This is a genomic window from Streptomyces ardesiacus, from assembly GCF_003112575.1.
GTDB classification, from domain to species: Bacteria; Actinomycetota; Actinomycetes; order Streptomycetales; family Streptomycetaceae; genus Streptomyces; species Streptomyces ardesiacus.
On sequence record NZ_BEWC01000007.1, the window covers coordinates 568,411 to 624,137 of the forward strand.

Annotated in this window: 50 protein-coding genes and 4 tRNA genes (2 of these 54 only partly in view); 33 read left to right on the forward strand and 21 right to left on the reverse strand. The window is 72.5% G+C overall.

Annotated features, from left to right (window positions below; translation table 11 throughout):
* Positions 1 to 1,252 carry the 5' portion of a beta-N-acetylhexosaminidase gene (locus Sdi02f_RS24565; RefSeq protein ID WP_108934023.1) on the reverse strand. Its footprint begins 365 nt before the window's first position, so 1,252 of the gene's 1,617 nt are visible here — the first part of the coding sequence; its start codon is at positions 1,250 to 1,252; the stop codon falls past the left edge of the window.
* 116 nt (positions 1,253 to 1,368) lie between these two features.
* On the opposite strand from Sdi02f_RS24565, the gene Sdi02f_RS24570 reads away from it, so the two are divergent.
* The 3 genes from Sdi02f_RS24570 (at position 1,369) to glmS (ending at position 4,471) form a co-directional block, all read left to right on the forward strand.
* Entirely contained in the window at positions 1,369 to 2,274 is a 906-nt protein-coding gene (locus tag Sdi02f_RS24570) for a DUF4429 domain-containing protein (RefSeq protein WP_031184518.1), read from the forward strand.
* 88 nt (positions 2,275 to 2,362) lie between these two features.
* A complete protein-coding gene (locus tag Sdi02f_RS24575) occupies positions 2,363 to 2,620 on the forward strand; it encodes a hypothetical protein (protein ID WP_003976012.1) in 258 nt (85 codons plus the stop codon).
* 33 nt (positions 2,621 to 2,653) lie between these two features.
* On the forward strand, positions 2,654 to 4,471 hold the full coding sequence (glmS, locus tag Sdi02f_RS24580; RefSeq protein WP_030400076.1) for a glutamine--fructose-6-phosphate transaminase (isomerizing): 1,818 nt from the start codon (positions 2,654 to 2,656) through the stop codon (positions 4,469 to 4,471).
* Between the two features lie 108 nt (positions 4,472 to 4,579).
* On the opposite strand, the gene Sdi02f_RS24585 is transcribed toward glmS, so the two are convergent.
* Positions 4,580 to 5,107 (reverse strand): universal stress protein, encoded by a 528-nt coding sequence (locus Sdi02f_RS24585; protein WP_030400077.1) that lies wholly within the window; start codon positions 5,105 to 5,107, stop codon positions 4,580 to 4,582.
* A gap of 296 nt (positions 5,108 to 5,403) precedes the next feature.
* Here Sdi02f_RS24585 and Sdi02f_RS24590 point away from each other — a divergent pair, with 296 nt between their 5' ends.
* From Sdi02f_RS24590 to Sdi02f_RS24605, 4 genes are all read left to right on the forward strand, one after another.
* Positions 5,404 to 5,682 carry a hypothetical protein gene (locus tag Sdi02f_RS24590; RefSeq protein WP_108934024.1) on the forward strand — a complete coding sequence of 93 codons (279 nt, stop codon included), beginning with the start codon at positions 5,404 to 5,406 and terminating at the stop codon, positions 5,680 to 5,682.
* 386 nt (positions 5,683 to 6,068) lie between these two features.
* Positions 6,069 to 7,259 (forward strand): helix-turn-helix domain-containing protein, encoded by a 1,191-nt coding sequence (locus Sdi02f_RS24595; protein WP_030400079.1) that lies wholly within the window; start codon positions 6,069 to 6,071, stop codon positions 7,257 to 7,259.
* Between the two features lie 204 nt (positions 7,260 to 7,463).
* Positions 7,464 to 8,066: an oligoribonuclease gene (gene orn / locus Sdi02f_RS24600; protein ID WP_031084170.1), complete on the forward strand. Its 603-nt coding sequence runs from the start codon at positions 7,464 to 7,466 to the stop codon at positions 8,064 to 8,066.
* 122 nt (positions 8,067 to 8,188) lie between these two features.
* Positions 8,189 to 8,261, forward strand: a tRNA-His gene (locus tag Sdi02f_RS24605).
* 138 nt (positions 8,262 to 8,399) lie between these two features.
* Here Sdi02f_RS24605 and Sdi02f_RS24610 read toward each other — a convergent pair.
* A complete protein-coding gene (locus Sdi02f_RS24610) occupies positions 8,400 to 9,455 on the reverse strand; it encodes a LacI family DNA-binding transcriptional regulator (protein ID WP_030400081.1) in 1,056 nt (351 codons plus the stop codon).
* Positions 9,456 to 9,819: 364 nt separating this feature from the next.
* On the opposite strand from Sdi02f_RS24610, the gene Sdi02f_RS24615 reads away from it, so the two are divergent.
* From Sdi02f_RS24615 to Sdi02f_RS24630, 4 genes are all read left to right on the forward strand, one after another.
* A complete protein-coding gene (locus tag Sdi02f_RS24615) occupies positions 9,820 to 11,145 on the forward strand; it encodes an ABC transporter substrate-binding protein (RefSeq protein WP_030400082.1) in 1,326 nt (441 codons plus the stop codon).
* A 5-nt stretch (positions 11,146 to 11,150) separates the two neighbouring features.
* Positions 11,151 to 12,164: a carbohydrate ABC transporter permease gene (locus Sdi02f_RS24620; protein ID WP_030400083.1), complete on the forward strand. Its 1,014-nt coding sequence runs from the start codon at positions 11,151 to 11,153 to the stop codon at positions 12,162 to 12,164.
* Between the two features lie 12 nt (positions 12,165 to 12,176).
* On the forward strand, positions 12,177 to 13,094 hold the full coding sequence (locus tag Sdi02f_RS24625) for a carbohydrate ABC transporter permease (protein ID WP_030400084.1): 918 nt from the start codon (positions 12,177 to 12,179) through the stop codon (positions 13,092 to 13,094).
* A 165-nt stretch (positions 13,095 to 13,259) separates the two neighbouring features.
* Positions 13,260 to 14,699, forward strand: coding sequence for a GH1 family beta-glucosidase (locus tag Sdi02f_RS24630; protein WP_030400085.1), 1,440 nt, complete (start codon positions 13,260 to 13,262; stop codon positions 14,697 to 14,699).
* Positions 14,700 to 14,814: 115 nt separating this feature from the next.
* On the opposite strand, the gene Sdi02f_RS24635 is transcribed toward Sdi02f_RS24630, so the two are convergent.
* Together Sdi02f_RS24635 and Sdi02f_RS24640 are read right to left on the reverse strand one after the other, a co-directional pair.
* Positions 14,815 to 16,245, reverse strand: coding sequence for a sensor histidine kinase (locus Sdi02f_RS24635; protein ID WP_108934025.1), 1,431 nt, complete (start codon positions 16,243 to 16,245; stop codon positions 14,815 to 14,817).
* Positions 16,242 to 16,931, reverse strand: a complete 690-nt coding sequence (locus tag Sdi02f_RS24640; protein WP_174843388.1) for a response regulator transcription factor — start codon at positions 16,929 to 16,931, stop codon at positions 16,242 to 16,244. The genes Sdi02f_RS24635 and Sdi02f_RS24640 overlap by 4 nt, the downstream gene beginning before the upstream one ends.
* A gap of 119 nt (positions 16,932 to 17,050) precedes the next feature.
* Here Sdi02f_RS24640 and Sdi02f_RS24645 point away from each other — a divergent pair, with 119 nt between their 5' ends.
* A complete protein-coding gene (locus tag Sdi02f_RS24645; RefSeq protein WP_167458241.1) occupies positions 17,051 to 17,638 on the forward strand; it encodes a hypothetical protein in 588 nt (195 codons plus the stop codon).
* 22 nt (positions 17,639 to 17,660) lie between these two features.
* Here Sdi02f_RS24645 and Sdi02f_RS24650 read toward each other — a convergent pair whose 3' ends face one another.
* Positions 17,661 to 18,530, reverse strand: coding sequence for a spermidine synthase (locus Sdi02f_RS24650; RefSeq protein WP_030400089.1), 870 nt, complete (start codon positions 18,528 to 18,530; stop codon positions 17,661 to 17,663).
* A gap of 91 nt (positions 18,531 to 18,621) precedes the next feature.
* Positions 18,622 to 19,002 carry a hypothetical protein gene (locus Sdi02f_RS24655; RefSeq protein ID WP_051783230.1) on the reverse strand — a complete coding sequence of 127 codons (381 nt, stop codon included), beginning with the start codon at positions 19,000 to 19,002 and terminating at the stop codon, positions 18,622 to 18,624.
* A gap of 282 nt (positions 19,003 to 19,284) precedes the next feature.
* Between Sdi02f_RS24655 and Sdi02f_RS24660 the strand changes: the two genes are divergently transcribed.
* On the forward strand, positions 19,285 to 20,706 hold the full coding sequence (locus Sdi02f_RS24660; protein ID WP_030400091.1) for an NsdA family TPR-like regulatory protein: 1,422 nt from the start codon (positions 19,285 to 19,287) through the stop codon (positions 20,704 to 20,706).
* 243 nt (positions 20,707 to 20,949) lie between these two features.
* On the opposite strand, the gene Sdi02f_RS24665 is transcribed toward Sdi02f_RS24660, so the two are convergent.
* Positions 20,950 to 21,546, reverse strand: coding sequence for a histidine phosphatase family protein (locus Sdi02f_RS24665; protein WP_030400092.1), 597 nt, complete (start codon positions 21,544 to 21,546; stop codon positions 20,950 to 20,952).
* A gap of 204 nt (positions 21,547 to 21,750) precedes the next feature.
* Between Sdi02f_RS24665 and Sdi02f_RS24670 the strand changes: the two genes are divergently transcribed.
* Genes Sdi02f_RS24670 through Sdi02f_RS24685 form a run of 4 tightly spaced genes read left to right on the forward strand, consistent with a single transcriptional unit; the run spans position 21,751 to position 26,828 of the window.
* On the forward strand, positions 21,751 to 22,740 hold the full coding sequence (locus tag Sdi02f_RS24670; RefSeq protein ID WP_108934028.1) for a phosphatase PAP2 family protein: 990 nt from the start codon (positions 21,751 to 21,753) through the stop codon (positions 22,738 to 22,740).
* Entirely contained in the window at positions 22,637 to 23,845 is a 1,209-nt protein-coding gene (locus Sdi02f_RS24675; RefSeq protein ID WP_438363748.1) for a hypothetical protein, read from the forward strand. Before Sdi02f_RS24670 ends, Sdi02f_RS24675 begins: the two co-directional genes overlap by 104 nt.
* Entirely contained in the window at positions 23,836 to 25,476 is a 1,641-nt protein-coding gene (locus Sdi02f_RS24680; RefSeq protein WP_167458242.1) for a hypothetical protein, read from the forward strand. Before Sdi02f_RS24675 ends, Sdi02f_RS24680 begins: the two co-directional genes overlap by 10 nt.
* Complete coding sequence (locus tag Sdi02f_RS24685; protein WP_031084181.1) at positions 25,473 to 26,828, forward strand: AAA domain-containing protein; 1,356 nt, start codon at positions 25,473 to 25,475, stop codon at positions 26,826 to 26,828. Before Sdi02f_RS24680 ends, Sdi02f_RS24685 begins: the two co-directional genes overlap by 4 nt.
* 175 nt (positions 26,829 to 27,003) lie before the next feature.
* On the opposite strand, the gene Sdi02f_RS24690 is transcribed toward Sdi02f_RS24685, so the two are convergent.
* Positions 27,004 to 27,801 carry an SCO4651 family lipoprotein gene (locus Sdi02f_RS24690; RefSeq protein ID WP_063829911.1) on the reverse strand — a complete coding sequence of 266 codons (798 nt, stop codon included), beginning with the start codon at positions 27,799 to 27,801 and terminating at the stop codon, positions 27,004 to 27,006.
* A 116-nt stretch (positions 27,802 to 27,917) separates the two neighbouring features.
* Here Sdi02f_RS24690 and Sdi02f_RS24695 point away from each other — a divergent pair, with 116 nt between their 5' ends.
* The 4 genes from Sdi02f_RS24695 (at position 27,918) to Sdi02f_RS24710 (ending at position 31,110) form a co-directional block, all read left to right on the forward strand.
* Positions 27,918 to 28,853: an aldo/keto reductase gene (locus Sdi02f_RS24695; protein ID WP_108934029.1), complete on the forward strand. Its 936-nt coding sequence runs from the start codon at positions 27,918 to 27,920 to the stop codon at positions 28,851 to 28,853.
* A 23-nt stretch (positions 28,854 to 28,876) separates the two neighbouring features.
* Positions 28,877 to 29,224 (forward strand): MerR family transcriptional regulator, encoded by a 348-nt coding sequence (locus Sdi02f_RS24700; protein WP_030400099.1) that lies wholly within the window; start codon positions 28,877 to 28,879, stop codon positions 29,222 to 29,224.
* A 94-nt stretch (positions 29,225 to 29,318) separates the two neighbouring features.
* Positions 29,319 to 29,885, forward strand: a complete 567-nt coding sequence (locus Sdi02f_RS24705; RefSeq protein ID WP_030400100.1) for a dihydrofolate reductase family protein — start codon at positions 29,319 to 29,321, stop codon at positions 29,883 to 29,885.
* 124 nt (positions 29,886 to 30,009) lie between these two features.
* The gene (locus Sdi02f_RS24710) at positions 30,010 to 31,110 is read left to right on the forward strand and encodes an LLM class flavin-dependent oxidoreductase (protein ID WP_030400101.1); all 1,101 of its coding nucleotides are present in this window, start codon (positions 30,010 to 30,012) and stop codon (positions 31,108 to 31,110) included.
* On the opposite strand, the gene Sdi02f_RS24715 is transcribed toward Sdi02f_RS24710, so the two are convergent.
* The gene (locus Sdi02f_RS24715; protein ID WP_108934030.1) at positions 31,086 to 32,966 is read right to left on the reverse strand and encodes a putative bifunctional diguanylate cyclase/phosphodiesterase; all 1,881 of its coding nucleotides are present in this window, start codon (positions 32,964 to 32,966) and stop codon (positions 31,086 to 31,088) included. The genes Sdi02f_RS24710 and Sdi02f_RS24715 overlap by 25 nt on opposite strands.
* A gap of 284 nt (positions 32,967 to 33,250) precedes the next feature.
* Here Sdi02f_RS24715 and Sdi02f_RS24720 point away from each other — a divergent pair, with 284 nt between their 5' ends.
* Positions 33,251 to 34,603, forward strand: coding sequence for a M6 family metalloprotease domain-containing protein (locus Sdi02f_RS24720; protein WP_108934031.1), 1,353 nt, complete (start codon positions 33,251 to 33,253; stop codon positions 34,601 to 34,603).
* Between the two features lie 224 nt (positions 34,604 to 34,827).
* Here Sdi02f_RS24720 and Sdi02f_RS24725 read toward each other — a convergent pair.
* The 6 genes from Sdi02f_RS24725 to Sdi02f_RS24750 form a co-directional block, all read right to left on the reverse strand.
* A tRNA-Lys gene (locus Sdi02f_RS24725) sits at positions 34,828 to 34,901 on the reverse strand.
* The gene (locus tag Sdi02f_RS24730; protein ID WP_108934032.1) at positions 34,892 to 35,497 is read right to left on the reverse strand and encodes a bifunctional DNA primase/polymerase; all 606 of its coding nucleotides are present in this window, start codon (positions 35,495 to 35,497) and stop codon (positions 34,892 to 34,894) included. Before Sdi02f_RS24730 ends, Sdi02f_RS24725 begins: the two co-directional genes overlap by 10 nt.
* A 151-nt stretch (positions 35,498 to 35,648) precedes the next feature.
* A complete protein-coding gene (locus Sdi02f_RS24735) occupies positions 35,649 to 35,996 on the reverse strand; it encodes a DUF8844 domain-containing protein (protein WP_030400105.1) in 348 nt (115 codons plus the stop codon).
* Positions 35,997 to 36,147: 151 nt separating this feature from the next.
* Positions 36,148 to 37,713, reverse strand: coding sequence for a pectate lyase family protein (locus Sdi02f_RS24740; RefSeq protein WP_108934033.1), 1,566 nt, complete (start codon positions 37,711 to 37,713; stop codon positions 36,148 to 36,150).
* A gap of 442 nt (positions 37,714 to 38,155) precedes the next feature.
* Complete coding sequence (locus Sdi02f_RS24745; RefSeq protein WP_108934034.1) at positions 38,156 to 38,887, reverse strand: maleate cis-trans isomerase family protein; 732 nt, start codon at positions 38,885 to 38,887, stop codon at positions 38,156 to 38,158.
* A complete protein-coding gene (locus tag Sdi02f_RS24750; protein ID WP_030400108.1) occupies positions 38,884 to 39,786 on the reverse strand; it encodes a maleate cis-trans isomerase family protein in 903 nt (300 codons plus the stop codon). The genes Sdi02f_RS24745 and Sdi02f_RS24750 overlap by 4 nt, the downstream gene beginning before the upstream one ends.
* Before the next feature lie 187 nt (positions 39,787 to 39,973).
* On the opposite strand from Sdi02f_RS24750, the gene Sdi02f_RS24755 reads away from it, so the two are divergent.
* Together Sdi02f_RS24755 and Sdi02f_RS24760 are read left to right on the forward strand one after the other, a co-directional pair.
* Positions 39,974 to 40,945 (forward strand): D-2-hydroxyacid dehydrogenase, encoded by a 972-nt coding sequence (locus Sdi02f_RS24755; RefSeq protein ID WP_030400109.1) that lies wholly within the window; start codon positions 39,974 to 39,976, stop codon positions 40,943 to 40,945.
* A gap of 36 nt (positions 40,946 to 40,981) precedes the next feature.
* On the forward strand, positions 40,982 to 42,376 hold the full coding sequence (locus tag Sdi02f_RS24760; protein WP_031084196.1) for an amidase: 1,395 nt from the start codon (positions 40,982 to 40,984) through the stop codon (positions 42,374 to 42,376).
* 60 nt (positions 42,377 to 42,436) lie between these two features.
* Here Sdi02f_RS24760 and Sdi02f_RS24765 read toward each other — a convergent pair whose 3' ends face one another.
* Entirely contained in the window at positions 42,437 to 42,934 is a 498-nt protein-coding gene (locus tag Sdi02f_RS24765; protein ID WP_031184510.1) for a DUF3830 family protein, read from the reverse strand.
* 107 nt (positions 42,935 to 43,041) lie between these two features.
* Between Sdi02f_RS24765 and ehuB the strand changes: the two genes are divergently transcribed.
* The 6 genes from ehuB to Sdi02f_RS24795 all read left to right on the forward strand — a co-directional run bounded on the left by ehuB (position 43,042) and on the right by Sdi02f_RS24795 (position 47,193).
* The gene (ehuB, locus tag Sdi02f_RS24770; RefSeq protein ID WP_107049499.1) at positions 43,042 to 43,971 is read left to right on the forward strand and encodes an ectoine/hydroxyectoine ABC transporter substrate-binding protein EhuB; all 930 of its coding nucleotides are present in this window, start codon (positions 43,042 to 43,044) and stop codon (positions 43,969 to 43,971) included.
* On the forward strand, positions 43,968 to 44,669 hold the full coding sequence (gene ehuC / locus Sdi02f_RS24775; RefSeq protein ID WP_030400113.1) for an ectoine/hydroxyectoine ABC transporter permease subunit EhuC: 702 nt from the start codon (positions 43,968 to 43,970) through the stop codon (positions 44,667 to 44,669). The genes ehuB and ehuC overlap by 4 nt, the downstream gene beginning before the upstream one ends.
* Positions 44,666 to 45,316 (forward strand): ectoine/hydroxyectoine ABC transporter permease subunit EhuD, encoded by a 651-nt coding sequence (gene ehuD / locus Sdi02f_RS24780; RefSeq protein ID WP_055467629.1) that lies wholly within the window; start codon positions 44,666 to 44,668, stop codon positions 45,314 to 45,316. The genes ehuC and ehuD overlap by 4 nt, the downstream gene beginning before the upstream one ends.
* The gene (ehuA, locus tag Sdi02f_RS24785; protein WP_030400115.1) at positions 45,306 to 46,091 is read left to right on the forward strand and encodes an ectoine/hydroxyectoine ABC transporter ATP-binding protein EhuA; all 786 of its coding nucleotides are present in this window, start codon (positions 45,306 to 45,308) and stop codon (positions 46,089 to 46,091) included. The genes ehuD and ehuA overlap by 11 nt, the downstream gene beginning before the upstream one ends.
* Positions 46,092 to 46,272: 181 nt before the next feature.
* Positions 46,273 to 47,031, forward strand: coding sequence for an IclR family transcriptional regulator (locus Sdi02f_RS24790; protein WP_030400116.1), 759 nt, complete (start codon positions 46,273 to 46,275; stop codon positions 47,029 to 47,031).
* 88 nt (positions 47,032 to 47,119) lie between these two features.
* Positions 47,120 to 47,193 (forward strand) — tRNA-Lys (locus tag Sdi02f_RS24795).
* Positions 47,194 to 47,247: 54 nt separating this feature from the next.
* Here the strand turns inward: Sdi02f_RS24795 and Sdi02f_RS24800 are convergent.
* The 3 genes from Sdi02f_RS24800 to Sdi02f_RS24810 all read right to left on the reverse strand — a co-directional run bounded on the left by Sdi02f_RS24800 (position 47,248) and on the right by Sdi02f_RS24810 (position 50,289).
* Positions 47,248 to 47,853: a lytic polysaccharide monooxygenase auxiliary activity family 9 protein gene (locus Sdi02f_RS24800; protein ID WP_030400117.1), complete on the reverse strand. Its 606-nt coding sequence runs from the start codon at positions 47,851 to 47,853 to the stop codon at positions 47,248 to 47,250.
* Positions 47,854 to 47,976: 123 nt separating this feature from the next.
* Positions 47,977 to 49,170, reverse strand: coding sequence for an SPFH domain-containing protein (locus Sdi02f_RS24805; RefSeq protein ID WP_030400118.1), 1,194 nt, complete (start codon positions 49,168 to 49,170; stop codon positions 47,977 to 47,979).
* A 60-nt stretch (positions 49,171 to 49,230) separates the two neighbouring features.
* Positions 49,231 to 50,289, reverse strand: a complete 1,059-nt coding sequence (locus Sdi02f_RS24810; RefSeq protein ID WP_108934035.1) for a peptidoglycan-binding protein — start codon at positions 50,287 to 50,289, stop codon at positions 49,231 to 49,233.
* 199 nt (positions 50,290 to 50,488) lie between these two features.
* Between Sdi02f_RS24810 and Sdi02f_RS24815 the strand changes: the two genes are divergently transcribed.
* From Sdi02f_RS24815 to glxA, 3 genes are all read left to right on the forward strand, one after another.
* Positions 50,489 to 50,562: transfer RNA gene (locus Sdi02f_RS24815), tRNA-Lys, on the forward strand.
* Positions 50,563 to 50,854: 292 nt separating this feature from the next.
* The gene (locus Sdi02f_RS24820; RefSeq protein WP_030400120.1) at positions 50,855 to 52,882 is read left to right on the forward strand and encodes a glycosyltransferase family 2 protein; all 2,028 of its coding nucleotides are present in this window, start codon (positions 50,855 to 50,857) and stop codon (positions 52,880 to 52,882) included.
* Complete coding sequence (gene glxA, locus Sdi02f_RS24825) at positions 52,879 to 54,816, forward strand: radical copper oxidase GlxA (protein ID WP_055467627.1); 1,938 nt, start codon at positions 52,879 to 52,881, stop codon at positions 54,814 to 54,816. The genes Sdi02f_RS24820 and glxA overlap by 4 nt, the downstream gene beginning before the upstream one ends.
* Positions 54,817 to 54,888: 72 nt before the next feature.
* Here the strand turns inward: glxA and Sdi02f_RS24830 are convergent, their stop codons facing one another.
* Positions 54,889 to 55,727: the 3' portion of a glycoside hydrolase family 6 protein gene (locus Sdi02f_RS24830; protein WP_030400122.1), read on the reverse strand. The gene runs 187 nt beyond the window's last position; the window shows 839 of its 1,026 coding nt (coding positions 188–1,026); its start codon lies beyond the right edge, outside the window; its stop codon occupies positions 54,889 to 54,891.

Here is a 55,727-nt window from a genome sequence, read left to right on the forward strand (position 1 = left end):
CCGGGGAGAGGATCAGCCCGGTGCCGTTCCTGGCGGCCTCGGCGACCTCGGCCTTCTCCGTGTCACTGGTGCGGTCCAGTCCCCAGTACTGGACCAGCGCGCCCTCGGCCGGCTCGGCGCCGGCCAGCTGGTGCCAGCCGACGACCGTCTTGCCGTACTTGGCGACGATCGGCTGCACCCGCTTCATGAACGCCACGAAGTCGGCGTGCGGGGTGGAGTGCGCCTCGTCGCCGCCGATGTGCAGGTAGCGGCCGGGGGTGAGCGCGGCGAGTTCGCCGAGGACGTCGTCCACGAAGTCGTAGGTGACGTCCTTGTCCACGCACAGCGTGCTGAAGCCGACCTTGGTGCCGGTGTAGAGCGGGGGCGCCACGCCGTCGCAGTTCAGCTCCGCGTAGGAGGCGAGGGCGGCGTTGGTGTGGCCCGGCATGTCGATCTCGGGGATCACCTCCAGGTGGCGGGAGGCGGCGTAGCGGACGATCTCCCGGTAGTCCGCCTTGGTGTAGGAGCCGCCGGGCCCGCCGCCGACCTCGGTGGAGCCGCCGTAGGTGGCCAGGCGCGGCCAGGAGTCGACGGCGATGCGCCAGCCCTGGTCGTCGCTGAGGTGGAGGTGGAGCTTGTTGTACTTGTAGCGCACGACCCGGTCGATGTAGCGCTTGACCTCCTCGACGGTGAAGAAGTGCCGGGAGACGTCGAGCATGGCGCTGCGCCAGGCGTAGCGCGGGCTGTCCTCGACGGTGCCGCCGGCGACCAGCCAGGGGCTGGGCTGTACGGAGTCCTTCTCGACGGCGGGGGGCAGCAGTTGGCGCAGGGTCTGGACGCCGTGGAAGAGGCCGGCGGCCTTGCGGGCGGTGATGGTGACGCCCGAGCCGCCGCTGTCCAGGCGGTAGCCCTCGTCGCCGTACGGTCCCTCGGCCAGGCGCAGTTGTATGCCGCCGTGGCCGTGGGTGGTGACGGGGAGCCGGTAGCCGGTGGCGGGCCGCAGGAGGTCCGCGAGGTAGTCGCCGACGCGGCGGGCCTCGCGCGACGCGTCGACGCGGATGTGGGTACCGCGGGTGATGCGGTACGGGGCGCCGCCGGGGTCGACCGAGACGGGGGCCGGGATCACCTGGTCGAGGGGCGTGGGTTCCGCGGCCGCGCCCCGGCCCGCCGAGGCTCCGGTGGTCATGGCGCCGACCGCCGCCACCAGCAGCAGCGAACCCAGCAGCCGGGTGATGCGGGGAGTCGTTCTGTGGTGCCGTCGATGAGGTCTCACGTGCGCGCTCCCTTCGCGATGAGTGCAATCAAGGTCTGCGCCCTGGGTGTTGGAGACAGGTGCGGACCACTCTCCCGCACCATCACCGCCCGCGGGAGCGATGAAACAATCCCCGCATGACGGAAATCATCCAGAAGGACGGAACGTGGGTCTTCGACGGCGACGCCCTGCGGCTGACGCCGGGGCGGGACAAGAACGTCGGTCTGCTCCGCCGGGAGCTGGGTGAACTGCTCGTGCCGCTGGGCGCGTTGGCGGGCATATCGTTCGAGCAGGGGAAGAAGGCGGGGCGGCTCAGGCTCCGGCTGCGGGACGGCGCCGACCCCCTGCTGCAGGCGACGGGCGGCCGGCTGACCGAGCCGCACGACCCGTACCAGCTCCTGGTGGAGCCCGACCGGTACGGCGTGGCCGAGTACGTCGTGGACGAGGTGCGCAACGCGCTGCTCCTCGAACAGGTCCCGTCCGGTCCCGTGGACGCGTACCTGCTGCCGGGACCCTCGGTGCCGCTGTCGGTGTCGGCCGGGGACGGCGTCGCGAGCTTCGACGGGGAGCGGGTGCGCCTGGAGTGGAAGTGGCAGGCGGAGGACTCCAAGTCGGCCGCCGGGCCGCGCACCCTGCCGCTCGCCGACATCGTCGCCGTGGAGTGGCAGCCGACGGTGGGCCTGGAGAACGGCCACCTGCGCTTCACCGTGCGGGCTGCGCCGAGCAAGGTGCCGCCGAAGTACGACCCCAACGCGGTGGAGCTGTGGGGCTTCAAGCGGGACCCGCTGATGGCCCTGGTGGCCGCGGCCGTGCAGGCCCGCCTCCCGCACCCGGCCGCCCGCGCCGCCCTGGCGGACGCCCGCCCGGACGGGGAGCCGGCCGAGCCCGCTCCGGTCCCGGCCCCGGCCCCGGTCCCGGCCGCCGAGGACGACCACGACGCGCTGCTGCGCCGGCTGCGGGAGCTGGGCGAACTGCACCGCTCCGGGGTGCTCACGGACGAGGAGTTCACCCTGGCGAAGCAGGCGGTTCTGAAGCGGATGTAGACACAGCGGCACCACAGACACACCCACCCCTGCCCGATTTCGGGCAGGATTCTTGCGCAAGCGTCTCCCTTACCCCAGGATCTACCGGGTGCACGACGAACTCGTTGATCATCTGACGCGGTCCACCCCCCTGAGCCGGGGCGAGGCACTGCGTGTGGTCCAGGACGTGCTCGCCTACTTCGACGAGACGACCGAGGAGTACGTCCGTCGCCGCCACCGCGAGCTCCAGGCCCAGGGCCTGGTGAACGCGACGATCTTCGAACGGATCGAGGCGGAACTGAAATACCGCGCGGTCGCGCCGCCGGAGCTGTCGCTCCGTCAGCTGCGCCGCATCGTCTACGGCTGAGCCGGCCGAGAAGGACACGAGGGACACGGACACATGTGCGGAATCGTCGGATACATCGGCAAGCGTGACGTCGCACCCCTGCTCCTGGAGGGTTTGCAGCGCCTGGAGTACCGCGGCTACGACTCGGCGGGCATCGTCGTCACCTCCCCGAAGGCGACCGGCCTGAGGATGGTCAAGGCCAAGGGCCGGGTGCGCGACCTGGAGGCCAAGGTCCCGGCGCGCTTCAAGGGCACCACCGGCATCGCCCACACCCGCTGGGCCACCCACGGCGCCCCCTCCGACGTGAACGCCCACCCGCACATGTCGGCCGACAACAAGGTCGCCGTCGTCCACAACGGGATCATCGACAACGCCGCCGACCTGCGCCGCAAGCTGGAGGCGGACGGCGTCGAGTTCCTCTCCGAGACCGACACCGAGGTCCTCGTCCACCTCATCGCCCGCTCCGAGGCCGTCAAGCTCGAGGACAAGGTCCGCGAGACCCTGCGGGTCATCGAGGGCACGTACGGCATCGCCGTGATGCACGCGGACTTCCCCGAGCGCATCGTCGTCGCCCGCAACGGCTCGCCGGTCGTCCTCGGCATCGGCGAGAAGGAGATGTTCGTCGCCTCGGACATCGCCGCGCTGGTCGCCCACACCCGGCAGATAGTCACGCTCGACGACGGCGAGATGGCCACCCTCAAGGCCGACGACTTCCGCACCTACACCACCGAGGGCACCCGCACCACGTCCGAGCCCACCACCGTGGAGTGGGAGGCCGCCTCCTACGACATGGGCGGCCACGACACCTACATGCACAAGGAGATCCACGAGCAGGCCGAGGCCGTGGACCGCGTGCTGCGCGGCCGGATCGACGACCGCTTCTCCACCGTGCACCTCGGCGGCCTCAACCTGGACGCCCGCGACGCCCGCGCCGTGCGCCGCGTGAAGATCCTCGGCTGCGGCACCTCTTACCACGCGGGCCAGATCGGCGCCCAGATGATCGAGGAGCTGGCCCGCATCCCCGCCGACGCCGAGCCGGCCTCCGAGTTCCGCTACCGCAACGCGGTCGTGGACCCTGACACCCTGTACATCGCCGTCTCCCAGTCCGGCGAGACCTACGACGTGCTCGCCGCCGTGCAGGAGCTGAAGCGCAAGGGCGCCCGGGTCCTCGGCATCGTCAACGTCGTGGGCTCGGCGATCGCCCGCGAGGCCGACGGCGGCATGTACGTGCACGCCGGGCCCGAGGTGTGCGTGGTGTCCACCAAGTGCTTCACCAACACCTGCGTGGCCTTCGCGCTGCTCGCCCTGCACCTGGGCCGCACCCGCGACCTGTCGGTGCGCGACGGCAAGCGGATCATCGAGGGCCTGCGCAAGCTGCCCGCGCAGATCGAGGAGATGCTGAAGCAGGAGGAGGACGTCAAGAAGCTGGCCGCGCAGTACGCCGACGCCCGCTCGATGCTCTTCATCGGCCGCGTCCGCGGCTACCCGGTCGCCCGTGAGGCCTCCCTGAAGCTGAAGGAGGTCTCCTACATCCACGCCGAGGCCTACCCGGCCTCCGAGCTGAAGCACGGCCCGCTCGCCCTGATCGAGCCGGCCCTGCCGACGGTCGCGATCGTGCCGGACGACGACCTGCTGGAGAAGAACCGCGCGGCCATGGAGGAGATCAAGGCCCGCAGCGGTCAGATCCTCGCCGTCGCCCACCAGGAGCAGGAGAAGGCCGACCACACGATCGTCGTCCCGAAGAACGAGGACGAGCTGGACCCGATCCTCATGGGCATCCCGCTCCAGCTCCTCGCCTACCACACGGCGCTGGCCCTGGGCCGGGACATCGACAAGCCCCGCAACCTCGCCAAGTCGGTGACGGTCGAGTAGGCACCCGGTTCCCCACCGCGACGGCCCCCGCGTGTGTCACCGCACGCGGGGGCCGTCCTGTCGTTCATGCCGTCCGGAATGACCGGAGAGCCGGTTCAGCCCGACAGGTCACGGAATGACCACCACGGGCCGTTTCGCCCGCTTGGCGAGCCGGCCCGCCACGGAGCCGAAGAGGCGCCCGACCAGACCGTGACTGGAGCCGACGACGATGGCGTCCGCCTCGTACTCCCGCCCCACCTCTTCGAGTTCGTGGCAGATGTCGCCGCCGCGCTCGACCAGGATCCAGGGCACCTCGGCGAGGTAGTCGGCGCACGCCAGCTCCAGACCGAGCACCTCGGTGCGGTGGTCCGGCACGTCGACGAAGACCGGGGGTTCGCACCCGGCCCACACCGTGGTGGGCAGGCGGTTGGCGACGTGCACGATGACCAGGCCGGAACCCAGTCGACAGGCCATGCCGATGGCGTAGGCGAGGGCGCGCTCGCTGGAGGTGGAGCCGTCGAAGCCGACGACGACGCCGTGCTTGAAGGCTGGGTCGCACGACTGGCGTGGCTCTTCGGCCGCCAGGGGCTCGGCCGCCGTAGGTTCGGCGACGGGCCGCTTGCGGTCCGCGGGTTCGAAGAATTCGTGACCGGCCATGGCTGTCTCGGCGTTTTTATCCTCTATGGGGGACAACAGGGTGCGGCGGAGCTGTGTGTCCGGGAATCGTCTTCCCAACCCCATACCCGCAAGGGTACGGCGGCACGCCTCCTTCGCCCAGATCCCGGCGGAGGGTCCGCCGCGGGATTCCCCGGAGCATGCCCGAGAGGGCGCCCGTAACGCAATGGTTGCTGCTCTGTACAGGCGGTTTGCACGGGATTCAACTGTCCGTCACCGGTCGTGACCCCTGCGCCGCGCGGACGTTGATCCCCTTGCCGCCACCCCAGGGAGCACCCGTGACCCGACCGCACCGCCCCGCCGAGCCGCCCTCCGGCCCACCCCGCCGCGACGGCGTCACCGACCTCGTCCGCTGGGCGGCGTTCAGTTGCGTCCTCGTACCGGTCGCACTCCTGTGGTACGGCGCCTCGTTCGCGGGCGCCGCCGGCACGGCCCTCGGCCTGGCCGCCGTCACCGGCGCGTGCCGTCTGCTGCTGCGGCGCTCCGAACGTCACGCCACCCGGTCGCGCAGGCGCCGGGGCGGACGGCACGCGGGGAAAAACACACCGGTCGACTGACCGGTTTCCGCGCACAGTTCCGCTTCTTTTCAGCCAACTTCCGGGGGTGGCGCATCACCACCCCTCACCACCCCCCAACCCCCGTTCCACCTGCACGGACAGGGTCCCGGGACCCCTGCGCACCCTACGTGGATTGGCCACCGGCACAAGGCGCACTTCACAGGGGCGCCCCGGAGTGCAACGCTTCGTGATCGACTGCTTCACGCCAAGTTGCCATGTCGACATTGTCCCAAGTGCCGAACCAGCCACCTCGGCGCGACGGGACGCAGTAGATTCGATCTTGACCGTCTACGGCGGGGGACTCGTGCAGGACCGAGGGGAAACGTGTTGGAGCGACAGACCCGAAGGGTGAAGGGCGCCGCGACCACCGAGGGGGGCTTAGCAGGATGAGCCACGACTCCGCCGCCGCGCCGGAAGCCGCGGCCCGGAAGCTCTCCGGGCGACGCCGCAAGGAGATCGTCGCGGTGCTGCTGTTCAGCGGCGGCCCCATCTTCGAGAGTTCCATACCGCTGTCGGTGTTCGGCATCGACCGCCAGGACGCCGGCGTGCCCCGCTACCGGCTGCTGGTGTGCGCCGGCGAGGAGGGCCCGCTGCGGACCACGGGCGGTCTCGAACTCACCGCGCCGCAGGGCCTGGAGGCGATCTCGCGCGCGGGCACCGTCGTCGTGCCGGCCTGGCGGTCGATCACCTCACCGCCGCCGGAGGAGGCGCTGGACGCCCTGCGCCGGGCGCACGAGGAGGGGGCGCGCATCGTCGGACTGTGCACGGGGGCCTTCGTCCTCGCGGCCGCGGGCCTGCTGGACGGCCGGCCCGCCACCACGCACTGGATGTACGCGCCGACGCTGGCCAAGCGCTACCCGTCGGTGCACGTGGACCCGCGCGAGCTGTTCGTGGACGACGGCGACGTGCTGACGTCCGCGGGCACCGCGGCCGGGATCGACCTGTGCCTGCACATCGTGCGCACGGACCACGGCAACGAGGCGGCCGGTGCGCTGGCCCGCCGCCTGGTGGTCCCCCCGCGCCGCAGCGGCGGCCAGGAGCGCTACCTGGACAGGTCTTTACCGGAGGAGATCGGCGCCGACCCGCTCGCCGAGGTCGTCGCCTGGGCGCTGGAGCACCTCCACGAGCAGTTCGACGTGGAGACGCTGGCCGCGCGCGCCTACATGAGCCGCCGCACCTTCGACCGCAGGTTCCGCTCGCTGACGGGCAGCGCCCCGCTCCAGTGGCTGATCACCCAGCGGGTCCTGCAGGCGCAGCGGCTCCTGGAGACGTCGGACTACTCGGTGGACGAGGTCGCGGGCCGCTGCGGCTTCCGCTCGCCGGTCGCCCTGCGCGGCCACTTCCGCCGCCAGTTGGGTTCGTCCCCGGCCGCCTACCGCGCCGCCTACCGGGCCCGCCGCCCCCAGGGCGACCGCCAGCCCGACCAGGACACCGCGAGCGCCGCACGTCCCCTGCCCCCGTCCGACCCGCCGGCCGCCCTCCCCCCGGAGACCGCGGTCCCGTTCCAGTCCCGCCGCACGGCGGCCCCCCTCCCGGCGGGCACGGCGAGCGTCCCGGGCCAGCGCAGCGCGCCGTGACGTGACGCCGCCCCCGAAACGCCGGGCGGGGCAGCTCGGCCCGTCCGGCGTTCACCTCCGAGGCCGGGCGGGGCGGCTCGGCCCGTCCGGCGTCTGAGGACGAGGCCCGTTCGGGGCCGGGCGGGGGCCCGGGGGCGGCAGCCCCCGCGGGGTCCGCACCGACGCCGGGGACCACGGACCAGGCGCCCCCCGTACAGTGGCCGCATGAACGATCGCATGGTGTGGATCGACTGCGAGATGACCGGCCTCTCGCTGTCCGACGACGCGCTCATCGAGGTTGCCGCCCTCGTCACCGACTCCGAGCTGAACATCCTCGGCGAGGGCGTCGACATCGTCATCCGCCCGCCGGACCGCGCCCTGGAGACGATGCCGGAGGTGGTGCGCGAGATGCACACCGCGTCCGGACTGCTCGCCGAACTGGACGGCGGCACGACCCTCGCGGACGCCGAGGCCCAGGTGCTGGCCTATGTGCGCGAGCACGTGAAGGAGCCCGGCAAGGCCCCGCTGTGCGGCAACTCCGTCGGCACCGACCGCGGATTCCTGCTGCGCGACATGGCCGCGCTGGAGAGCTACCTGCACTACCGCATCGTCGACGTCTCCTCGATCAAGGAGCTGGCCCGCCGCTGGTACCCGCGGGCGTACTTCAACAGCCCCGAGAAGAACGGCAACCACCGCGCGCTCGCCGACATCCGCGAGTCCATCGCCGAGCTGCGCTACTACCGCGAGGCGGTCTTCGTCCCGCAGCCCGGCCCCGACTCCGACACGGCCAAGGCGATCGCCGCCAAGCACGTCGTGTCCGCCGGCTAGGGGCAGCGGGACCGTCGGCGGCGGCGTGCGGAAAGCCGGGCGCGAGCACCCCTTCGGACCCTGTACACTTTTTCTCAGCCGGTCGGGAAACCCCGCCACGCGGGATTCGAGCACCGGCCTTGGTGGGTGTAGCTCAGCTGGTAGAGCACCTGGTTGTGGTCCAGGTGGCCGCGGGTTCAAGTCCCGTCACTCACCCTGAGTGATCAGCCGGTGATTCTCGTAAGAGAGTCACCGGCTGATCGCGTTGTGGGGCCCGTACGTCGCGGAGCCCGTACACGGCACGCGCTCCGACGGCACCGCACCGCCCAGGGCGCGGCCCCGCCGGCCCTCACCTCACGACGACCGCCGCTCCACCAGCTCCGTCGCCAGCACCACCTGGTGCCGCCCCAGCCCGCGCGAAGCGACCGGCCTGCGGTCGGCGATCTCGGCCAGCAGCAGGTCGATCATCGCGCGGCCCATCTCCTCGATGGGCTGGCGCACGCTGGTCAGCGGCGGCTCCATGTGCCGGGCGATCGCCGAGTCGTCGTAGCCGACCAGCGCCACGTCGTCCGGGATGCGCCGGCCCGCCTCGCGCAGGACCTGGCCCGCACCGGCCGCGGTGACGTCGGAGGCGGCGAAGACCGCGTCGACGTCGGGGTGGCGGCGCAGCAGCTCCGCCATCGCGCGGCGCCCGCCCTCCTCGGTGAAGTCGCCCGGTTCGATCAGCCCCTCGTCCACCTCGTGGCCCGCGTCGCGCAGGGCGTCGCGGTAGCCGTCGACGCGCCGCTGGGCACCGTAGACGGCGAGGTGGCCGGTGATGTGGGCGATCCGGCCGCGCCCCCGGGACAGCAGGTGCTCGACGGCCGAGCGGGCGCCGCCGTAGTTGTCGGAGTCCACCGACGCCAGCGGCTCGGCGGCCGAACGCGGGCCGCTGATCACCGCGGGGATCTCGAGCTGGGTCAGCAGGTCGGGCAGCGGGTCGTCGGCGTGCACCGAGACCAGCAGGACGCCGTCCACCCGGTGCGCCGCGAGGTACTGGGCGAGGCGCGCCCGCTCCCGGTCGCTGCCCGCGAATATCAGCAGGAGCTGCATCTCGGTCTCGGACAGCTCGGAGCCGACGCCCTTGAGCATGTCCGAGAAGTAGGGCTCCGCGAAGAACCGGGTCTCCGGCTCCGGCACCACCAGGGCGATCGCGTCCGTGCGGTTGGCCGCCAGCGCGCGGGCCGCCGTGTTCGGGACGTAGCCGAGTTCCTCGACCGCCGCCTCGACCGCCGCCCGGGTCGCGTCGCTCACCCGGGGGGAGCCGTTGATCACGCGGGAGACCGTGCCGCGGCCGACGCCCGCGCGTGCCGCCACCTCTTCGAGGGTGGGCCGGCCACCGCTCCGCCCACGCACTCCGTGGCTTGCCATCGGCTCCGCCTCCCGTCGTTCCCCGCACTCTGCGGCTGGCCTGGAATTTAACAGGCCGGTCGGGTGTAATGACCGACTCCGGCCGCTCCGCCCGCCGCACGGGAGTGTCTCCGTGCCGCACGCAACGTCCAGTTAACAGGCCGATAACTGAACGCAATTCGTCGCGTCCGCTCCCTTGACACCCCCGCCCGGACCCGCGAATCTTCAACACATCACTTGTGGGAGCGCTCCCACACTACCTGGCACATACACATCCCGCACGTTCCCCGCCCGAGCCGCAGCGACGAACGAAACACATGAAGCAGCGGGCCCAACCATGTAGTTGGCCGGGGGGTCGGCACGTCAGGGCAACAGGAGGACGCACATGCGAGCAGCACGCAGAGGATCGGCCCGCAAGGTGGTGGTCATGGCGGCCATCGCGTCGCTGGGCGCCGGGCTGCTGGCCGGCTGCGCCGACGACGGGAAGGACGAGGACAGCTCGTCGTCGGGCGACAGCAGCGGCAAGACCACGATCACCCTCGGTCTGTTCGGGACGATGGGCTTCAAGGAGGCCGGTCTCTACGAGGAGTACGAGAAGCTCAACCCGGACATCAAGATCGAGGAGAACGTCACCGAGCGGAACGAGAACTACTACCCCGCTCTGGTCAACCACCTCACCACCAACAGCGGCCTCCAGGACGTGCAGGCGATCGAGGTCGGCAACATCGCCGAGGTCGTCGCCACCCAGGCGGACAAGTTCGTGGACATGTCCAAGGCCGAGGGCGTCAAGAAGGACAACTGGCTGGACTGGAAGTGGCAGCAGGGCACCACCAAGGACGGCGCCACGATAGGTCTCGGCACGGACATCGGCCCGATGGCCATCTGCTACCGCAAGGACCTCTTCGAGAAGGCGGGCCTGCCGACGGACCGCGAGGAGGTCTCCAAGCTGTGGGCCGGCGACTGGAAGAAGTTCATCGCGGCCGGCGAGCAGTACAAGAAGGGTGCCGGCAAGGACACCTACTTCATGGACTCCCCCGGCGGTCTGATCAACGCCATCCTCAGCAGTGAGAAGGAGAAGTTCTACAACGCCGCCGGCGAGGTCGTCTACAAGACCAACCCGGCCGTCAAGAGCGCCTTCGACCTGACCGCGGACGCCGCCGAGAAGGGCCTGGTCCAGTCGCAGACCCAGTTCCAGCCGGCCTGGGACCAGACCGTCTCCAACAGCCTGTTCGCCACCGTGGCCTGCCCGCCGTGGATGCTCGGCACCATCAAGGGCAAGTCGAAGCCCGAGTCCGCGGGCAAGTGGGACGTGGCCCAGGCCCCCAAGTCCGGCAACTGGGGCGGCACCTTCCTGGGCGTGCCGAAGAGCGGCAAGCACGTGAAGGAGGCCCAGAAGCTGATCACCTGGCTGACGGCGCCCGAGCAGCAGGCCAAGCTGTTCGCCGTGCAGGCCAGCTTCCCGAGCGCCCCGGCCACGTACACGATGCCCGAGGTGACCGGCGGCAAGAACGAGATGACGGGTGACGCGCCGATCGGCCAGGTCTTCGCCAAGGCCGCCGAGGCCATCCCGAGCCAGGTCATCGGCCCGAAGGACCAGATCATCCAGCAGGGTCTGACCGACAACGGCGTCATCCTCGTCACCCAGGGCAAGTCGGCCAAGGCGGCCTGGGACAACGCCGTGAAGACCATCGACAACAACCTGGAGAAGTGACCGGAATGACCACCCGGCACGACACCGCCGCGTCCCCCGTCAAGGGGGGCGCGGCCCCGGGCCGCCCGCCCGGTGGCAGGACGGCCGCCGAGGCCGACCGCAAGAGGCGGGCGAAACTCTCCCGGCGCTGGCAGCGGGACATCCGCTGGAGCCCGTACGCGTTCGTCTCGCCGTTCTTCCTGCTCTTCCTCGCCTTCGGCCTGTTCCCGCTGGTCTACACCGGCTGGGCCTCGCTGCACACGGTGGAGCTGACCGCGCCCACCGACATGAAGTGGACGGGCCTGGACAACTACACCCGCATCTTCGACGACGAGTTCTTCTGGAACGCGGCGAAGAACACGCTGTGGATCGGCATCCTCTCCACGGTGCCGCAGTTGCTGATGGCGATGGGCCTCGCGCACATCCTCAACTACAAGCTGCGTGCCTCGACCTTCTACCGGGTCGTCATGCTGGCGCCGTACGCGACCTCGATCGCGGCGGCCTCGCTGGTCTTCGTGCTGCTCTTCGGCCGTGACTACGGCATGATCAACTGGTTCCTCGACCTGGTGGGACTGGACAAGATCGACTGGCAGAACGGCTCGTGGGCGTCGAAGTTCGCCGTGTCCTCGATCGTCATCTGGCGCTGGACCGGCTACAACGCGCTGATCTACCTGGCCGCGATGCAGGCGATCCCGCAGGACCTGTACGAGTCGGCGGCGCTGGACGGCGCCAGCCGCTGGCGGCAGTTCATCCACGTCACGCTGCCCTCGCTGCGCCCGACGATCCTGTTCACCGTCGTCGTGTCGACCATCGGCGCCTCGCAGGTCTTCGGCGAGCCGCTGCTGTTCGACGCGAACAAGGGGGCCTCGGGCGGCTCCCAGCACCAGTTCCAGACGCTCGGCCTGTACCTGTACGAGCAGGGCTGGGTCAACCAGCACCTGGGCCGCGCCTCCGCGATCGCCTGGGCGATGTTCCTGATCCTCATCGTGATCGGGATCCTGAACGCCGTCATCTCGCGCCGGCTGCGCGCCAGTAGTTAAGGAGAACCGGCCGTGACGACGACCATGACGAAACCCCCGGCCGACGCGGCACCCGAGCCGTCCCGCAAGGGCAGGGGCCGCCGGGGCTCCAAGGCCTCCCGGGCCGGCGGGCACCTGCACGCGGGGCCGATCGCTTACATCATCCTCGCCCTGTTCACCATCGGCTCGCTGTTCCCGCTGGTGTGGACGGCGATCGCCGCCTCGCGCGACAACCAGCGGCTCGCCCAGACGCCGCCGCCGTTCTGGTTCGGCGGCAACCTGTTCGACAAGCTGGAGATCGCCTGGAACGACGCCAACCTCGGCGAGGCGTTCCTCAACACCACCATCGTGGCCGGCACCTCGGCGCTCACCATCGTGTTCCTGTCGACGATCGCCGGGTTCGCCTTCGCCAAGCTCCGCTTCCGCGGGCGGGGCGCGCTGATGCTGATCGTCATCGGCACGATGATGGTGCCGCCGCAGCTCAGCATCATCCCGCTGTACATGATGGTCGCGAAGCTGGACTGGTCCGACCAGCTCCAGGCGGTGATCCTGCCGTCCCTGGTGAACGCGTTCGGCGTGTTCTTCATGCGGCAGTACCTGCTCCAGGCACTGCCGGACGAGATCATCGAGGCCGCGCGCGTCGACGGCGCCAGCAGCTGGCGCGTGGTGTGGCACGTGGTGTTCCCGGCGGCGCGGCCCGCGATGGCCGTGCTCGGCATGCTGATGTTCGTGCAGACCTGGAACGACTTCCTGTGGCCGTTCCTCGTGCTGACGCAGAACGGCAGTCCCACCGTGCAGGTCGCCCTCGCCGGACTCGGCCGCGGCTACACCCCGGACCAGTCCCTGATCATGGCGGGCGCGCTGCTGGGCACGCTGCCGCTGCTCCTGGTGTTCGCGATCTTCGGCAAGCAGATCGTGGGCGGCATCATGCAGGGCGCCGTCAAGGGCTGACACCTCACCTCCTCGCCCTCGGGGGCCGGGTCACCGCCGCCCCGGCCCCGGTTCGGGTGGTCACAGCCCGGTTTCCCCCCTCGTCCCTCCACCCCGTCGGTCCCACCGGTCGGACTTGCCCCGACCGGGACGACCCCGCCACGAACCCTCTATGGGAGCGCTTCCATGCTTGAGTCCGCAACGCCGGTGACCCCGGTGACCTTCCCCCCCGCCTTCCTCTGGGGCGCCGCCACCTCGGCGTACCAGATCGAGGGCGCGGTGCGGGAGGACGGCCGTACCCCCTCGATCTGGGACACCTTCAGTCACACCCCCGGGAAGACGGCCGGCGGGGACACCGGTGACATCGCTGTCGACCACTACCACCGCTACCGCGACGACGTGGCGCTGATGAAGGACCTGGGCCTCGGCGCCTACCGCTTCTCCATCTCCTGGCCCCGGGTGCAGCCGACCGGCCGCGGCCCCGCCGTACAGCGCGGCCTGGACTTCTACCGCCGCCTGGTGGACGAGCTGCTGGCCGCCGGGATCAAGCCCGCCGTCACCCTCTACCACTGGGACCTGCCGCAGGAGCTGGAGGACGCGGGCGGCTGGCCCGAGCGGGAGACGGCCTACCGCTTCGCCGAGTACGCGCAGATCGTCGGCGAGGCGCTCGGCGACCGGGTGGAGCAGTGGATCACGCTGAACGAGCCGTGGTGCGCCGCCTTCCTGGGCTACGCCTCCGGTGTGCACGCCCCCGGCCGCACCGACCCGGCGGCCGCGCTGCGCGCCGCGCACCACCTGAACCTGGCGCACGGCCTGGGCACGGTGGCGCTGCGCTCGGTGATGCCGGCCCGCAACTCGGTGGCGATCAGCCTCAACACCTCCGTCGTGCGGCCGCTGTCGCAGAGCCCCGAGGACCTGGCGGCTGCGCGGAAGATCGACGACCTGTCGGGCGGGATCTTCCACGGCCCGATCCTGCACGGCGCCTACCCGCAGACCCTCCTGGAGGCGACCGCCTCGGTATCGGACTGGTCGCACGTCCAGGACGGCGACCTGGGCCGGATCCGCCAGCCGATCGACGCGATCTGCCTCAACTACTACACGCCCACCGTGGTTTCGGCGGCCGACGCCGACTCCCGTGCCCCGCGCGCCGACGGCCACGGCGCCAGCGACCACTCGCCGTGGCCCGCCACGGACGACGTGGCCTTCCACCAGCCGCCGGGCGAGCGCACGGAGATGGGCTGGAGCGTCGACCCGTCCGGCCTGCACGAGCTGATCATGCGCTACCACCGCGAGGCCCCCGGCACGCCGCTGTACATCAGTGAGAACGGCGCGGCCTACGACGACAAGCCCGGCGCGGACGGCTCGGTCCACGACCCCGAGCGGGTCGCCTACCTGAACGGCCACCTCACGGCGGTCCGGCAGGCCATCGCCGACGGCGCCGACGTCCGCGGCTACTACCTGTGGTCGCTGCTGGACAACTTCGAGTGGGCGTACGGCTACGAGAAGCGCTTCGGCGCGGTGTACGTCGACTACGCGTCCCAGCAGCGCACCCCGAAGTCGAGCGCCCTGTGGTACGGGCGGGCGGCCCGCACGGGGACGCTGCCGCCGGTGGACGCGGCCGAGTAGCCCCGCGGCGGGCACAGGGGACGAAGGCTGCGGGACGCGGCGCCCGGGGGGACGCCGCGCCCCGCGCACGGGGCCGGTGGCCGGGGGGCCGCACCGCCGGGGGAAGCCCGGGGATTCAGTGGTCGCGGCCCGCCCGGGCCGCGGGTGCCCGAGCCGGTTCCGGTGCCGGCGCACGGCCCTGTCGGCGCCGGCGGACGGCTCCCCGGTGCCCGCGCCGCTCCGGTGCCGTCCGCCCGTCGAGCTGGATCCAGATCCGCACCTCGGTGCCGCCCAGCACGGAGGAGCCGATGCGCACGTCACCGCCGGTCGACTCCGCCATCCGGCGCACGATGTCCAGGCCGAGCCCGGTCGAGCCGTCGGTGCCCGAGCCCCGGCCGCGGGCCATCGCCGCCTCGGGGTCGGCTATGCCGGGGCCCGCGTCCGAGACGAGCACGATCACCGCGTCCTCGCCGTTGTGCAGGTCGACGGCGAAGGCGGTGCCCTCGGCGGTGTGCCGGAAGACGTTGCCGAGCAGGGCGTCGAGGGAGGCGGCCAGGTCGGAGCGGGCCACGGGGATGCGCACCGGCCGCTCGGCGCCGGCCACCCGCCACTTGCGGCCCTCGTCCTCGGCCAGCGCCGACCAGAACCCCATCCGCTCCCGGACCACCTCGGCCGCGTCGCACCCGGCACCGGGACCGGCGGCGGCCGTCTGGGGCTTGGCGTCCCGGGCGGTGCGGATGATGGTGTCGACCTCGCGCTCCAGCTGCTCGACGGCGGCCCGGGTCTGCTCGGCGGCCGGACCGTCGCCCAGCGAGGCCGCGTTGAGCCGCAGCACGGTCAGCGGGGTGCGCAGCCGGTGGGAGAGGTCGGCGGCCAGTTCCCGCTCGTTGGCGAGGAGCTGGACGACCTGGTCGGCCATGGAGTTGAACGCGACGGCGGCGCGCCGCAGTTCGTCCGGTCCCTCCTCGGGCACCCGCGCGCCGAGCCTGCCCTCCCCCAGTTCGTGCGCCCCGTCGACCAGGCGCCGCGCGGGCTGCACCATCCGGACGCCCAGCCGGTCGGCGACCGCGACCGAACCGACGATCAGGGCGGCGCCGACCGCGGCGAGCACCGCCCAGGCCGTGCCGACGCCGTTGGTCACCGCGGACTCGGGGACGAACACCTCGACGACGGCGATCTCGCCGGAGCTGAGCGCGACCGGCTGCAGCAGGCTGAAGCCGCCGTCCACCTCGGTGGTCGAGGCCCGGCCCATCTCCCGTACGGCGGCGATGTCGTGGTCGGTGGCGCGCTGCCGGCCGAGGTCGGTGGCGTCCCCGCTGCGGCCCCCGGGCGCCGGTATGTGCACGGCCATCCCGGTGTCCGATCCGGCCGAGGCGACGACGCGTTCCAACTGCTCGCGGTCGGTGGTGATGGACAGGGCCGGTGCGACGGCGGCGGCCTCCCGCTCGGCGCCGGCGAAGGCGCGGTCGCGGGCCATCTCGCGGATGACGAGTCCGAGGGGCACGGCGAAGGCGACCACGACCATCGCGGTGACCGCGAGCGAGACCTTGACCAGCGCCCATCTCATCGTGGTGGCTCCAGCTTCACGCCGACGCCGCGCAGGGTGTGCAGGTAGCGCGGCCGGGCCGCGGTCTCGCCCAGCTTGCGCCGCAGCCAGGACAGGTGGACGTCGATGGTCTGGTCGTCGCCGTAGGACTGCTGCCAGACCTCGGCGAGCAGCTCCTTGCGGGGGACGACGACGCCGGGCCGCCCGGCCAGGAAGGCGAGCAGGTCGAACTCGCGGCGGGTCAGGTCCAGGGCGCTGCCGTCCAGTTCGGCCCGGCGGCGCAGCGGGTCGACGGTGAGGCCGCCGACCGTGAGGACGGCCGGCGGTGCCGCCTCCGCCGGTCCGCCGCGGGTCCGGCGCAGTACGGCCGCCATCCGGGCCGACAGGTGCTCGGCGGAGAACGGTTTGGTGAGGTAGTCGTCCGCTCCCGCGTTCAACAGCCGTACGACCTCCGCCTCGTCGTCCCGGGCGGTGGCGACGATCACCGGTACGTCGGTGATGCCGCGCAGCATCTTCAGCGCCTCGGAGCCGTCCAGGTCGGGCAGTCCGAGGTCCAGGATCACCACGTCGAACCGGACATGGGCGACCTCGCGCAGCGCCTCCAGCGCGGTGCCGACGCTGCGCACGGTGTGCGAGGCGTCGGTGAGCTGCCGGATGAGCGCCGAGCGTACGAACTGGTCGTCCTCGACCACGAGCACACTTGCCATGGGCGGCACCGTACGCCATGCGGACCGAGCCGGCCGGAGCCTGTGGACAACTCCACCGGGGCCCGGATCACACGGCGTTCGGGCGACACGCGTGGGGCGGGTGGGGCAGGATGGCCGCGATGCGCAGAGGACTCGTCCACGTGATCGCCTGGCTGCTCGCCACCGGCGCCGCGGTCACCCTGTCGTGGTGGGGCGTCCACACGGTGATGGCGGGCACGGCCTACGACCCGCCCCGCGCGCTGCCCATCACGGCCGCCGACGCGCACGCGCGGGACGACGAGGGCGGGGACGGGGAGGAGGATGGGTACGGGGAGTCCCTGGCCTCGTCCACCAGCCGGCCGTCGCCCCCGCCTTCGCCCCCGCCGTCGGACGGGGCGTCGCCGGCGCCGAGCGGAACGCCGCGTGCGCCCGGGCCCGCCCCGTCGCGCACCGCCCCCTCCACCAGACCGCCCGCGGAGCCGGCGGACCCCGCCCCCGCGACCTCCGGCCGGGTCAGGAGCTACGACACCGACGGGGGCCGCGCGGTCTTCGACCTCGGTGCGTCGTCCGCGACGCTGGTGTCGGCGACGCCGGGCGCGGGCTGGTCGATGCAGGTGTGGAAGACGGACTCGTGGATCCGGGTGGAGTTCACCTCGGGCGCCGACCGGGTGTCGGTGTTCTGCACCTGGCACGACAGTCCGCCACGGGTGGAGATCGGCAGCTACTGAGCCGGCCCGCCCGGCCGGGGGCTCAGGTGAAGACCGACTCCGGCGGCGCAGGCGAGTCCACCGCCGCCGCGTCCGTCACGGGCCGGGCGCCGCCGGTGAAGTCGGTGAGGGCACGGCCGTGTTCCACGCGCGCGGGGTGCGGGTCGGAGGCGGCACGGCGGGTGAGTTCGGCCACCGGCAGCGGGTGGTCGGCGGCGACCAGGATCGCGTTGCCGAAGCGCCGGCCGCGCAGGACGGCCGGGTCGGCGACGAGGGCGAGTTCGGCGAACCGGGCGGCGGCGGTGGCGATCTGGCCGCGCAGGTGGGCCAGCGGCGGGCCGTCGGCGAGGTTGGCGGCGTAGACCCCGCCGGGCGCGAGCGCGCGCCGTACCTCGTCGAGGAACTCGGCGGAGGTCAGGTGGGCCGGCGTACGGGCACCGTCGAAGACGTCCGCGACGACGAGGTCCGCCCAGCCGTCGGGCACCTTGGCGAGCCCCGCGCGGGCGTCGGCGGAGCGCACCCGTATCCGCGCGCCGGGGTCCAGCGGAAGTTCCCGGCGCACCAGGTGGACGAGGGCGGCGTCGCGCTCGACGACCTGCTGGGTGGAGCGGGGGCGGGTCGCGGCGACGTAACGGGCGAGGGTGAGGGCGCCCCCGCCGAGGTGCACGGCCCGCACCGGCCTGCCCGGCGGGGCGGCCAGGTCGATGACGTGGCCGATGCGGCGCTGGTACTCGAAGGACAGGTACGCCGGGTCGTCGAGGTCGACGTGCGACTGCGGGGCGCCGTCGATCAGCAGCGTCCGGGCCCGGGGCCGGTCCCGGTCGGGCACCAGCTCGGCGCGCCCTCCGTCGACGTCCTCGACGACGGTCTCGGCGGCAGCGCGCCCGCGGCGGGCGTTCCTGGTCTTTCCCATCGGTCCATTGTCGGACATCGGACAGGCGGGCGGATGTCCAACCGTCCGGCTGGCGGGCGGATGCCCAGCCGTCCGGCAGGCGGGCGGCTGTTCAGCGGCAGCTGTCCGCGGCCCGGATCAGCCGGGCCGCCTCGCCGAGCGCGGCCCGCAGGACGGCGGGGTCGGTCGCCAGGTCCGCCTCGCCGGGCGGCAGCAGCCAGCCGGAGCCCTCCAGGGGCGGTTCGGGCTCCGGGACGATGCTCAGTCCCCGGCCGTCCGTCTCCGTGCAGGTGCTGCCCGGCACGTCCCAGGCGGCGGCGGTGCCCGGCGGCACCAGGAAGCCGAGGGTGTCGCAGCCGTCGTCGTGGAGCACCGAGCCCACCCCCTCACCGGCTCCCCGCCTGATGATGTCGACCGCCTCCAGACCCTGTCGGGTCGGCACGGTGACGACGTCACAGGCGTCGCAGGGGGGAACGCTGATGCTGGTGTCCATCCCGGCCTCCACCACGGAACTCCTCCTCGGACGAGCGGATCGGGAGTCGGGGGCCTCCCGGTCCACCCGGTTCAACGCGGCGGAGCGTCAACGGCTACGGCACACGGCCGTCACAAAGGATGGCACTTCATGGCAGATCGTGGATGAGATATCCGGTTTGTAGCCAAACAGCGCGTGGCGGATCCGTCACAGCCGGTACGTTCTTGCTCGCCGGACACAGGACCGCGCGGTTCGCGCCCTCCTCCCGGCATGGTTCGACGGTTCGCACGAGAGGACCCGGCCATGGCGTCGTCAACGGTGACCTCCGCCCAGCCAGAACGGCCCCCGCGGCCGAACCTCGCCTTCAGGCGGTTGCGCGGCAAGCGCTCCCCGGCGGAGTTCGCGGCGGCGGTCCGCCGGGCCGCGCGCGAGATCGGCGAGCGGGTGAGCTGTGACGCGCGCTACGTCGGCCGGGTCGAGGCGGGCGAGATCCGCTGCCCCAACTACGCCTACGAGCGGGTGTTCCTGCACATGTTCCCCGGCCGCACCCTCACCGACCTGGGGTTCGCGCCCCGCTCGTCGGTGCGCGGCCGGCAGGCGCGCACCACCGGTGAGTGGCGGGGGGCCGGGGAGCCGTATGAGAGGCACGACACGCGAGACGTCCGAGACACGCACGACCCGTACGAAAAGCACGACAACACCGAGGAGAGCGACGTGCTGCGTCGCGCATTCATGACGAGCGGCGCCACGATGGCCGCCGCCTCGCTGGCCCCCCTGGGGCTCGCCCTCGACGCCGCGGCGGCCGGCCGTCCCACGCGCCGGGCGGGCGCGGGTCAGGCCGGTGCCCTCGAAGAGGCCGTCCGCCGGATCCGGCTGCTGGACGACCGGCACGGCGCGGACGGTCTCTACCGGCGCGCGGCGGCCCCGTTGCGCACCGCGTACGCGCTCCTGGACGCCGGAGCGTCCCGGCAGGCGACCGCGGACCGGCTCTATACGGGCGCCGGTGAACTGGCGATCTCGGTGGGCTGGCTGGCGCACGACTCGGGGCGCTTCGACGACGCGCGCTCCCACTACGCCGAGGCCCTCGCCACCTCCCGGATGAACGGCGACGCGGGCCTGGAGGCGCACGCCTTCTGCAACATGGCGTTCCTGGCCCGGGACGCCGGCCGCCCGCGCGAGGCGGTACGGGCGGCCCAGGCCGCGCAGCGCGCCGCCCGTCCGCTCGGCTCCGACCGGCTGATGTCCCTGCTCGCGCTGCGCGAGGCGGGCGGCTGGGCGGGGCTCGCGGACCGGGTCGGCTGCGAGCAGGCGCTCATCCGTGCGCAGACGTTCTTCGCGCGGGGCTCCTCGGACGCCGACCCCGAGTGGATGAGTTTCTACGGCGAGGCCGAACTGGAGGGGCTCGAGGCCCAGTGCTGGTCGACCCTGGGCGACTGGCCCCGGGCCGCCCGGCACGCGCGGCGGGCGGCGGACCTCCAGGACCCGCACTTCACCCGGAACCTCGCGCTGTACTCGGCGGAGCTGGCCGACGACCTGGCCCGCGGCGGCCGACCCGACGAGGCGGCGGACGCGGGCATGCGGGTCCTGGACCTGCTGGGCGAGGTCCAGTCCTCCCGCATCCACACGATGCTGGCGGGCACGGCCCGCGTCCTCCTGCCCCACCGCCGCACGCCGACGGTCTCCGCCTTCCTGGACCGCCACGGGGCACTGCCGCGACCGGCGTAGGCGCAGCCGCGGGCCGTCGTGCCTCCCCCGCTCCCCCGCTCCCCCGCTCCCCCGGTGCCCGAACGGCCCGGTGAGGTACCCCGGGGCGGCACGGGCGGGCGGTGGGGGCACCTCCCGCGCGTGCGAAGCCGACGGTGGCGGAGGGACCCGGCGAGCGCCGGCCCGCGCACCCGCCCCCGCGCCGGGCGCCACAGCCACCGCCGACGCCGACACCGGCACCGGCACCGGCACCGGCACCGGCCGTCAGCCGACCAGATGTCCCACGTCGTTCCAGCTCTCCACCGCCGGTTCGCCGTACGCCCACCCCAGGACCGACAACGACGTCGGATTCAGCCGTATCCGCGCCCCGAACGACACCGGCAGCCCCAGCCACCGCGCGCCGATCGCCCGCAGGATGTGCCCGTGGGCGAAGACGAGCACGTCCCGCTCGGCCTCCCGCGCCCACGCCACCACCTCGTCCGCGCGCGCGGTGACGTCCGCCACGCTCTCCCCCTCGGGCACGCCGTCCCGCCAGATCAGCCAGCCGGGCCGCACGGCCTGGATTTCGTCCGGCGTCATCCCCTCGTACGCGCCGTAGTCCCACTCCATCAGCGTGTCCCACGCGCGTGCGCGCTCGCCGAAGCCCGCCAGCTCGCAGGTCTCGCTCGCGCGCACCAGCGGACTGGTCCGCACCTCCACGCCGTCCAGTCCGTCCAGCGGCGCCCGGTGCAGCCGCTCGCCGAGCAGCTTCGCGCCCCGCCGGCCCTCCTCCAGGAGCGGCACGTCGGTCCTGCCGGTGTGTCTGCCGGACAGGGACCACTCCGTCTGTCCGTGCCGGGCCAGCAGAATGCGCGGTGCCATGAAGGGGCCTTTCCGGGAGAAATGTCTGAGAGGACGTTCCCATCATCCCGTACCGTCCGTGCGGGCAACCCGAGGGGCGGTGCCCGCGTCTTTCCGGTCCGAGGGCACTTCGGCGCGCGGACTCGGCGAGGCCGTAGAGTGGCTCGCCCGTGTCCGTCCGGGCGCACGAGTGAACGAGAAGTGAGAAGGGGGAGGGCGATCGGATTGGCGCGCACCGAGAAACCGGGCAGCGAGGCGGCCCCGAAGACTCGGCTGCGCTGGTGGACCGAGCTGCCGCTCATCGTCCTCGTGTACGCCTGTTACAGCGCCGGGCGCCTGCTCGTGCGGGGCGACGTCTCCGACGCCGTCGACCACGGGCTGGCCATCCTGGACGTCGAGAAGGCGCTCTTCCTCAACGCGGAGCACCCCCTCAACCGGCTCTTCACCAGGGAACCGTGGATCGGCGTCCCGGCGGACTTCTGGTACGCCTCGCTGCACTACCTGGTCACCCCGGCGGTCCTGGTGTGGCTGTTCCGCTCCCGCGCGGTGCGCTACCGGGCGGCCCGCACCTGGCTGATGACGTCCACGTTCATCGGCCTCATCGGCTTCACCCTCCTGCCGACCTGCCCGCCCCGGCTGCTGGACGCCTCGTACGGCTTCGTCGACACGATGGCCCAGTACAGCTCGTACGGCTGGTGGGGCGGCGCGGCGAGCGCACCGCGCGGCATGGGCGGCATGACCAACCAGTACGCGGCCATGCCGAGCCTGCACGTGGGCTGGGCGCTGTGGTGCGGGGTGATGCTGTGGCGCCACGGCGGCACGCGCCTGTCGAAGGTGGCCGCCGTCGTCTACCCCCTGGGCACCACGATCGTGGTGATGGGCACCGCGAACCACTACTTCCTGGACGCGGTGGCCGGGGCCGCCGTGATGGGCGTGGGGCTGCTGCTGACGCCGTTCGTGCTGCGGACCGCGGAGCGGGTGCGCACCCGGCTCCCGGCCCGGTTCGCACCGGCCGCCGCCACCGCCCCGACCGCCTCCGCGACCGCGTCCGCACCGGCCGTGGACGGCGCGGGTTCCGCGAATGTCAGTGGCGGATGCCAGACTTCCGCGGGTGAGCGATTTCCACGGCAGCGCGAGCAGCGGTTCGGAGCGGGAGCCGAGCCGGACCCCGCCCCCACGGACGCGGGGGACGAGACTCCGGCACCGGCTCGCTGAGCTGCGCGGTTCCGACGTCCCGGCCAAGGCGCTGGACGCGCGCGCCCTGGCCGCCCTCGCCGCCAACCCGGGCTGCCGCCGGCGGGCGATCCTCGACGGCGCCGGGGTGGACAAGGGCGCGCTCGCGAGTGCGCTGGGCTCCCCGTCGGTCTTCGGTCAGTCGCAGTTCGCCTTCGTCCGGGGCAACGCCTTCGAGGCCAGGGTCAAGGCGGACGGCGGCGCCGAGCTGCTGCGGCTCGTGCACGAGAGGCTGGACCGGGGCGCCCGGCCGCCCGCCGAGGCCCGGGTGGAGGTGCCCGACCTGTCCGCGACCGGTCCCGAGGGGCGCGCGGCGCGCACGTCGCTGGCGCTGCGCGAGGCCACCGGCACCCCCGGCGCCTGGACGCTGCTCGACCACCCGATGCTCGCCCTCGAGGTCGCCGGTTCCCCCGCCTTCCTGGAGCCGGACGCCGTGGTGGTGCATCCGGACGGCACCTGGACGGTCGTCGAGATCAAGTCCTTCCCCATGCTGGACGGCTCCGCCGACCCGGCGAAGGTCGGCGCCGCCGCGCGGCAGGCCGCGGTGTACGTGCTGGCCCTGGAGCAGGTCGCCGCCCGGCTCGACCCCGCCCCGCGCGTGCGCCACCGCGTGCTGCTGGTCTGCCCCAAGGACTTCTCCAACCTGCCCACCGCCTCCGCCGTCGACGTGCGCAAGCAGCGCGCCGTCACCGACCGCCAGCTGGCCCGGCTGACCCGTATCGACGAGATCGCCGACGCGCTCCCGGAGGGCGTCTGCTTCTCCCCCGAGCAGCCGGCCGAGGAGCTGGCGGCGTCGGTCGAGGCGGTCCCGGCGACGTACGCGCCGGAGTGCCTGTCCGCGTGCGAGCTGGCCTTCCACTGCCGCGCCCGGTCCCGCGAGGCCGGTGCGGTGACCTGTCTGGGCCGTCCGGTCCGGGCCGAGCTGGGCGGGCTGTCGACGGTCGGGGACGTGCTGGCCGCGGCCCGCGGGGAGGCCGGCGACCCGGACGACCCTGCGGTGGCCGCACTGCGCAGGGCGGCCCGGCTGCGCGCGGAGGCGCTGGCCACGGCCGGCGCGGGGACCGGCGAGGTGTCCGCGTGTCGCTGATCACCACGCTCGCCCGGCTGGAGGCCGTGCACACCGGCCGGGCCCAGCCCGCCGCCACCGTGCGGCACCGGCACCTGTCCGACCGCCCGATGGTCTTCGTACCGCTGATCACCGCCGGTGAGGCCGGGGCCCCGCTCGGCGCGCTGGTCGGCACCGACCGGGACGCGCCGCACCTGCTGGTCGTGCCGCAGCCCCGCGACCGCGACCTGCGCTTCGCGTTCCTGGCCGAGCTGGCGGACATCGTACTGCCGCACGTCGAGGCGTACGCGGAGCAGGTGGAGGCCGCCGAGCGCACCGAGACGGACCCGGAGACGGACAAGCGGGTCAAGGTGGAGGTCGACCTGTGCGCGGACGCCGCGCAGCTGGTCGTGCCGAGCCGCGCGGGCATCGACTTCGTCCGGCTGCTCGGCCGGTCCATGCGCTTTCGGCGTACGGCGGAGCAGGACCCCGAGACCCCGCACCCGGCGCCGCCCCGGGTCCCGCTGCTCGGCCGGTGGCTGACCCACTACGGCGAACGGGCCCGCGTGCCCGGCTCCTCCCTGCTCCTCGCCATGACCGACCTGCTGGGCCGTCACTGGGCGACCGGGCAGTCCACCCTGGAGGACCAGCACCTGGGCGCCCTGCTCGCGTGGATCGCGCGGGACCCGGAGCATCCCGGCCGGACCGGCGCGGAGGCCGCCCGCCGTGCCGAGCTGGCCCGCGACGCCGACGGCCAGTTGCTGTGCCCGCCCGCGGGACCGGCGACCGACCCGGCCTTCGACAACAAGCTGCTCGCCCCCGCCATCGAGCGCTACGACCGCGCCCGTACCGCGCTGGCCGCCGCCGAGGACGGGCTGGAGGCCGACGACCGGCTCGGCGCGCTCACGGCCGCCGAGCGGGAGATCCGCGATCTGGTCGAGAGCCGTACCCGCCCCACCTGGGACGCGGTGTGGCGGGGTCTGGACCTGCTGCGGGAGCTGCCCGTGGGGGCGCACGTCGAGGAGCGCTGGACCCGCGACCGCTGGTCGTTCACCTCGCACCGCGACCGCATCCTGTCGGGCGAGCCCCCTCAGCCGCGCCGCGACGACGCCGTGACGGCGGCCAACAAGCTGGCGACGCGCGAGCGCGAGCAGGCCCGTCTGGAGGCCCAGGAGGCTCTGGACGACCCGCTGGTGATGGCGGGGCGGCGGCTGGCCGGGGAGGCGTTCGCGGGCGAGGTCGTCGACGTGGTGATGGCGTACAGCGAGAGCAAGCGGCCCAGTCCGCGCCCGCTGGTCACGGTCCGCACGGACGACCGCCCGTACCTGGGCGAGCGGGTGAAGGTCTACCGCTCGCTGGGCGGCAAGCCCCAGACGGCCGAGTACGTCGGCCCGGCGGCCCCGGACGACGGCTCCGACGCCGGGGCCGGGACCGGCGACGGGGCGCTGGTCCTGCGGATCACGGACAGGATGGGCCGCGGCAAGGAGCCCGAGGCGGGGTCGGTGCCGGAGAAGGGCGACCTGGTCTGCTTCACCCTCTTCGAGCACGAGCAGCGGGGCGGCGCGAAGCTCCCCGACCCGGAGCAGACCCCGTGGACGCACGGCGGACCGCCCGGCGAGGCGGCCGCGGTGCCGGAGGCCGCCGACGCGCAGACCGAGGAGGACGTCCTGTGACCGCCGAGACCCTCGCCGCCCCCGCCGCCTTCGACCCGGGCGCGGAGGCGGCCCGCGCCACCGCGGCGATCCTCCACGACACCCTGCACGGCACGGAGCGCGGCGTCGTCGTCGACTCCCCGCCCGGCGCCGGGAAGTCCACGCTCGTGGTGCGGGCCGCACTCGAACTGGCCGGGGCGGGCCGCCCCCTGATGGTGGTGGCGCAGACCAACGCCCAGGTCGACGACCTGGTGCTGCGCCTGGCCGAGAAGAACCCGGACCTCCCGGTGGGCCGCCTGCACAGCAGCGACGCCGACCCGTACGACAAGGCGCTCGACGCACTGGAGAACGTGCGCAAGTCGGCGAAGGCCGGCGACCTCGCCGGGCTCGCGGTCGTCCTGTCGACGGCGGCGAAGTGGGCGCACGTCACGGTGGACGAGCCGTGGCGGCACGCGATCGTCGACGAGGCGTACCAGATGCGCTCGGACTCCCTGCTCGCGGTCGCCGGGCTCTTCGAGCGGGCGCTGTTCGTGGGCGACCCGGGCCAGTTGGACCCGTTCGCGACGGTGGGCAGCGAGCAGTGGGCGGGCCTGGCCCACGACCCGTCGTCCTCGGCGGTGACGACCCTCCTCGCCCACAACCCGGGCCTCCCCCAGCACCGCCTGCCGGTCTCCTGGCGCCTGCCGGCGTCGGCGGCACGCCTGGTCTCCGACGCCTTCTACCCGTACACGCCGTTCCGCAGCGGCACGGACCACGGCGACCGGAGCCTGGCCTTCGCGGTGCCGTCGGACGGTTCGGGCCCCGACCGGGTGATCGACGAGGCGGCCGTCTCCGGCTGGGGCCTGCTGGAGCTGCCGGCCCGGCACACCCCGCGCACCGACCCGGAGGCGGTGCGGGCGGTGGCGACGGTGGTCCGGCGGCTCCTCGACCGGGAGGGCCGCTCGACGTCGGAGCGCTCCCCCGACCCCGCGCCCCTGACCGCCGCCCGCATCGCCGTGGGCACCGCGCACCGCGACCAGGCGGCCGCGGTCCGCGCGGCGCTGGCCGGCCTCGGGGTGCACGACGTGACGGTGGACACGGCCAACCGTCTCCAGGGCCGCGAGTACGACGTCACGGTCGTCCTGCACCCCCTCTCCGGCCGCCCCGACGCTACCGCCTTCCACCTGGAGACCGGCCGCCTGTGCGTCCTGACCTCCCGGCACCGGCACGCGTGCATCGTGGTCTGCCGCGAGGGCGTGGACGACCTGCTGGACGACTATCCGTCCACGGAACCGGTCCAGCTGGGGACCCTGGTGAAGTTCCCGGACGGCTGGGAGGCCAACCACGCGGTACTGGCACACCTCGCGGAACACCGGGTGGCCTGGCGGCCCTGACCGCCGCTCCGTCACAAGGGACCAGCGATGCCACCGCCCGACCCCCCGGACGGAGTCCGGCACGCCGCCGGAGGCGGCCGAGGGATACGGCCCGGACGGCTGGGAGGCCAACCACGCGGTACTGGCACACCTCGCGGAACACCGGGTGGCGTGGCGGACGTGACGGGGCGCCGCCTCAGCCCGTCAGGATGCCGGTGACGTCCGTCGCCAGGACGGTCTCCTCGGCCGCCGGGACGCTCACGCGGACCGGCTTGCCCTGGTCCGACAGGGCCGTGGTCACCGTCACCCCGGCACCGGCCAGGCGCAACTCCGTGCGGGTCCGCACGAGCCGGCCGCGTGCGTCGACCCACGCGTCGGCGAACACGGGGATGTCGGCGCCGAGCAGGTCGCGGGCGTCGTCCGTCTTCTTCCGCACGTCTCTCGCCATCCGCAGGGTGAGCGTCTCGTGGTCGAGCGTGCCGCGGTAGTGCACGGCCCGCACGCCGTCGACGGTCTCCTCGCCCTCGCGGCGCGCGTCGCGCATCGCGGCGATCTGCCGGAGCACGTGCTCGGGGTCGTTGACCGGGGCCCGGAGCACGTAGTGGACCTCCGCGGCGTCCCGGGACACGAGCCCCCAGGTGCCCTCGTCCAGCCCGTTGACGCCACTGACGTAGACATGGCCGTCGGAGAAGATCTCGTCCGTGTGGCTGATGCCGCCGCCCGGGAGGTCGACCGCGACGTTCCCGCGGTCGCGCGCGAAGTCGAAGTCGCCGGACACCGTCATCGGGTACTCCTCGCCGTCGCCCTCCAGCCGGATCTCCTGGTGGAAGCGGGCCGTCCCCTGGCCGAGCGCGGTGACGGCCGCCCGCACCGCGGAGCCGTGGTCGGCGGCGGGCGACGCCGCGACGGGCTTGCCGCCGTCCTGCGCACCGCGTTCCGAGCAGCCGACGCACAGCAGCGCGGCGGCAGCGGCCAGACACAACAGACGACGCACGACGTCCCTCCCCGATGGCTGATCGAGCACGGACCCGTGACCCCGCCCCGCCTCCGGTGATCTTACGACTCCGGCCGCTTGACCTGGAGCGCGCTCCAGATTCGAGGATGAGCGGCATGGACGTCACACAGCCCCAAGCAGTCCTCGGAACCATGGACTTCGGCACCCGCGTCGCCCCCGACCGTGCCTTCGCGATCCTCGACGCCTTCGTCGCCGGCGGCGGCGTCTGGCTCGACACCGCCAACTGCTACGCCTTCTGGACCGACCCCGACGGCGTGGGCGGCGCCAGCGAGCGCGTCATCGGCGCCTGGCTCCGGTCCCGCCCCGGCATGCGCGACGCGGTGCGGATCGCGACGAAGGTCCGCCACAACCCGCTCGTGCCGCACTCCCCGGAGACCGCCGAGGGCCTCTCGGCGCACGCCGTGCACGCCGGTGCGGAGGGGAGCCTTCGGCGTCTCGGGGTCGATCACGTCGACCTGCTCTGGGCGCACGCGGAGGACCGCACCGTGCCGCTGGAGGAAACGGTGGACGCCTTCGGCGAGTTGGTCGCGAAGGGGGCCGTGCTGCGGGTCGGGGCGGCGAACCACGCCGCCTGGCGCGTGGAGCGGGCCCGGTCGCTCGCGCGGGAACGGGGCGTGGAACCGTGGACGTCGCTGCAACTGCGCCACTCGCTCGCCCAGCCGCGCCCCCTCACCCCCCTCGCCGAGGGCGGCCACCGCATGCTCACCCCCGACGACCTGGACCTCGCGCGGTCGGAGGGGCTCGCGGTGTGGTCGTACACCTCGCTGCTGTGGGGTTCCTACGTGCGCGCCGACAAGCCGCTTCCGTCCACCTATGATCACCCCGGGACCACCCGGGTGCTCGCGGTCCTGGAGGACGTCGCCAACGAACTGTCGGCGACGCGGAACCAGGTCGTCCTGGCCTGGCTGATGCACCAGGGGATCGATCCCATCGTCGGCGCGAGCCGGGTGGACCAGGTCGAGGAAGCGCTGGCCGCCCGCGGGACACGGCTCACCGACGCGCACATGGCGCGCTTCGCCGAAGCGCGGTAGCGACGGTCACAGAAGGGGCCTCCATGACCACCCTCACCCCGGCGGCGGCCGCCGAGCGCACCGGCGTCTCCCTCGACACGCTGCGGTACTACGAGCGCGAGGGCCTCATCGGCCCGGTCCGGCGCTCCGCCGGGGGCCACCGGGAGTACACCGAGGACGACGTCTTCTGGATCGGCCTGGTGACGTGCTTCCGCGAGGCCGGCCTCGGCATAGCGGACCTGCGGCAGTTCGTCGCCGTCCTGCGCGCCGAGCACACGCCGCAGGAGCGGGTCGCCTTCCTGCGCGAGCGTCGCGGCGCCCTGGAGGAGCGGGTTGCGGCGCTGAGGAAGGCCATAGGGGTGCTCGACGAGAAGATCGCCTACTACGGCTGAGCACGCCCCCGCGCGCCGCGCTTCCGGGAACTGCTGCGGCACCCGGCCGGTGGCCGTACGGTCGGACTCGAACGGCTACCGAGGAGGCCTTCCGATGCGCAGGGTGACCTATGCGATGAACACGTCCCTGGACGGGTTCGTCGTCGACCCGGACGGCGGCATCGACTGGGGCGACCCGGACGAGGAGGTCTTCCGTCACTTCACCGACGAGCTGCGGCGGACCGGCGTCCACCTGCTGGGCCGACGGCTGTACGAGACGATGCTGTACTGGGACACGGCCGGGCAGGACGGGTCGCTCGACGCCGCGGAGCTGGAGTGGGCCGCGCTGTGGAAGGCGCTCCCGAAGGTGGTGTTCTCCAGGACGCTGACGTCGGTGCGGGGCACCAACACCCGCCTGGCCTCCGGCACCGTGGCCGCCGAGATCGAGCGACTGCGGGCCGAGCCCGGGGAGGGCGAGATCGCGATCGGCGGCGCGACCCTGGCCGCCGAGGCGGCCGCCGCGGACCTGATCGACGAGTACCGGACCATGATCCACCCCGTACTCGTCGGCGGCGGCACCCCGTACTTCCCCCACCACGAGCGCCGGGTGAACCTCGAACTCGTCGAGCACCGCACCTTCGGCTCCCGCGTCACCTACCTGCGCCACCGCGTGACCCGCTGACCCGGCCCGTGCGCGCCCCGACCCGCCGGGAATAACCGGAGACCCCCTCCTGTTACGAGCGCAGCGACCCGCGCAGGAACGCTGCGCGCGCCACGGACACGTCGAGCACAGGAGGCCCCCCGTCATGCCCACAGACGCCGCAGAGGAGATCCGGGGCACCGCCCACGGCACCGCTCCCGTCCCCCTCTCCGTACTGGATCTGGTGACCGTCGGTGCCGGGAGGACCGCCTCCGACGCGCTGCGGACCAGTGTGGACATCGTGCGGCTCGCCGAGGCCCGCGGTTTCCAGCGGTACTGGGTCGCCGAGCACCACTCCATGCCCGGCGTCGCCTCCTCCTCCCCCGCGGTGATCCTCGCCCACCTCGCGGCCCACACCGACCGCATCCGGCTCGGGTCCGGCGGCGTCATGCTGCCCAACCACGCACCGCTCGTGATCGCGGAGCAGTTCGGGACGCTGGAGGCGATGGCGCCGGGGCGTGTCGACCTCGGGCTGGGCCGAGCGCCCGGCACGGACGGGGCCACCGCCGCCGCCCTGCGCCGCACCGACCGGCTCAACGAAGGCGCCGACGACTTCCCGCAGCAGCTCGCCGAGCTGATCCGGTTCCTGGACGACGACTTCCCGGACGGGCACCCCTACGCCCGTATCCACGCCGTGCCCGGTCCCGTGCAGGCCACCTCGCCCGGGGGCGTGCAGTCGGCGCACCGGCCGCCGGTGTGGCTGCTCGGCTCCTCCGGGTTCAGCGCGCGGCTGGCCGGCACCCTCGGGCTGCCCTTCGCCTTCGCGCACCACTTCTCGGCGCAGAACACCGTCCCGGCGCTCGACCTGTACCGCGACTCCTTCCGCCCGTCGGCCGTGCTGGACGCCCCCTACGCCCTCATCGGCGTCGCCGCGCTCGCGGCCGACGACGAGAAGGAGGCACGCCGGCAGGTGCTGGCGGCCGCGCTGAACATGGTCCGGCTGCGCACCGGGCGCCCGGGGCTGGTGCCGACGCCGGAGGAGGCCGAGGCGTACGACTTCAGCCCGATGGAGGAGGACTTCGTCCGGTCCTGGAACGCCAACGTCATCCACGGCACCGCCGACGAGGTCCGGGCCGGCCTCGACGACCTGCAGAAGCGCACCGGCGCCGACGAGCTGATGCTCACCGCCAACGCGCACGGCGGCGACGTACGGCTGCGCTCCTACGAGCTGATCGCCGACGCCTACGGGTTGCCGACGCCGGCCTGAACCCCGGCGGGGCCGCCGGGACCGGCGGAGCCCAGCAGCGCGGAGATGCGGTCCGGCGCCACCGGCCGGGAGTAGAGCCACCCCTGGCCGGTGTCGCAGCCGATGCGGCGCAGGCGGCTCGCCTGGTCGGAGGTCTCCACGCACTCGGCGGTGACGGTGAGGCCGAGGCGGTGGGCGAGCTGGACCATCGCCTCGACGATGACCTCGTCGGCCGGGTTGGCGGGCCCGGCGCCGTCGGACACGGTGTCGTACTGGAAGCCCCGCACGAACGCGCCGTCCAGTTTCAGCACCGAGACCGGCAGCCGGCTGAGGTAGGCCAGGTTCGAGTAGCCGGTGCCGAAGTCGTCGATGGCGATGTGGACGCCCATGTCGCTGAGCGCCTTGAGGACCTGGAGCGGGCGTCCGGCCGAGCCCATCACCGCCGACTCGGTCAGTTCCAGCTGCAGCAGGTCGGGGGCGAGGCCCGTCTCCTCCAGGGTGCGGGCCACGTCCGCGACCAGGTCGGAGTCCCAGACCTGGCGCACGGCCACGTTGACGCTGACGAAGATCGGCGGCTCGCCGGGGTGGGCCAGCTGCCAGCGGCGGGCCTGGTGGCAGGCGGTGCGCAGGATCCAGCGGCCGAGGGGAACGATCGATCCATCCTCCTCCGCCAGTGCGATGAACCGATTCGGCGCCAGTACGCCGAACTGGGGATGGTTCCAGCGGATGAGCGCCTCGACGCCGCGCACCCGGCCGTCCGCCATGCCGACCAGCGGCTGGTACTCGAGCGCGAACTCGCCGCGCTCGATGGCGGGACGGAGCGTGGCGGCCAGTGCCTGGCGGGTCATGCGGTTGGCGTTGCGCTCGGGGTCGAAGAGGGTCCAGCGGGCCCGGCCGTCGGCCTTGGCCCAGTACAGGGTGGTGTCGGCGGCCTGCATCAGGGCGGTGGGGGTGGTGCCGGCGGTGTGGCGTTCGACGACGCCGACCGAGGCGGTGACCGACAGCCGCCGGTCGCAGAGCTCGAAGGGCGGCTGGAGGGCGGCCAGGACCGATCCGGCCAGGTCGGCGAGTTGGTCGGTGCCGGTGGAGTCCTCGACCAGGAGGGCGAACTCGTCCCCGCCGAGCCGGGCCACCAGGGGTGCGCCGGACCGGGCGTGGGCGGCCTCCTCCGCGCACCTGGTCAGCCGTTCGGCCACGGCGGCGAGCAGCCGGTCGCCGACCCGGTGGCCGTGGGTGTCGTTGACGGCCTTGAAGCCGTCCAGGTCGAGGTAGCACACGCCGATCCGGCCGGTGCCGCCGTTCTCGTACGACTCCGCCTCCAACGCCGCCGTCAGGCGTTCGAAGAACAGGGCGCGGTTGGGCAGCCGGGTGACCGGGTCGTGCATCTGGAGGTGGCGCAGCCGCGCCTGGAGCTCGCGCCGGGCACTGACGTCGGCGACGGAGAGCAGCAGCCCCGGGGCGTCCCCGGACTCCCCGGCGTCGGCCAGCGGTTCGACCGTGACCTGCGCCCACAGGGAGTGTCCGTCGGCCTGCTTGAGCCGTCGCGTGCAGCGCAGCCGGGACCGGTGCCCGCGCAGCACCTCGCGGTAGGCGTGCCAGGTGCCGGCGTCGGAGGCGAGGTCGACGAGGTCGGCCGCCGCGCAGCCGGCGAGCGCGGCCGGGTCGGTGCCGAGCAGGGTGCCCAGGGAGTCGTTGGCGCTGACGACCAGGCCCTCGGTGTCGACGACGGCCATGGCGAGCGGGGCCGTGGCGAACACCGAGCGGTAGGCGGAGGGTTCCGCACGCCCGGTACGAGGAGCCAGACGTTCGTCACGTTCCGTGACGGCCGACGGGCTGGGGTCTGCCGCGGGCGCCGGCCCTTCGGAGGTTCCGTTCACCGCTCGCTCCCGCAGTGCCTCGATCTCTGTTCGTGCTCTGTTCGTGCAGGAAAGTGTGCCGATCATAGAGGCTGACACCGGGCCCTTCCAGCCGCCGTTCCGCGCCGCGGACCGAGTGGCCCCTCCGGCCGATCGTTTCTGCTCACACCTGGACGGGTCCGTCACCCCTCCGACCAGTTGTGACGTTCCGTGAGTGACTTCGGAATGTCGGCCGGGAGAACTCCGGCGAAACCCCGGCCCGCTCACCCATCCGGTGCAGGCGAACAGGGCGCAGTACGACAATCATGCACAAGCTGGGTGCGGTGTCCCGTCAACCGTGTCCGGAGGTCCATGTGCCGCGCCAGCTTCCCCTGAGGCGGCTTCGCCGGGAGGCGGGCCCGGCGCGGACGGCGCGGTCGAGGCTGCGCAGCACCGCCGCGGTGTGCACCACGATGTCGGCGCTCGCCGCGACCTCCCTGATCGCCGCGCCCTCGGTCGCCGAGCCCTTCTCCCCGGAGCCCTGCGCGCTCCAGCGCACCGACGCGCACCACTCCGAGGGCCTGGACACCTGGAACGCCGCCTACCCGCGCCCGGCCCGGACCCTGGACGCCGTCATGGTGTTCCTGTCCTTCCCCGACTCCCAGCCGCTCACGTCCCCGGCCGAACTCACCGCCGACCACTTCCCCACCACGAGCGACTTCTTCCGGCGGGCCTCCTACGGCGCCTTCACGATCCGCCCGCACCCGTTGCGGGAGTGGATCCGGATGCCGAGCCCGTCGACGTCGTACGCCATACGGCGTGACTGGAGCCCCGAGCACCGGGCCGCCTACCTGCGCGACGCGCTGGCCGCGGCCGACCCGCACGTGGACTTCTCCCGGTTCGACGTCGTCTACTTCGTCGCGGATCCGGACGCGCCCGGGGTGGACTCCGACGCCACGAAGGTCGTCAATCTGGACACGCCGCTGCGGGCCGACGGCACGGACATCCGGCGGGTCGTCACGGTCTTCGAGAACCATCCGCCGGACCGGCTGGTCCTGGCCCACGAGACGGGGCACGTCTTCGACCTGCCCGACCTGTACCACCGTCCGGTCGACAGCAAGGGCGACTGGGACACGTACGTCGGCGACTGGGACCTGATGGGCAGCCAGTTCGGGCTCGCCCCGGACCTCCTGGGCTGGCACAAATGGAAGCTGGGCTGGCTGCAGCCCCGGCAGGTGGCGTGCGTACGGGGCAGCGGGCCGACCCGGCTGACGCTGGAGCCGCTGGGGGCGGGGCCGGGCGTGGTGGTGGCCGGTGCCGCCGGCGCGCCGGCCTTCGGCCTCGGGCGGGGCACGAAGCTGGCGGTGGTGCGCACGGGCGCGGACAGCGTGCTCGCCTTCGAGGTGCGCACGCCGGTCGGCAACGACGCCTCCGCCTGCCGGGCGGGGGTGCTGGTCTACCGGGTGCGCAGCGGAGCACAGTCGGGGGGCGGTCCGGTCCAGGTCGTCGACGCCCACCCGCACACCAGGGCCTGCTGGGCCTCCTCGGTCTACCCCCCGCTCGCCGACGCCCCGGTGGGCCTGGGCGAAAGCTTCACGGTGCCGGGCGACCACGTGCGCGTGGAGGTGGAGGACCGCACGGAGTCGGGCACCTGGACCGTACGCATCACACCCGGCTGACCCGCATCACACCCGGCCGACCCACATCCCCCGGCGCACGGACACCCTTGTGAGCCCGGCGCCCCTCCGGACCACAACGACACCTGGGCCGGCCCCGCACCCCCGGACCACCGCGCAGGGGGGTGTGGGTGGCGAAGCCCCCGCACCGCGCGGCGAAGCCGCGCAGAAACAACGATGGCGAGGTGGTTCGCGCTTTCCGCGAACACGCCTCGCCATCGCCATCGTGCGCCGCCAGGGACTCGAACCCCGGACCCGCTGATTAAGAGTCAGCTGCTCTAACCAACTGAGCTAGCGGCGCCTGCTGACGTCGTAGACCTTAGCACCCTGGTCGGCGGGAGGAAAAATCGAAATCCGCACCGCCGCCCGGGCCGCCCGCACGGCCGCCCAGAGCAGGACCTCCGGGCCGGGCAGCCAGGGCCGGCGGGTGTCCGGCGCCACCAGCCAGCGGGAGTCGGGGCGCGGCGGCGCGTCCTCGGGGCCCGCGGGACCCGGGACGGTCACCGTGTCCCCGGCACCGTGGCACAGCAGCGACGGGACCGCTCCCGTACGGCCGCCCGGCCGGCCGCGGGCACCCCACTCCTCCCAGTCGAGGAGCGAGGGCAGGCGCTGTGCGGTGCCCGGCGCGGCGAACAGCAGCATCCGGCCGCGGAACTCCGCCACCGGGCCCGAGCCCGGGCCGTCGTCCCACAAGCGGTCGAGCATGCGGCGGCCGAAGATCGCGGGGGCGCTGACCACGTCGAAGGCGGAGCCGCAGGGCAGGACGACCGGGACCCCGGGCCGCCCCTCCCACAGCGCGAGCGTGTGACGCGGGTACGCACCCGCCGACGCCAGCCAGGCGGCGCCGTCCGAGGTGACGTCCGAGACATGGGGCGCGGCGTTGCGGGGGCTGCTCATGCGGACATGTCTACCGACCGTGAGGGACCCGCTCCGCCGAGTTGCGGGAAACGGTGACGCGGGGGCGGGGAAGGAGGTATCTTGCCCACCCTCCTGGCATATGCGCGCGCGGCAGTCCGGCCGCCGGCGGTCGGCGGTCGGCCCCGTGGACCTACTCGGCCGGCTCTCCGCGCATCAGGTCGCGCCCGAACTCCACCATCTTCTTGGCGTAGTCCTCGGTCCACTCGGCCCGTTCGGCGATGTCGGCGGTGGTCAGCCGGTCGAACCGCCGCGGATCGGCGAGCTGTGCCGCCGCGACCGCCTGGAACTCCATCGCCCGGTCCGCCGCCGCGCGGAACGCGTGGGTCAGCTCGGTGGCCCGCTCCAGCAGGGCCCGGGGATCGTCGATCGACTCGAGGTCGAAGAAGTGCTCGGGGTCGGCGGCCGCCTCCGCCGGCTCGAAGAGCAGGGGCGCGGGCCGTAGCCGCGGTTCGTGCCGACCCGGCGTGGGCTCCGCCATGTCTTCTCCTCCTCGTACGTCACGACGGCCCTCCCCGGAACGCGGGGGCACTCCGGTGGAGTGGGCCACCCCCCATTGTCCCGCGCCCGCGCAAGAGGGCGGGGTGCGTCCGGCACCGTGCTCCGGACGCACCCCGCCCTCCCCGGCCGGGTCAGCCGGCGTACGCCTCGAACTCGGCGACCTTCGGAGTGCCCGAGGCGCCGGTGATCTCGAAGGTGAGCTTCTCCAGCGAGACCGGGGAGAAGGTGATCACGCCCGCTCCGCTGCCGGAGGCCAGGACGGCGCCGGTGTCGTGGTTGACGACGCGGTAGGAGCCGATGGCGCCCTGGGAGCCCGCCGCCTCCCGGATGTTGATCTTGCCGACGGTCCGGGCGGAGGACCACTTGACGGAGACGGAGCCGGTGGTGCCGGCCGGGGACCAGTACGTGCTCAGGTCACCGTCGCGCACGTTGCCGTAGCTGGTGCCGCTCGCCTTGGAGGAGCCGTCGGCGCCGGCCCCGAGGCTGAGGTTGGTCCCGCTCGGCGGGTCGGTCGGGTCCGGGTCGGTCGGGTCCGTGGGGTCCGTCGGGTCCGGGTCGGTGGGGTCGGTCGGGTCCGGGGTCTGCGGCGTGCAACCGCCGTCCGACACCTTCAGGCCCTTGTTCGCGCCCGCCGTGCCGCTCACCACGGACGGCACGCAGGAGGCGTCGTCGAGGGTGTAGGAGTACGGGATGGACACGGTGGTGTTGGACTGCGGGTCGGGGCCGGCCGGGTTGTTGTCCCCGCTGCGCTCGGACCAGGTCACGTTGTCGAAGATGTTGCCGCTGACCTGCCAGGAGCCGGCCTCGTCGGTGTAGAAGGTGCCGAGGACGTCCTTGGAGTCCTCGAAGTAGTTGTTGTCCACCTTGGCCTTGGCGCCCGCCCGGGAGTTGATCCCGGACTTGTTCAGGCTCACGTAGTGGTTGTTGTACATGTGGGCGGTGCCGCCGCGCAGCAGGGGCGCCCGGGAGTCGATGTTCTCGTACAGGTTGTGGTGGAAGGTGACGTAGCCGTTGGAGCGGTCGCTTTCGCTGGAGCCGATGAGGCCGCCGCGGCCGGAGTTGCGCAGGACGCTGTAGGACAGGGTGACGTACTGGGTGTTGTCCTTCATGTCGAAGAGGCCGTCGTAGCCCTCCGACTCGCCGCCCGAGGCCTCCAGGGTGGTGTGGTCGACCCAGACGTTGCGGACGTCGCTCTCCATGCCGATGGCGTCGCCGCCGTTGGAGGTGGGCGAGCCGGACTTCTTGACGTTCCGCACGGTCACGTTCTGGATGATGATGTTGCTGGACTCCCTTATGTGGATGCCCAGTTGGTCGAAGACGGCACCGCCTCCGACGCCGACGATCGTGACGTTGCCGACCTGCTTGAGCTCGATCTTGTCGGCCGCGGTGTTGCAGCTGTCGCCCGACACCTTGCTGGTGTTGCCGTGGTTGATGATGCCCTCAACCTCGATGGTGATCGGGGTGCTGCTGTCGGCCCGGCCGCACAGTGCCTCGTGGATCGCGGTGCCGGTGGTGGCGCGGACGGTCTTCCCGCCCGCGCCGCCGGTCGTGCCGCCGTTCTGGGTCGCGTAGCCGGTGGCGCCGCCGGCCGCTGCCGCCGCCTCGGGCATCGTCAGCACCACACCGGCCGCGGCCGCGGCCGCGAGGGCCAGCGTGCCCAGTGCCGCCTGGAGTCGCAGCGCGACTGGTCGTCTCATCCTCGGTCTCCCCTTCGCCTTCACATGCCGGAACGGAGGTCATGTCGTGAGCACGTCAATCACCATGACCGGAAAGCGCTTTCTCGGCGTGAGAATAGGGGCCACCCCAGGAGCTGACAAGGGTTCAGGCAGATTCAGAGTGAGGAACGTTGTACTTGTACATGAACATCGGGCGACGGCGGCGCGAGGTCGCCCCACCCGCTTCTCCGGGCCACCCCTCGGCCGATGTGCACCCCGGCCGAGGCTGCGGTACGATCATCCTGCCTGATCACGGAGGCCAACCTCCCGCGGCAGGCAGTGCGTTGGTGGTCCAAGGAAAGACGCCCCACTTCCCGTGGGGAAATGCAGGTGCAAGGCCTGCCCAGCGCTCGACGAGAACCCCGGCCCCGCTCACGCGGGACCGGGGTTCTTCCGTGTCGTACGGCGCTCGTACGGCGTCCGCTCAGACCTGCACCAGCGGCTCCCGCGTGAACAGCGTGCCCAGCTGGGGGGCGTTGACGCGGCGGTCGGCCAGGCGCAGGCACTCCCAGATGGTGACCTGGTTGGCGGTGAGGACCGGTTTGCCCAGCTCCTGCTCCAGGGCCGGGAGGTGGGCCGCCGTGTGCAGCGCCGTGTCCGGGAGGAGCACCGCCTCGGCGTCGGGGCGGTCGGCGGCACGGGCCAGCGCCAGCACCTCCTTCTCGGTCCAGGTGCCGACCTCGGCGGCCGTGACGATGCCCGAGCTGACCACGTCGGCCACCTCGATGCCGGCCGCGCCGAGGAAGTCCGCGAAGAGCCGGGCCACGTCCTCCGGATAGGTCGCGCCGACCGAGACCCGCCGCACCCCGATCTCCTTCGCCGCGTGCACGAAGGCGAAGGAGGTGGACGAGGCGGGCATGCCGGCCGCCCGGGCCAGGGCGCGCGCCTGTTCGTGGGCGCCGTCCCAGCCGTGGACGAAGCTGCCGCTGGTGCAGGCCCACACCACGGCGTCGGCGCCGGCCAGCCGCAGCTCGGCCACGCCCGCCTCCAGCCGCTGCGGCGAGCCCATCTCCAGCAGCGCGTCCACCCGGTGCGCGTCCTCGCCGATGTCCGTGTGCACCAGGTCCACCCGGATGCCGCCGCTCAGGAGCTGCTCGATGCGTGGGTAGTCGTCCTCGCCGGAGTGGCCGGGGTACAGGATTCCCAGTGCTGTCATGTCCACCCTTCCTGCTGCTGTTCCGTGTCCGCGGCGTCGGCGACGCCCGGCATCTCCGCCGCGGCGGATCCGACCGGGCCCGCCACCGCGGGGTCGACGGGACCGGCGGGCCCCACCACCGCGGGACCGGCCGCACCCGGCACCGCGGGGCCGATACGGGCGGCCGGATCGGTCAGCGCCTGGTACGGCCCCACGGCACGGGTACCCAATCGGCGCAGCGCCGCCCACATCGTCACTTGGTTGGCCGAGATCACCGGGATCCGCAGCTCTGCCTCCAGCTGGGGGATCACGTCGTAGGTGGGAAGGTTGGTGCAGGAGATGAACAGGGCCTCCGCCGCCCCCGGCACGGGCACGGCCCGGCGGGCCATGTCGGCCACGCCGCGGTAGGGGACCCGCCAGATGTGCCGGGTCAGCCCCATGAAGGCGCAGCCGGTGACGGTGACCCCGGCCTCGGCGACGTACGCCTCCAGTGCCCGGGTCACCGAGACGGTGTACGGCGTCACCAGCGCGACGCGGCGGACGCCCAGCTCGGCCAGCGCGTCCAGCAGCGCGCCGGAGGTGGTGACGGACGGGACCGCGCCCGCCCAGGTCATCGCCTCGCACAGGGCGCGCTCCCCGGCGATGCCGCCGACGAAGCTGCCCGAGGTGCAGGCGTAGGCGACGGTCTGCGGCGCGATGGCGTTGAGGGTGCGGACCGCCTCGCCCAGGGTCTCGTGCTCGCTGACCATCCGGGCGAGGTCCAGACTGACCTCGACGGGCACGAAGGGCGTCCGCGTCATGTGCAGCGACACGTCGTCGGGCACCCACCGCCACAGCTCACGGTCGAGTGCGAAGTCGAAGGGGGCGACCACGCCGACCCCGCGCTGCGGAGCTGGTCCGCCGAGAAAGGAGATGTCCATGGCACGCACCGGCCTCACACTGGGAAAGGGGAGGACAACGCACCGTGATGAACGGCCGTGTTGACGAAGGTAGGTTCCGGTGCGAGCGTGGTCAATCCGCCCGCATCCCCTCCAGGTCAGCAGCCGGTTGAGTCCCCCGTCAACACCTGAACCGCCCCCGCTCCCCCGACCGGAGACAGGCCCACCGATGACCACGTCCGCGCCCCCGCCCGCGTCCGTGCCCACCCTCCTCGTCCTGGACGCCGAGCCGCCGCCCCGGCTGGGCCGGCTGACCGGCCGGGCGCGGATCGAGCACGCCGACGCGGCGACGCTGGCCGAGCGGCTGCCGTCCGCCGACGTCCTGCTGGTGTGGGACTTCACCTCGCACGCCGTGCGCGAGGCGTGGCCCGGCGCCGGTCCGCGTCCCGGCTGGGTGCACACGGCGAGCGCCGGGGTGGACCACCTGATGTGCCCGGAGCTGGCCGATTCGGACACGGTGGTGACCAACGCGCGCGGCGTCTTCGACCAGCCGATCGCCGAGTACGTCGCCGCGCTCGTGCTGGCGATGGCCAAGGACCTGCCGGCCACGCTGCGGCTGCAGGGCGAGCGGACCTGGCGCCACCGCGAGTCGACGCGGGTGTCGGGGACCCGCGCCTGCGTGGTGGGTTCGGGGCCGATCGGGCGGGCGGTCGCGAGCACGCTGGAGGCGCTCGGCGTCACCACCGCGCTGGTCGGCCGCACCGCGCGCCCCGGTGTGCACGGGACCGAGGAACTGGACCGCCTGCTCGCCGGGGCCGACTGGGTGGTGGCGGCGGCTCCGCTCACCGACGCCACGCGCGGCATGTTCGACGCCCGGCGGTTCGCTCTGATGCGTCCCTCCGCACGGTTCGTGAACGTGGGGCGGGGCCCGCTGGTCGTCGAGGACGACCTGGTCGAGGCGCTGACCGCGCACCGGATCGCGGGCGCCGCCCTGGACGTGCTGAACCACGAGCCGCTCGCGCCGGACAGCCGGCTGTGGGAGGTGCCGGGGCTGATCGTCTCGCCGCACATGAGCGGGGACACGGTCGGCTGGCGGGACGAACTGGGCGCCCAGTTCGTGGAGTTGTTCGAGAGCTGGGCGGCGGGCCGGCCGCTGGCCAACGTGGTCGACAAGAAGCGCGGATACGTACCCGGACACTGACGTCGCCGACGTCCCGGACCAGCGGGAAGGTGCTGCATGACCGACCTCACCGAGCTGACCGCCGTACAGCTCGTCGACGGCTACCGCAAGGGTGCTTTCAGCCCCGAGGAGGCGGTCCGGGCGGTTCTGGAACGGGCCGAGCGGATCCAGCCGGAGGTGAACGCCTTCGTCCGGCTGACCGGCGAGGAGGCACTGGAGCAGGCCCGGCGGGCCGGGGAGCGGTGGCGCCGCGGGGAGCCGTGCGGGCGCCTCGACGGGGTGCCGGTCACGGTGAAGGACATCCTGCTGACGCGCGGTCAGCCGACCCTGCGCGGCTCGCGGGCCGTCTCGCCGGACGGCCCCTGGACCGAGGACGCCCCGTCCGTCGCCCGGCTGCGCGAGCACGGGGCGGTGTTCGTCGGCAAGACCACGACGCCGGAGTACGGCTGGAAGGGCGTGACGGACTCGCCGCTGTCCGGCGTGACCCGCAACCCGCACGACCCGTCGCGTACGGCGGGCGGTTCCAGCGGGGGCGCGGCGGCGGCCGTGTCGCTCGGGGCGGGTCCGCTGGCGCTGGGCACGGACGGCGGCGGCAGCGTGCGCATCCCGGCGTCCTTCTGCGGCGTCTTCGGCCTGAAGCCCACCTACGGACGGGTGCCGCTGTACCCGGCGAGCGCGTTCGGCACCCTCGCGCACGTCGGTCCGCTGGCGCGGGACGCGGCGGACGCGGCGCTGATGCTGGACGTCGTCGGCGCCCCGGACGCCCGGGACTGGTCGGCGCTGGGCCCGGCGCCGGGGTCGTACACCGAGGCCCTGTCCGGCGGGGTGCGGGGGCTGCGGGTGGCGTACTCGCCCTCGCTGGGCGGGCAGGTGGCGGTGCGTCCGGAGGTGGCGGGGGCGGTCCGGCGGGCGGTGGAGCGGCTGGCGGAGCTGGGCGCGTACGTGACGGAGACCGACCCCGACTTCGCGGACCCGGTGGACGCCTTCCACACCCTGTGGTTCAGCGGGGCGGCGCGGGTGGTGCAGCATCTGCGGGCGGGGCAGCGGGAGCTGCTGGACCCGGGGCTGCGGGAGATCGCCGGGGCCGGGGCGCGGTACTCGGCGCTGGACTACCTGGCGGCGGTGGACGTCCGCATGGAGCTGGGGCGGCGGATGGGTCTCTTCCACCAGTCGTACGACCTGCTGGTGACGCCCACCGTGCCGATCACGGCGTTCGAGGCGGGGGCGGAGGTGCCGAAGGGGTCCGGGCACCGGCGGTGGACGGGGTGGACGCCGTTCACGTATCCGTTCAATCTGACCCAGCAGCCGGCGTGCAGTGTGCCCGCGGGGGTGGACGGGGACGGGCTGCCTGTCGGGGTGCAGATCGTTGCCGCGCGGCACCGGGACGATCTGGTCTTGCGGGCGGCGCACGCGCTGTACGAGGCGGGAGCGGGTACGTCGGCCCGGTGGTGACCGGCGTGGGCGCGGGCGCAGGGGGTGGGCGTCGACCGGGGGAGGCACGACTGCCCGCGGCTAGGGCCGGCGGCGGAAGCTCAGGGTCTCCCCCGCCGCTCCCGTGCGCCACAGGTCGTTGCAGGCCTCCGCCATCGCGTCCAGGCCCTCGGTGACGCGGCCCCAGACGGTGCCGGGGACCCAGCCGACGTCGCCGTTGAGGAGGAGGTTGTTGCGCTCGTAGAAGAGGGCGAGGTCGACGAGGGTGGTGCCGGGGCGGACCTCTCGGTCGTAGCCGTACGCCTTCGTGCCCAACTCGGCTCCCGCGAAGGCGAAATAGCACAGGTCGCCGGGAATGGGGGTGACCGTCGGATTCTCCAGCGGGGGTTCGGTTGTCGCGAAGGGCGGGAAAAGGGCGTAGATCTCGTTGCGGGCGTATTTGGCGTGATACACCTCGCCGCCGAGGGGGAGCGCGTCCCAGACGGCCGCGCAGGTGAGCGGGGCCCGGTCGTCGAGCAGTTGGGCCGTGCAGGTGATTCCGCGCTTGACCAGCGAGACTTCGATGCAGCGATCAGCCATGCCCTCCATGGCAGTGCCCCGCGCCCCTCGGGTCAAGGGCGCCGGGCCGATGTATCGGACTGAAAAAGATCGGCATAACCTGCCCGCCTTCGGGTAGCTGCGCGCCCATGGCTCCACCACACAGAACCCCTCCATGGGGTATATCCGACCAAACGACCAGGACTTCCGGCCCCACCCGCCGAACGCTGCTCGCGGGGGTCGCGGCGCTCGGCGCGCTGGGGGCGGCCGGCTGCTCGCGGGTGGCCAGCGCTTCCGACGTGGAGGGGGGTGACCTGCTCAGCCGGCTCAGGGCACAGGGAGTCGCCCGGCTCGGCATCGCGGGCGAGATCCCCTTCGGGTACATCGACAAGAACGGCGAGCTGACCGGCGAGGCGCCGGAGCTGGCGAAGGTCGTCTTCAAGCGGCTCGGAGTGGACCGGGTGCAGCCGGTGCCGACGGAGTTCGGCTCCCTCATCCCGGGGCTGGCCTCGCAGCAGTTCGACGTCGTGGCGGCCGGGATGTACATCAACGCCGACCGCTGCCGGCAGGTCATCTTCTCCGACCCCGACTACCAGATGCTCGACGCGTACATCGTGCGCAAGGGCAATCCGCTCGGGCTGCACTCCTACGAGGACGTCGTCAAGAAGAAGGCCCGGTTCGCGACCGGCACCGGCTACGCCGAGATCGCCTACGCGGTGGAGCACGGGTACAAGGAGGACGACATCCTGATCGTCCCCGACCAGGTGGCCGGACTCAACGCCGTCGAGTCCGGGCGCGTGGACGTCTTCGCCGGTACGGCCCTGACCGTCCGCGAGGTGGTGAAGAAGTCCACCAAGGCGGAGGCCACCGAGGCGTTCGCGCCGATCGTCGACGGCAAACCCCACGTCGACGGCGGCGGCTTCGCCTTCCGTCCGGACGAGACCAACCTGCGGGACGCCTTCAACGTCGAGTTGCAGAAGCTCAAGAAGAGCGGCGAACTGCTGCGCATCCTCAAGCCCTTCGGTTTCACGCAGAACGAGATGACCGATCTGACCGCGAAGGAGCTCTGCGGCGGATGACCTCGGGACTGTGGGAACTCGTACTCCAGGGCGTCTGGGTCACCGTCCAGTTGCTCTTCTTCAGCGCCCTGCTCGCGGCGGGCGTCTCCTTCGTGGTCGGCATCGCGCGCAGCCACCGGCTGTGGATCGTCCGCTTCCTCGCGGGCTTCTACACCGAGGTGTTCCGCGGCACCTCCGCGCTGGTGATGATCTTCTGGGTCTTCTTCGTGCTGCCCCCGGCCTTCGGCTGGCAGTTGGTGCCGATGTGGGCGGGCACGCTGGCGCTCGGCCTGACCTACGGGGCGTACGGCTCCGAGATCGTGCGCGGCGCGCTCGGCGCGGTCGACCCGGCGCAGAAGGAGGGCGGCATCGCCCTCAGCTTCACGCCCTGGCAGCGGATGCGGCTGATCCTGCTGCCGCAGGCGGTGCCGGAGATGATCCCGCCCTTCTCCAACCTGCTGATCGAGCTGCTCAAGGGCACCGCCCTGGTGTCGATCATGGGCATGGGCGACCTGGCCTTCAGCGCGAACCTGGTGCGCCTGGCGCTGCAGGAGAGCGCGGAGATCTACACGTACGTCCTGCTGATCTACTTCGTGATCGCGTTCCTGCTCACGCGGGTGATGCGCGGCCTGGAGAAGAAGCTGAAGGCGGGCGTCGGCAAGGCGCCGCAGAAGAAGACGGCGGCCGTGCGGGTGCCTGAGGGAAGTGGTGTGTCGTGACGTGGGACTGGAGCGCGGTCTCCGACTTCATGCCGCACTTCTGGGACGGTCTGCTGGTCACCGTGCAGATCCTGGTGCTCGGTTCGCTGGTCTCCTTCGGCGTCGGCCTGGTGTGGGCGCTGCTGATGCGGGTGCCGAGCCGCTGGGTGACCTGGCCGGTCGGTGTGATCACCGAGTTCATCCGGAACACCCCGCTGCTGGTGCAGCTCTTCTTCCTCTTCTACGTGCTGCCCGAGTGGAACATCACCTTCTCGGCGCTCACCACCGGTGTGGTCGCCATCGGGCTGCACTACTCGACGTACACGATGCAGGTCTACCGGGCCGGCATCGAGGGGGTGCCGGTCGGCCAGTGGGAGGCCGCGACGGCGCTGAACCTGCCGCTGCGGCGGACCTGGACGGCGGTCATCCTGCCGCAGGCGATCCGCCGGGTGGCTCCCGCCCTCGGCAACTACGTGATCTCCATGCTGAAGGACACGCCGCTGCTGATGGCGATCACGGTGCTGGAGATGCTCGGCGAGGCGCGGCTGTTCTCGCAGCAGAACTTCCAGTTCACCGAGCCCCTGACGGTGATCGGCGTGGCCTTCATCGTCATCTCCTACCTGGCCTCCCTTGCCCTGCGAGCCCTGGAGCGACGCCTTGCCCACTGACACTCTTCCCAACCCCGAGAAAAGCCCCGAGCGCAGCTCCGGCGAGCTGATACGCCTGGAGCAGGTCACCAAGCGGTTCGGGGACAACACCGTCCTCGACCACCTGGACTTCTCCGTCGACGCCGGCAAGCACGTCACCCTGATCGGCCCGTCCGGGTCGGGCAAGACGACGATCCTGCGGCTGCTGATGACGCTCCTCAAGCCCGACGAGGGCACGATCACCGTGGACGGGCAGAAGCTCTTCCCGGCGACCGAGAAGGAGCGGCGCGAGGCCCGCAAGCAGATCGGGATGGTGTTCCAGCAGTTCAACCTGTTCCCGAACATGAGCGTGCTGCGCAACATCACCGAGGCGCCGGTCACGGTGCTCGGGCTGTCCAAGGACGAGGCCGTGGAGCGCGCCGAGGGGCTGCTCGACATGGTGGGTCTGGCCGACAAGTGCGACGCCCGCCCGGCCCAGCTCTCCGGCGGCCAGCAGCAGCGGGTGGCGATCGCCCGGGCGCTGGCGATGCGCCCGAAGGTGCTGCTGCTGGACGAGGTGACCTCGGCGCTCGACCCGGAGCTGGTCGCGGGCGTCCTGGACCTGCTGCGGGACATCGCGCGCACCACGGACATCACCATGCTCTGCGTGACCCACGAGATGAACTTCGCCCGGGACATCTCGGACCAGGTCCTGATGTTCGACTCTGGCCGGGTCATCGAGGCCGGGGCGCCGGAGAAGATCTTCAGCGAGCCGGAGCACGACCGCACGCGGGAGTTTCTCAGCGCGGTCCTGTAATTGCAGGGCGTCACCGCCCCAACGTCCGAGGTCGGGACGTTGGGGCTGGCACCCGGCATATGCCAGCGGGCCAGCGCCGCAGATGGGAGCCCCGGAATCCGCTCAACACCCCCTCACGAGAGGCCTCTTGGCGGCTATCGTGAACGCAGGGATGCACCAGCGAGCGCAGGGGGATACCACCGTGGCGCTGCAGCACAGGCCGACCGCGCCGCACCACTCGGCCCAGGACGCCCTGCGCGTCCTGGAGACGGTGGCGCGGCACACCTCCGGTGTCACCGACACCGAGATCGCCCGCCGCAGCGGCCTCGACCGCGAGCGGCTGACACCGCTCCTGCGCATGCTGCGCCGTGAGGGCTACGTCGAGCAGACCGCCGACGGCACGTACGTCACCGGGGAGGCCCTGGCCCGCCTCGGCTCGGCCCACGGCCGGGAGGAGGCCCTGCGCGACAAGCTCCAGCGCACCCTGGACCGGCTGCGCGACTCGGTGGGCGCCGCCGTCTACATCAGCCGGTACGTCGACGGCGAGGTCAGCGTCACCCAGTACGCCGACAGCCCGGCCACGCCCAAGGTGAACGAGTGGGTGGACTTCCGCGACTCGGCCCACGCGACCGCGGTGGGCAAGAGCCTGCTGACCCAACTGGACCACGCCGCACGCCGCGACCACCTCGCCCGGCACAAGATGGCCCGCCTGACCTCCCGCACGATCACCAGCGACAAGCTGCTGCTGTCCCGCCTGGAGTCCCAGCCGGCCACCGTGCCGGTCCTCGACCTCCAGGAGTACGCGGTGGGCACCGTCTGCGCGGCCGTGCCGATCACCGCCGGGGCCGCCGTGGGCTGCCTGGCCCTGTCGCTCCCGGTCGCCCACGCGCACCGGCTGCGCCGGGCGGCGGACGAGCTGAACCGCGGCGCGGCGCCGGTGCTGCTGTCCATGGCCATCTAGGGCGGGGCGGGACTGGTCGAGAGCACTGCCCGGGACCGGGTAGTATTTTCTTCGTCGCCGGCCGCGGGAAGCGGACGGCGGGAGTCATGCGCCGCTAGCTCAGTTGGTTAGAGCAGCTGACTCTTAATCAGCGGGTCCGGGGTTCGAGTCCCTGGCGGCGCACCGAAGGAAGGGCCCCCTCGCCTCGCGAGGGGGCCCTTCCCCTGTCCGGCCGGCTCAGAAGGTGACGTCCGAGCACGCGTAGAAGGCGTTGGCCGTGTCGGCGACCGTCCACACCGCGACGATCACGTGGTGCCCGCTCAGCCCGGACGGCAGCGTGCCGCTGTGGGAGAGCGTGGCCGGGGGCTGCTTGCCGCCGTAGGGCACCGTGAAGAACGGCGTGAGGTTGAGGTCGGACCGGGCCAGGTTGTGGTCCTGGTTCCAGCCCGGCTTGGTGACGTAGTACTTGAAGTCGGTCGTGGCGTGCCGGGCCGTGAACTGCCAGCGGAAGGTGTAGCTCTGCCCGCCGTTCACCTTGGTGGTGGGCCACGCCTGGCCGTTGGGCTGCTTGGGGCTGTCGAGCGGGGCGAACCCGGTGTTGCCCGCGGAACAGATCCTTCCGTCGGCCGGACCGGAGGCCGGGAAGCCCTTGGGGCCCTCGACGCTCTGCGGCTCCCACTGGATGGCGCCGCACCCGCTGACCGTGCCGTTCTGGCAGACCTTCTGCCGGCTGACGGGCAGGTCGGTGTAGCCGTGACCGCTGGCACCGCCGGACGAGAGGACGAGCGCGCCGGTGGTCGCCATGCCCAGTGCGGCCGCGTACAACTTGGTCCTTGTGCGCATACTGCTGCTCCCTGTGACGTGGGGAAGTTCAGTGAGCCGTGCAGGTCTAGACCAAGTTCAGATTATGGCCGGTAGTTGAACATGTCCATACCAAAGGCGGAACGGGCCTGTCCGCGCCCCCGTTCAGGCCCCCGTGTCCCCCCGGCCCGCGCAGAACGCCACCGTCAGGTCCTTCACCAGCACCTTGCGCTCGTAGTCGTCCAGTTCGACCAGGCCGCGCATGGTCAGCCGGGTCACCGTGTCCTCCACCGAGTCCACGACCGAGGTGAGCACGCTCGCCCGCTGCGCCGCGTCCAGCGCGGCGATCCTGCGCCGGTGCATCGCGGCGGCGACCTCGGGGGCGTACTCCACCCGGACCGGGCGCACCGAGAACACCTCCAGGCCGACCGGCGCCGCGTCCGCCGCCACCAGCCGGGTCAGCGTGTCCCCGGCCACGTCCGCCGCACTGCGGACCGTGCCGAGCGGCTCCACCGGCACCCGGGCCAGCGCCGCCTCGACGCACTCGCGCAGATACGTCTCGTGGTCCTCCACGCCCAGCGTCGCCTTCGCGGTGTCCCGCACCCGCCACACCACCAGGGTCACCGCCCGCAGTGCGACCCCGTTGCCGTCAGCCGCGGGCATCGGCTTGCTGCGCCAGTGCCGCAGCCGCACGTCCACCCGGCGGCGCAGCAGCAGCGGGTTGACCCACATCAGGCCGGTGCGGCGCACCGTCCCCCGGTAGCGGCCGAACAGCCCGAGCACCCAGGCCCGTCCGGTCCGGCCCCGGGCCAGCCCGCCGAACCCGAACATCCCGAGCGCCCCGGCGGCGGCGTACGCCGCCCACTGCGCGGGCCCGAGCCCGACGCCCGCGTGCACGGGCAGCCCCAGCGCCTGGGCCGTGAGCGGCGGGACGAGACCGGCCCACCAGGAGGTGGCCACGCACCCGGCCACCCCCGACAGCCCCGCGGCCACCCCGGCCGCGCCGGGCAGCACCCGCGCCGGACGCTCCGTCAGCTCCGGGTCGACGGACGGCACCGGGCGCGGGCGGGCACCCACCCGGCGCCGGGCCGGGGGCCGCTCGCCGGGCCGCTCCCCCGGGCCCTGCCGCCGGGCCACGACCGCGGGCCGCAGCGGCACCGGCGCCGGGGCGGGGTCGTCACGGAACAGCAGGTGGACGGGGATCTCGGTGGTGGCCTCGTTGTGAATGAGCCGGGCCGGCCGGGAGCCCGTCGAGGACTCGGCCGGGGGCTCGGGCACGGAGCCGGACGAGGACGGTGCCGGAGTTCCGGCCGGCGGTGGGGTCGAGGGTGGGGTCGATGACGTCGTGTTCGTACTCATGCCTGCTCCAGCCTCCGCGCCAGACGCGTCATGAACGGGTGATCACCTGCGGGCCGTCGGTCACGAGAAGAGCCGCCGCCAGGTCTCCGGCCCCGGGTGGCCGTCCGCCGCCCCGCCGCGCCAGCCCTGGGCACGCTGGAAGGCCTGGACGCCCCGCCGGTCCGCCTCGCCCCAGCGCGGCCCCGGGCCCCTCGTGTAGGACGCGCCGAAACCCTTCTTCACCAGCTGCCTGCCGAGCCGGGTGACGTACGCGTTGTCGGCACCCGGCCGGAACATGCCCCGGCCGGGGTACCCCGCCACCCCGTGCGAGGCGGGGCCCGCGGCGGCCGGCGGCGCAGTGGCCGTGCCCGCCTTGCCCGCCTGGCCCTGCGTGACCCCCTTGTAGCGGTACGGCAGGTACTTGCCGGAGTTGGTCCAGTAGGCGTACGGGGTCTCGCGCGTGCGGGTGTGCGGCGGGGTCTGCTCGTACGCCGTGTAGGCGGTGCGCGTACCGTCCGTCCAGCCGCCGAAGATCACCACGTGGGAGCCGTTCTCCGGGTCGGCGGCGTTGTGGAACAGCAGGATGTCGCCGGGCTGCAGCTCGTCCTTGGTGATGCGGTCGGCGACGGTGGCGAGGCTTCCGGTCCATTCGTTGGCGGGCAGTTTCCACGCCATCGACACGAAGCCCGAGCAGTCCTGGCGGTAACCGTCGGACCAGTACGCGGTCATGCTGTACGGGACCTTCGCGGCCACCCAGGTCCTGGCCCGGTCGACGATCTCCGTACGGGTGATGCCGGCCAGTTCCGCACCGGCCGGCGGCGCCGCGGGCCGGCCGGTCGCACCGTGCAGCGGCGCCCGGGGCCCCTGGGGGGTGCCGGGCTCGTCCCCGGCGGGAGCACCCGGCCGATGGGGGGCGTGGGCGGCCGCCGGGAGCGCCGCCGCCGGTCCCGCGCCGAGGGCGGACACGGCGGTCGCGGAGGCGGCGGCGGTGGCGGTGGCCACGACCAGGGTGCGGTACGCCGCCGGGTGGGCGGGCGCGCGGCCCGCCGGCGCATGCGGCAGAACGCGCCGCCAGTGACGGCAGCCGGGGCACTCGCAGTCGCCCGCGGGGTCGATTTCCTCGAATACGGGAGTCTCCATGCGATTCCTCTCACACTCCCGTCGGACGGGTCCGCGGCGGCGCGCTTCGGTACATGCCGGTCAGTTTTCCAACGGTCCGCACGGCGCGCATGTTGACGGTCCGAATGATGTACCCGGCCGGAGCGGCCGGGAGCCGCGGGCCGACGGGCGGTGGTCCGGAGCACCGGTCGGCATCGGGTAGAGTTGTGCAGGTCAGCAGGCGCCGCTAGCTCAGTTGGTTAGAGCAGCTGACTCTTAATCAGCGGGTCCGGGGTTCGAGTCCCTGGCGGCGCACCGACACACTCGAAGGCCTCTCGTAGCACACGGGGGGCCTTCGGTGCATTCCGTACCAGGACGTCTTGCGATCATGACGAACGCCGTAGAACCCTGGTCCGGCCGGGGCCGGGTGCCGAGGGGGATGCCGAGGGGGGCATCATGCAACCGGGGGTCGCCATTCCATGTCTATATGGTGTGCATGCCGTGGTGACCATGACCCACCACTGACACGTCCGTGAAGGTCGAGGGGGACCGGAACAGGCGAAGGAAGCGACGAAACACGCATGACCCGCGTGTGGGGGGATGACTCATGACGTCGACGCCGACGGGCGCCGGGGCGGACCACGACCCGTCCCAGACCACCCAGCTCCGGGTGCCCGGGCACCGGAACTGGAACACCGGTTCGTTCCGCCGGATAAAGAAGACGCTGCCGAAGTACGACTACGAGCACTACAGCCGCCTCGCGGGCCCCCTCACCCAGCCCGACCCGAACAAGCCGTACCGGGTGCAGTACCGCTCGCTGATCTCGCAGGAGCCGCACCGCATCCGGGTCGCCCTGATGCTGGCCGCCGCGCCGCTGCTGTCGGTGGTGCTGCTGGTCTGGCTGCTCCAGCCGCAGCACTGGACGGAGCGCGACTACCCCGCCTTCTCCTGGCTGCCCGCGCTCGACGTCGTGATGCTCGTCGCGATCGGCCTGATCGAGCTGTTCCGCTGCCTGAACGTGCTGTCGAACGCGCACGCCACCCTGGTCGCCCGCGACCCGGTGCCGGTGGTGCCCGAGACCGGCACCAAGGTCGCCTTCCTCACCTCCTTCGTGCCCGGCAAGGAGCCGCTGGAGATGGTGACGAAGACCCTGGAGGCGGCCGTGAAGATCCGCCACCGCGGTCTGATGCACGTCTGGCTCCTCGACGAGGGCGACGACCCCGAGGTCAAGGAGGTGTGCGCGCGCCTGGGCGTGCACCACTTCTCCCGCAAGGGCGTCTCGAAGTGGAACCGCAAGAAGGGCCCGCACCGCGCCAAGACCAAGCACGGCAACTACAACGCCTGGCTGGAGGCGCACGGCGACGACTACGACTTCTTCGCCTCCGTCGACACCGACCACGTGCCGCTGCCCAACTACCTGGAGCGGATGCTCGGCTTCTTCCGCGACCCGGACGTCGGCTTCGTCATCGGCCCGCAGGTCTACGGCAACTACGACAACCCGATCACCAAGGCCGCCGAGTCGCAGCAGTTCCTCTTCCACGCGCTGATCCAGCGCGCCGGAAACCGCTACGGCGGGCCGATGTTCGTGGGCACCTCCAACGCGGTGCGCATCAAGGCGCTCAAGCAGATCGGCGGCCTGTACGACTCGATCACCGAGGACATGGCGACCGGCTTCGAGATGCACCGCCACAAGAACCCGGCCACGGGCCGCAAGTGGCGCTCGGTGTACACCCCGGACGTGCTCGCGGTGGGCGAGGGCCCCAACGCCTGGACCGACTTCTTCACCCAGCAGATGCGCTGGTCGCGGGGGACGTACGAGACGATCCTCAAGCAGTACTGGAAGGGCTGGTTCTCGCTGCCGCCGAGCAAGCTCTTCAACTACACGATGATGATCATCTTCTATCCGATGTCGGCCCTGAACTGGATCCTGGCGGCGCTGAGCTGCTGCCTGTTCCTGGGCCTGGGCGCGTCCGGCGTCAACATCGACCCGGCGGTCTGGCTGATGCTCTACGGCAACGCCTCCGCGCTCCAGATCGGCCTGTACGTCTGGAACCGCCGCCACAACGTCTCCCCGCACGAGCCCGAGGGCTCCGGCGGCGTGGCCGGCATGATCATGTCCGCGCTGTCGGCACCGCTGTACGCCAAGGCGCTCATCGACTCCGTGCTCCGCCGCAAGAGCAAGTTCGTGGTGACCCCGAAGGGCGACTCGGCCAGCCCCGACACCCTGTTCGGGACCTTCCGGTACCACTGGTACTTCATCGTGGTCTTCGCCGGTTCGATCGCCGCCGGCCTCGCGCTCGGCCACTCGCACCCCGCGATGATCGTCTGGGCGACGTTCGCGCTGCTGATCACCGCGTCGCCGATGTTCGCCTGGCGCCACGAGCTGAGGAAGGCGAAGAAGCAACCGCCGGCCGTGGCGGCGGAGCCCGCGCCGCGGGCTGCGCCGCAGCAGCCCGCGCCCGGACCGGCCCACGCGCCGTACGGGCAGCAGCAGGCGCCGTACGGACAGCAGCCGCGTGGACGTCACGCGGCGCACGCGCCGCAGCACCAGCCCGACTGGGCCGCCTCCGCCGACGGGGGCGACGACCAGACCATGCAGATCGCCCTTGGTGGACTTGGGGGACGTAAGGAATGAAAGACCGTGCCGGCCGCCGCCGCGCCCGTCGCTTCGCGATAGGTACGGCGGTGGTAGTAGCGCTGGCCGGAATGAACGGGCCGTGGCTCTACCGCTTCGGAACCGAGAAATACCACCAGTACAAGATCAACAAGCCGGAGTACAAGGCCGCCAACGGCAAGTGGGAGATCGTCGAGTTTCCCGAGAAGTACCGGCAGAACACCATCCACGCGGCGCTGCTGCGCACCGGCAAGGTGCTGCTCGTCGCCGGATCGGGCAACAACCAGGACAACTTCGACGCCAAGAAGTACGACACCCGGATCTGGGACCCGGTCAACGGCACCATCAAGAAGGTGCCGACACCGAGCGACCTGTTCTGCACCGGCCACACCCAGCTCGCCAACGGCAACCTGCTGATCGCGGGCGGCACCAAGCGGTACGAGAAGCTCAAGGGCGACGTCACCAAGGCCGGCGGCCTGATGATCGTCCACAACGAGAACCCGGACAAGCCGATCACGCTGCCGGCGGGCACCCGGTTCACCGGCAAGGAGAACGGCAAGACCTTCGTCTCCAAGGACCCGGTGCTGGTGCCCCGCGCCGAGAAGGTCTTCGACAAGGAGACCGGCGCGTTCGTGCGCAACGACCCGGGCCTCGGCCGGATCTACGTCGAGGCGCAGAAGAGCGGCAGCGAGTACGAGACCGGCACCGAGGACAACTACCGCGTCCAGGGCCTGTCCGGCGCCGACGCCCGCAACACGTACGGCATCGCGCAGAAGCTCGCCCTCGACAAGAAGGACTTCCAGGGCATCCGGGACGCCTTCGAGTTCGACCCGGTCGCCGAGAAGTACATCAAGGTCGACCCGATGCACGAGGCCCGCTGGTACCCGACGCTCACCACCCTGGGCGACGGCAAGATCCTCAGCGTCTCCGGCCTCGACGACATCGGCCAGCTCGTCCCGGGCAAGAACGAGGTCTACGACCCGGAGACGAAGGAGTGGACCTACACCGACAAGGTCCGCCAGTTCCCGACGTACCCGGCGCTGTTCCTGATGCAGGACGGCGAGATCTTCTACTCGGGCGCGAACGCCGGCTACGGCCCCGACGACGTGGGCCGCGACCCGGGCATCTGGGACGTGGAGACCAACAAGTTCACCAAGATCCCCGGCATGAGCGACGCGAACATGCTGGAGACGGCGAACACGGTGCTGCTGCCGCCCGCGCAGGACGAGAAGTACATGGTGATCGGCGGCGGCGGGGTCGGCGAGTCCAAGCTCTCCAGCGAGAAGACCCGCATCGTCGACCTCAAGGCGGACGACCCGAAGTTCGTGGACGGGCCGTCGCTGGAGAAGGGCACGCGCTATCCGCAGGCCTCGATCCTGCCCGACGACAGCGTGCTGGTCTCCGGTGGCTCGGAGGACTACCGGGGCCGCAGCGACTCCAACATCCTCCAGGCGCGGCTGTACCACCCGGACACCAACGCGTTCGAACGGGTCGCCGATCCGCTGGTGGGCCGCAACTACCACTCCGGTTCGATCCTGCTGCCCGACGGACGCCTGATGTTCTTCGGCTCGGACTCGCTCTACGGGGACAAGGCCAACACCAAGCCGGGCAAGTTCGAGCAGCGGATCGAGATCTACACGCCGCCGTACCTGTACCGGGACTCGCGGCCGGACCTGTCCGGCGGTCCGCAGACCATCGCGCGCGGTGAGTCGGGCACGTTCACCTCGCGTGCGGCGTCCACGGTCAAGAAGGTGCGGCTGATCCGGCCGAGCGCGTCGACCCACGTCACGGACGTGGATCAGCGGTCCGTCGCGCTGGACTTCAAGGCCGAGGGGGACCAGCTGACGGTGACGGTGCCGGAGGGCAAGAACCTGGTGCAGTCGGGGTGGTACATGATGTTCGTGACGGACGGGGAGGGCACGCCGAGCAAGGCGGAGTGGGTGCGCGTGCCGTAGCGCTCCCGCGGGTGGCGTCCTCGGGTGCGGGGAACCGGGTGGTCGTTCCGGGTCCCCGCACCCCCGGGGCGTCTACCCCTGCGTCAGCTTCAAGGCGTACTCCGGCCACCACTCCCCCGCCTTCGGGCCGCCCTTGCACTCGCCGTCGGACTCTCCCGGGCGCTTGATCCACAGGTAGGCGTCGACCAGGGGGTCGGCGGTCTTCGTCGTCGGGGTCTCGCCGAGGGCTCGGCCCGGAGGGTTGCACCAGCGCTCGTCCGGGGCGCCCTCGGTGTAGGGGCCGTTGCCGTTGCGGCTGGTGTCGATGACGAAGTGCTTGCCGCCCACCTTGGCGGAGAGCTGCTTGCCGTAGGCGAGGGAGTCCTCGGTGCTGTAGAAGTTCGAGACGTTGACCGCGAAGCCGTCGGCCTGGTCGACGCCGGCCCACTTCAGGGGCTCGAAGATCTGGTCGGGGTGGCCCCAGCCGGCGTTGCCCGCGTCCAGGTACACCTTGGTGTTCTTCAGGGCGGAGAGCTTGGCGACCGCGCCCTTGAGGAGGTCGTAGCGCTCCTCGTGGAACTCCTGCGGGGTGCAGCCGTCCACGAGGTGGAGCACCGCGTCCGGTTCCAGGACGACGGTGGCGGCCCGGTCGCCGATGCCCCGGGCGACGGCGTCGACGAAGGAGCGGTAGGAGTCGCCGTCCGCGGCGCCGCCCCCCGAGTACTGGCCGCAGTCGCGGTGCGGGATGTTGTAGAGGACGAGCAGCGCGGTGCGGCCGGCCTCGTCGGCGGCCTCGGTGAAGCCGCGGGCCTGCTCCTCGGGGTTCTCCGGGCTGATCCACTCGGCGGCCGGCTGCTGGGCGATCCTGCGGATGCGTTCGGCCTCGTCCTTCTTGCCGTCCTCGGTGAGGGAGGCCACCTGCCGGGCCGCGG

Coding starts and splice junctions, on each gene's coding strand:
- Sdi02f_RS24570 (WP_031184518.1), top strand. CDS start 1,369: ATGACGGAAATCATCCAGAAGGACGGAACGTGGGTCTTCGACGGCGAC.
- glmS (WP_030400076.1), top strand. CDS start 2,654: ATGTGCGGAATCGTCGGATACATCGGCAAGCGTGACGTCGCACCCCTG.
- Sdi02f_RS24585 (WP_030400077.1), bottom strand. CDS start 5,107: ATGGCCGGTCACGAATTCTTCGAACCCGCGGACCGCAAGCGGCCCGTC.
- Sdi02f_RS24595 (WP_030400079.1), top strand. CDS start 6,069: ATGAGCCACGACTCCGCCGCCGCGCCGGAAGCCGCGGCCCGGAAGCTC.
- orn (WP_031084170.1), top strand. CDS start 7,464: ATGAACGATCGCATGGTGTGGATCGACTGCGAGATGACCGGCCTCTCG.
- Sdi02f_RS24610 (WP_030400081.1), bottom strand. CDS start 9,455: ATGGCAAGCCACGGAGTGCGTGGGCGGAGCGGTGGCCGGCCCACCCTC.
- Sdi02f_RS24615 (WP_030400082.1), top strand. CDS start 9,820: ATGCGAGCAGCACGCAGAGGATCGGCCCGCAAGGTGGTGGTCATGGCG.
- Sdi02f_RS24620 (WP_030400083.1), top strand. CDS start 11,151: ATGACCACCCGGCACGACACCGCCGCGTCCCCCGTCAAGGGGGGCGCG.
- Sdi02f_RS24630 (WP_030400085.1), top strand. CDS start 13,260: ATGCTTGAGTCCGCAACGCCGGTGACCCCGGTGACCTTCCCCCCCGCC.
- Sdi02f_RS24635 (WP_108934025.1), bottom strand. CDS start 16,245: ATGAGATGGGCGCTGGTCAAGGTCTCGCTCGCGGTCACCGCGATGGTC.
- Sdi02f_RS24640 (WP_174843388.1), bottom strand. CDS start 16,931: ATGGCAAGTGTGCTCGTGGTCGAGGACGACCAGTTCGTACGCTCGGCG.
- Sdi02f_RS24645 (WP_167458241.1), top strand. CDS start 17,051: ATGCGCAGAGGACTCGTCCACGTGATCGCCTGGCTGCTCGCCACCGGC.
- Sdi02f_RS24650 (WP_030400089.1), bottom strand. CDS start 18,530: ATGGGAAAGACCAGGAACGCCCGCCGCGGGCGCGCTGCCGCCGAGACC.
- Sdi02f_RS24655 (WP_051783230.1), bottom strand. CDS start 19,002: ATGGACACCAGCATCAGCGTTCCCCCCTGCGACGCCTGTGACGTCGTC.
- Sdi02f_RS24660 (WP_030400091.1), top strand. CDS start 19,285: ATGGCGTCGTCAACGGTGACCTCCGCCCAGCCAGAACGGCCCCCGCGG.
- Sdi02f_RS24665 (WP_030400092.1), bottom strand. CDS start 21,546: ATGGCACCGCGCATTCTGCTGGCCCGGCACGGACAGACGGAGTGGTCC.
- Sdi02f_RS24695 (WP_108934029.1), top strand. CDS start 27,918: ATGGACGTCACACAGCCCCAAGCAGTCCTCGGAACCATGGACTTCGGC.
- Sdi02f_RS24700 (WP_030400099.1), top strand. CDS start 28,877: ATGACCACCCTCACCCCGGCGGCGGCCGCCGAGCGCACCGGCGTCTCC.
- Sdi02f_RS24705 (WP_030400100.1), top strand. CDS start 29,319: ATGCGCAGGGTGACCTATGCGATGAACACGTCCCTGGACGGGTTCGTC.
- Sdi02f_RS24710 (WP_030400101.1), top strand. CDS start 30,010: ATGCCCACAGACGCCGCAGAGGAGATCCGGGGCACCGCCCACGGCACC.
- Sdi02f_RS24720 (WP_108934031.1), top strand. CDS start 33,251: ATGCACAAGCTGGGTGCGGTGTCCCGTCAACCGTGTCCGGAGGTCCAT.
- Sdi02f_RS24730 (WP_108934032.1), bottom strand. CDS start 35,497: ATGAGCAGCCCCCGCAACGCCGCGCCCCATGTCTCGGACGTCACCTCG.
- Sdi02f_RS24735 (WP_030400105.1), bottom strand. CDS start 35,996: ATGGCGGAGCCCACGCCGGGTCGGCACGAACCGCGGCTACGGCCCGCG.
- Sdi02f_RS24740 (WP_108934033.1), bottom strand. CDS start 37,713: ATGAGACGACCAGTCGCGCTGCGACTCCAGGCGGCACTGGGCACGCTG.
- Sdi02f_RS24745 (WP_108934034.1), bottom strand. CDS start 38,887: ATGACAGCACTGGGAATCCTGTACCCCGGCCACTCCGGCGAGGACGAC.
- Sdi02f_RS24750 (WP_030400108.1), bottom strand. CDS start 39,786: ATGGACATCTCCTTTCTCGGCGGACCAGCTCCGCAGCGCGGGGTCGGC.
- Sdi02f_RS24755 (WP_030400109.1), top strand. CDS start 39,974: ATGACCACGTCCGCGCCCCCGCCCGCGTCCGTGCCCACCCTCCTCGTC.
- Sdi02f_RS24760 (WP_031084196.1), top strand. CDS start 40,982: ATGACCGACCTCACCGAGCTGACCGCCGTACAGCTCGTCGACGGCTAC.
- Sdi02f_RS24765 (WP_031184510.1), bottom strand. CDS start 42,934: ATGGCTGATCGCTGCATCGAAGTCTCGCTGGTCAAGCGCGGAATCACC.
- ehuB (WP_107049499.1), top strand. CDS start 43,042: ATGGCTCCACCACACAGAACCCCTCCATGGGGTATATCCGACCAAACG.
- ehuC (WP_030400113.1), top strand. CDS start 43,968: ATGACCTCGGGACTGTGGGAACTCGTACTCCAGGGCGTCTGGGTCACC.
- Sdi02f_RS24800 (WP_030400117.1), bottom strand. CDS start 47,853: ATGCGCACAAGGACCAAGTTGTACGCGGCCGCACTGGGCATGGCGACC.
- Sdi02f_RS24805 (WP_030400118.1), bottom strand. CDS start 49,170: ATGAGTACGAACACGACGTCATCGACCCCACCCTCGACCCCACCGCCG.
- Sdi02f_RS24810 (WP_108934035.1), bottom strand. CDS start 50,289: ATGGAGACTCCCGTATTCGAGGAAATCGACCCCGCGGGCGACTGCGAG.
- Sdi02f_RS24820 (WP_030400120.1), top strand. CDS start 50,855: ATGACGTCGACGCCGACGGGCGCCGGGGCGGACCACGACCCGTCCCAG.
- glxA (WP_055467627.1), top strand. CDS start 52,879: ATGAAAGACCGTGCCGGCCGCCGCCGCGCCCGTCGCTTCGCGATAGGT.